This is a genomic window from Halobacteriovorax sp. DA5 (assembly GCF_002903145.1).
In the GTDB taxonomy this organism is placed as follows: domain Bacteria; phylum Bdellovibrionota; class Bacteriovoracia; order Bacteriovoracales; family Bacteriovoracaceae; genus Halobacteriovorax_A.
Genome location: NZ_PPDJ01000015.1, coordinates 1 through 56295, shown reverse-complemented (window position 1 = coordinate 56295; position 56295 = coordinate 1). Strand labels below are relative to the sequence as shown.

Annotated in this window: 67 protein-coding genes and 1 tRNA gene; 6 read left to right on the top strand and 62 right to left on the bottom strand. The window is 36.2% G+C overall.

Annotated elements, in window-relative coordinates; translation table 11 throughout:
* Window positions 1–165, top strand: a 165-nt coding sequence (locus C0Z22_RS15650) for an Lrp/AsnC ligand binding domain-containing protein (protein ID WP_199177581.1), incomplete at its 5' end; no start/stop codon positions are given.
* 16 nt (window positions 166–181) lie between these two features.
* On the opposite strand, the gene C0Z22_RS15645 is transcribed toward C0Z22_RS15650, so the two are convergent.
* The 3 genes from C0Z22_RS15645 to rph form a co-directional block, all read right to left on the bottom strand.
* Window positions 182–258: transfer RNA gene (locus C0Z22_RS15645), tRNA-Pro, on the bottom strand.
* Window positions 259–328: 70 nt separating this feature from the next.
* Entirely contained in the window at window positions 329–904 is a 576-nt protein-coding gene (rdgB, locus tag C0Z22_RS15640) for an RdgB/HAM1 family non-canonical purine NTP pyrophosphatase (protein WP_103219300.1), read from the bottom strand.
* Window positions 904–1611, bottom strand: coding sequence for a ribonuclease PH (rph, locus tag C0Z22_RS15635; RefSeq protein ID WP_103219299.1), 708 nt, complete (start codon window positions 1609–1611; stop codon window positions 904–906). Before rph ends, rdgB begins: the two co-directional genes overlap by 1 nt.
* Window positions 1612–1655: 44 nt before the next feature.
* Between rph and C0Z22_RS15630 the strand changes: the two genes are divergently transcribed.
* A complete protein-coding gene (locus C0Z22_RS15630; RefSeq protein ID WP_103219298.1) occupies window positions 1656–2324 on the top strand; it encodes a biotin--[acetyl-CoA-carboxylase] ligase in 669 nt (222 codons plus the stop codon).
* On the opposite strand, the gene C0Z22_RS15625 is transcribed toward C0Z22_RS15630, so the two are convergent.
* From C0Z22_RS15625 to C0Z22_RS15535, 19 genes are all read right to left on the bottom strand, one after another.
* Window positions 2325–3557, bottom strand: coding sequence for a response regulator (locus C0Z22_RS15625; protein WP_103219297.1), 1233 nt, complete (start codon window positions 3555–3557; stop codon window positions 2325–2327).
* A 73-nt stretch (window positions 3558–3630) separates the two neighbouring features.
* Window positions 3631–4374 (bottom strand): PP2C family serine/threonine-protein phosphatase, encoded by a 744-nt coding sequence (locus C0Z22_RS15620; protein ID WP_103219296.1) that lies wholly within the window; start codon window positions 4372–4374, stop codon window positions 3631–3633.
* Window positions 4371–6614 carry an FHA domain-containing protein gene (locus C0Z22_RS15615; RefSeq protein WP_103219295.1) on the bottom strand — a complete coding sequence of 748 codons (2244 nt, stop codon included), beginning with the start codon at window positions 6612–6614 and terminating at the stop codon, window positions 4371–4373. The genes C0Z22_RS15620 and C0Z22_RS15615 overlap by 4 nt, the downstream gene beginning before the upstream one ends.
* Window positions 6595–7599, bottom strand: coding sequence for an FHA domain-containing protein (locus C0Z22_RS15610; RefSeq protein ID WP_103219294.1), 1005 nt, complete (start codon window positions 7597–7599; stop codon window positions 6595–6597). Before C0Z22_RS15610 ends, C0Z22_RS15615 begins: the two co-directional genes overlap by 20 nt.
* A gap of 6 nt (window positions 7600–7605) precedes the next feature.
* Window positions 7606–9177 (bottom strand): FHA domain-containing protein, encoded by a 1572-nt coding sequence (locus C0Z22_RS15605; RefSeq protein ID WP_103219293.1) that lies wholly within the window; start codon window positions 9175–9177, stop codon window positions 7606–7608.
* Complete coding sequence (locus C0Z22_RS15600; protein ID WP_103219292.1) at window positions 9165–9503, bottom strand: DUF192 domain-containing protein; 339 nt, start codon at window positions 9501–9503, stop codon at window positions 9165–9167. Before C0Z22_RS15600 ends, C0Z22_RS15605 begins: the two co-directional genes overlap by 13 nt.
* Window positions 9503–10687, bottom strand: a complete 1185-nt coding sequence (locus C0Z22_RS15595) for a type II secretion system F family protein (RefSeq protein WP_158246955.1) — start codon at window positions 10685–10687, stop codon at window positions 9503–9505. Before C0Z22_RS15595 ends, C0Z22_RS15600 begins: the two co-directional genes overlap by 1 nt.
* Window positions 10688–10784: 97 nt before the next feature.
* Complete coding sequence (gene nagZ / locus C0Z22_RS15590; RefSeq protein ID WP_103219290.1) at window positions 10785–11846, bottom strand: beta-N-acetylhexosaminidase; 1062 nt, start codon at window positions 11844–11846, stop codon at window positions 10785–10787.
* A complete protein-coding gene (locus C0Z22_RS15585) occupies window positions 11847–12674 on the bottom strand; it encodes an ABC transporter permease (protein WP_103219289.1) in 828 nt (275 codons plus the stop codon).
* Window positions 12674–13570, bottom strand: coding sequence for an ABC transporter permease (locus C0Z22_RS15580; protein ID WP_103219288.1), 897 nt, complete (start codon window positions 13568–13570; stop codon window positions 12674–12676). The genes C0Z22_RS15585 and C0Z22_RS15580 overlap by 1 nt, the downstream gene beginning before the upstream one ends.
* Window positions 13567–14322, bottom strand: coding sequence for a hypothetical protein (locus C0Z22_RS15575; protein WP_103219287.1), 756 nt, complete (start codon window positions 14320–14322; stop codon window positions 13567–13569). Before C0Z22_RS15575 ends, C0Z22_RS15580 begins: the two co-directional genes overlap by 4 nt.
* Before the next feature lie 3 nt (window positions 14323–14325).
* Window positions 14326–15117, bottom strand: coding sequence for a hypothetical protein (locus C0Z22_RS15570; RefSeq protein WP_103219286.1), 792 nt, complete (start codon window positions 15115–15117; stop codon window positions 14326–14328).
* Between the two features lie 19 nt (window positions 15118–15136).
* On the bottom strand, window positions 15137–16177 hold the full coding sequence (locus C0Z22_RS15565) for a rod shape-determining protein (RefSeq protein ID WP_021266421.1): 1041 nt from the start codon (window positions 16175–16177) through the stop codon (window positions 15137–15139).
* Window positions 16178–16198: 21 nt separating this feature from the next.
* Window positions 16199–17278, bottom strand: coding sequence for an AMP nucleosidase (locus tag C0Z22_RS15560; RefSeq protein ID WP_103219285.1), 1080 nt, complete (start codon window positions 17276–17278; stop codon window positions 16199–16201).
* A gap of 318 nt (window positions 17279–17596) precedes the next feature.
* A complete protein-coding gene (locus C0Z22_RS15555; RefSeq protein ID WP_103219284.1) occupies window positions 17597–19600 on the bottom strand; it encodes a penicillin-binding protein activator in 2004 nt (667 codons plus the stop codon).
* 127 nt (window positions 19601–19727) lie between these two features.
* Complete coding sequence (dnaJ, locus tag C0Z22_RS15550; RefSeq protein ID WP_103219283.1) at window positions 19728–20873, bottom strand: molecular chaperone DnaJ; 1146 nt, start codon at window positions 20871–20873, stop codon at window positions 19728–19730.
* Window positions 20874–20936: 63 nt separating this feature from the next.
* A complete protein-coding gene (gene dnaK, locus C0Z22_RS15545; RefSeq protein ID WP_103219282.1) occupies window positions 20937–22853 on the bottom strand; it encodes a molecular chaperone DnaK in 1917 nt (638 codons plus the stop codon).
* Window positions 22854–22872: 19 nt separating this feature from the next.
* The gene (gene grpE, locus C0Z22_RS15540; protein ID WP_103219281.1) at window positions 22873–23430 is read right to left on the bottom strand and encodes a nucleotide exchange factor GrpE; all 558 of its coding nucleotides are present in this window, start codon (window positions 23428–23430) and stop codon (window positions 22873–22875) included.
* Between the two features lie 107 nt (window positions 23431–23537).
* Entirely contained in the window at window positions 23538–24638 is a 1101-nt protein-coding gene (locus C0Z22_RS15535) for a coproporphyrinogen-III oxidase family protein (protein WP_103219280.1), read from the bottom strand.
* Between the two features lie 60 nt (window positions 24639–24698).
* Between C0Z22_RS15535 and C0Z22_RS15530 the strand changes: the two genes are divergently transcribed.
* Window positions 24699–27284 carry a pitrilysin family protein gene (locus tag C0Z22_RS15530; RefSeq protein WP_103219279.1) on the top strand — a complete coding sequence of 862 codons (2586 nt, stop codon included), beginning with the start codon at window positions 24699–24701 and terminating at the stop codon, window positions 27282–27284.
* Here the strand turns inward: C0Z22_RS15530 and C0Z22_RS15525 are convergent.
* The gene (locus tag C0Z22_RS15525; RefSeq protein ID WP_103219278.1) at window positions 27268–27798 is read right to left on the bottom strand and encodes a hypothetical protein; all 531 of its coding nucleotides are present in this window, start codon (window positions 27796–27798) and stop codon (window positions 27268–27270) included. The genes C0Z22_RS15530 and C0Z22_RS15525 overlap by 17 nt on opposite strands.
* 91 nt (window positions 27799–27889) lie before the next feature.
* Here C0Z22_RS15525 and C0Z22_RS15520 point away from each other — a divergent pair, with 91 nt between their 5' ends.
* Genes C0Z22_RS15520 through meaB form a run of 3 tightly spaced genes read left to right on the top strand, consistent with a single transcriptional unit; the run spans window position 27890 to window position 31635 of the window.
* Window positions 27890–28537: an HAD family phosphatase gene (locus C0Z22_RS15520; protein ID WP_103219277.1), complete on the top strand. Its 648-nt coding sequence runs from the start codon at window positions 27890–27892 to the stop codon at window positions 28535–28537.
* Window positions 28538–30676: a methylmalonyl-CoA mutase gene (gene scpA / locus C0Z22_RS15515; RefSeq protein ID WP_103219276.1), complete on the top strand. Its 2139-nt coding sequence runs from the start codon at window positions 28538–28540 to the stop codon at window positions 30674–30676.
* Window positions 30676–31635, top strand: coding sequence for a methylmalonyl Co-A mutase-associated GTPase MeaB (meaB, locus tag C0Z22_RS15510; protein WP_103219275.1), 960 nt, complete (start codon window positions 30676–30678; stop codon window positions 31633–31635). Before scpA ends, meaB begins: the two co-directional genes overlap by 1 nt.
* Here meaB and C0Z22_RS15505 read toward each other — a convergent pair.
* From C0Z22_RS15505 to rpsJ, 39 genes are all read right to left on the bottom strand, one after another.
* Window positions 31621–31923, bottom strand: coding sequence for a hypothetical protein (locus tag C0Z22_RS15505; protein WP_103219274.1), 303 nt, complete (start codon window positions 31921–31923; stop codon window positions 31621–31623). The genes meaB and C0Z22_RS15505 overlap by 15 nt on opposite strands.
* A gap of 8 nt (window positions 31924–31931) precedes the next feature.
* Window positions 31932–33371, bottom strand: a complete 1440-nt coding sequence (locus C0Z22_RS15500; protein ID WP_103219273.1) for a hypothetical protein — start codon at window positions 33369–33371, stop codon at window positions 31932–31934.
* Window positions 33372–33479: 108 nt separating this feature from the next.
* Window positions 33480–34103 carry an L-threonylcarbamoyladenylate synthase gene (locus C0Z22_RS15495; RefSeq protein ID WP_103219272.1) on the bottom strand — a complete coding sequence of 208 codons (624 nt, stop codon included), beginning with the start codon at window positions 34101–34103 and terminating at the stop codon, window positions 33480–33482.
* Window positions 34104–34106: 3 nt separating this feature from the next.
* Window positions 34107–35048, bottom strand: a complete 942-nt coding sequence (hflC, locus tag C0Z22_RS15490; protein WP_103219271.1) for a protease modulator HflC — start codon at window positions 35046–35048, stop codon at window positions 34107–34109.
* Window positions 35045–36037: an FtsH protease activity modulator HflK gene (gene hflK, locus C0Z22_RS15485; RefSeq protein ID WP_103219270.1), complete on the bottom strand. Its 993-nt coding sequence runs from the start codon at window positions 36035–36037 to the stop codon at window positions 35045–35047. The genes hflC and hflK overlap by 4 nt, the downstream gene beginning before the upstream one ends.
* A gap of 21 nt (window positions 36038–36058) precedes the next feature.
* A complete protein-coding gene (locus tag C0Z22_RS15480; protein WP_199177580.1) occupies window positions 36059–36565 on the bottom strand; it encodes an acetyl-CoA carboxylase biotin carboxyl carrier protein subunit in 507 nt (168 codons plus the stop codon).
* 1 nt (window position 36566) lies between these two features.
* Entirely contained in the window at window positions 36567–38018 is a 1452-nt protein-coding gene (locus C0Z22_RS15475; RefSeq protein ID WP_103219269.1) for an acetyl/propionyl/methylcrotonyl-CoA carboxylase subunit alpha, read from the bottom strand.
* On the bottom strand, window positions 38015–39589 hold the full coding sequence (locus tag C0Z22_RS15470) for an acyl-CoA carboxylase subunit beta (protein WP_103219268.1): 1575 nt from the start codon (window positions 39587–39589) through the stop codon (window positions 38015–38017). Before C0Z22_RS15470 ends, C0Z22_RS15475 begins: the two co-directional genes overlap by 4 nt.
* Before the next feature lie 198 nt (window positions 39590–39787).
* The gene (locus C0Z22_RS15465) at window positions 39788–41359 is read right to left on the bottom strand and encodes a sigma-54-dependent Fis family transcriptional regulator (RefSeq protein WP_103219267.1); all 1572 of its coding nucleotides are present in this window, start codon (window positions 41357–41359) and stop codon (window positions 39788–39790) included.
* Window positions 41360–41497: 138 nt separating this feature from the next.
* Complete coding sequence (locus tag C0Z22_RS15460) at window positions 41498–42055, bottom strand: redoxin family protein (RefSeq protein ID WP_103219266.1); 558 nt, start codon at window positions 42053–42055, stop codon at window positions 41498–41500.
* An 81-nt stretch (window positions 42056–42136) separates the two neighbouring features.
* Window positions 42137–42493 (bottom strand): 50S ribosomal protein L17, encoded by a 357-nt coding sequence (rplQ, locus tag C0Z22_RS15455; protein ID WP_021266273.1) that lies wholly within the window; start codon window positions 42491–42493, stop codon window positions 42137–42139.
* Between the two features lie 26 nt (window positions 42494–42519).
* Window positions 42520–43530: a DNA-directed RNA polymerase subunit alpha gene (locus tag C0Z22_RS15450; RefSeq protein ID WP_103219265.1), complete on the bottom strand. Its 1011-nt coding sequence runs from the start codon at window positions 43528–43530 to the stop codon at window positions 42520–42522.
* A gap of 29 nt (window positions 43531–43559) precedes the next feature.
* Window positions 43560–43946 (bottom strand): 30S ribosomal protein S11, encoded by a 387-nt coding sequence (gene rpsK / locus C0Z22_RS15445; RefSeq protein WP_021266246.1) that lies wholly within the window; start codon window positions 43944–43946, stop codon window positions 43560–43562.
* A gap of 16 nt (window positions 43947–43962) precedes the next feature.
* Entirely contained in the window at window positions 43963–44346 is a 384-nt protein-coding gene (gene rpsM / locus C0Z22_RS15440; protein WP_103219264.1) for a 30S ribosomal protein S13, read from the bottom strand.
* A 21-nt stretch (window positions 44347–44367) separates the two neighbouring features.
* Window positions 44368–44481, bottom strand: a complete 114-nt coding sequence (gene rpmJ / locus C0Z22_RS15435) for a 50S ribosomal protein L36 (RefSeq protein WP_021266475.1) — start codon at window positions 44479–44481, stop codon at window positions 44368–44370.
* A gap of 21 nt (window positions 44482–44502) precedes the next feature.
* Window positions 44503–44727, bottom strand: coding sequence for a translation initiation factor IF-1 (gene infA / locus C0Z22_RS15430; protein WP_021266177.1), 225 nt, complete (start codon window positions 44725–44727; stop codon window positions 44503–44505).
* 75 nt (window positions 44728–44802) lie between these two features.
* Window positions 44803–45438, bottom strand: coding sequence for an adenylate kinase (locus C0Z22_RS15425; RefSeq protein WP_103219263.1), 636 nt, complete (start codon window positions 45436–45438; stop codon window positions 44803–44805).
* A gap of 3 nt (window positions 45439–45441) precedes the next feature.
* Window positions 45442–46755 carry a preprotein translocase subunit SecY gene (secY, locus tag C0Z22_RS15420; RefSeq protein WP_103219262.1) on the bottom strand — a complete coding sequence of 438 codons (1314 nt, stop codon included), beginning with the start codon at window positions 46753–46755 and terminating at the stop codon, window positions 45442–45444.
* Window positions 46756–46771: 16 nt separating this feature from the next.
* Entirely contained in the window at window positions 46772–47227 is a 456-nt protein-coding gene (gene rplO / locus C0Z22_RS15415; protein ID WP_103219261.1) for a 50S ribosomal protein L15, read from the bottom strand.
* 27 nt (window positions 47228–47254) lie between these two features.
* Window positions 47255–47437 carry a 50S ribosomal protein L30 gene (rpmD, locus tag C0Z22_RS15410; protein ID WP_103219260.1) on the bottom strand — a complete coding sequence of 61 codons (183 nt, stop codon included), beginning with the start codon at window positions 47435–47437 and terminating at the stop codon, window positions 47255–47257.
* An 11-nt stretch (window positions 47438–47448) separates the two neighbouring features.
* Window positions 47449–47937: a 30S ribosomal protein S5 gene (gene rpsE, locus C0Z22_RS15405; protein WP_233189739.1), complete on the bottom strand. Its 489-nt coding sequence runs from the start codon at window positions 47935–47937 to the stop codon at window positions 47449–47451.
* Window positions 47938–48048: 111 nt separating this feature from the next.
* Window positions 48049–48426, bottom strand: a complete 378-nt coding sequence (gene rplR, locus C0Z22_RS15400; protein WP_146037929.1) for a 50S ribosomal protein L18 — start codon at window positions 48424–48426, stop codon at window positions 48049–48051.
* A 54-nt stretch (window positions 48427–48480) separates the two neighbouring features.
* A complete protein-coding gene (gene rplF / locus C0Z22_RS15395) occupies window positions 48481–49017 on the bottom strand; it encodes a 50S ribosomal protein L6 (protein WP_103219258.1) in 537 nt (178 codons plus the stop codon).
* Window positions 49018–49030: 13 nt separating this feature from the next.
* On the bottom strand, window positions 49031–49411 hold the full coding sequence (gene rpsH / locus C0Z22_RS15390; protein ID WP_040313878.1) for a 30S ribosomal protein S8: 381 nt from the start codon (window positions 49409–49411) through the stop codon (window positions 49031–49033).
* Window positions 49412–49433: 22 nt separating this feature from the next.
* Window positions 49434–49739 carry a 30S ribosomal protein S14 gene (gene rpsN, locus C0Z22_RS15385; RefSeq protein WP_103219257.1) on the bottom strand — a complete coding sequence of 102 codons (306 nt, stop codon included), beginning with the start codon at window positions 49737–49739 and terminating at the stop codon, window positions 49434–49436.
* Between the two features lie 14 nt (window positions 49740–49753).
* Entirely contained in the window at window positions 49754–50293 is a 540-nt protein-coding gene (gene rplE, locus C0Z22_RS15380) for a 50S ribosomal protein L5 (protein ID WP_103219256.1), read from the bottom strand.
* 14 nt (window positions 50294–50307) lie between these two features.
* On the bottom strand, window positions 50308–50619 hold the full coding sequence (gene rplX, locus C0Z22_RS15375) for a 50S ribosomal protein L24 (protein ID WP_103219255.1): 312 nt from the start codon (window positions 50617–50619) through the stop codon (window positions 50308–50310).
* A gap of 21 nt (window positions 50620–50640) precedes the next feature.
* The gene (gene rplN / locus C0Z22_RS15370) at window positions 50641–51009 is read right to left on the bottom strand and encodes a 50S ribosomal protein L14 (protein WP_103219254.1); all 369 of its coding nucleotides are present in this window, start codon (window positions 51007–51009) and stop codon (window positions 50641–50643) included.
* 30 nt (window positions 51010–51039) lie between these two features.
* The gene (rpsQ, locus tag C0Z22_RS15365; RefSeq protein WP_021266428.1) at window positions 51040–51288 is read right to left on the bottom strand and encodes a 30S ribosomal protein S17; all 249 of its coding nucleotides are present in this window, start codon (window positions 51286–51288) and stop codon (window positions 51040–51042) included.
* A 2-nt stretch (window positions 51289–51290) separates the two neighbouring features.
* Window positions 51291–51488: a 50S ribosomal protein L29 gene (gene rpmC, locus C0Z22_RS15360; RefSeq protein WP_103219253.1), complete on the bottom strand. Its 198-nt coding sequence runs from the start codon at window positions 51486–51488 to the stop codon at window positions 51291–51293.
* 17 nt (window positions 51489–51505) lie between these two features.
* Window positions 51506–51925: a 50S ribosomal protein L16 gene (gene rplP / locus C0Z22_RS15355; protein ID WP_021266311.1), complete on the bottom strand. Its 420-nt coding sequence runs from the start codon at window positions 51923–51925 to the stop codon at window positions 51506–51508.
* A gap of 39 nt (window positions 51926–51964) precedes the next feature.
* Entirely contained in the window at window positions 51965–52594 is a 630-nt protein-coding gene (gene rpsC, locus C0Z22_RS15350) for a 30S ribosomal protein S3 (protein WP_021265986.1), read from the bottom strand.
* An 8-nt stretch (window positions 52595–52602) separates the two neighbouring features.
* Window positions 52603–52938 (bottom strand): 50S ribosomal protein L22, encoded by a 336-nt coding sequence (rplV, locus tag C0Z22_RS15345; protein ID WP_103219252.1) that lies wholly within the window; start codon window positions 52936–52938, stop codon window positions 52603–52605.
* Window positions 52939–52968: 30 nt separating this feature from the next.
* A complete protein-coding gene (gene rpsS, locus C0Z22_RS15340) occupies window positions 52969–53253 on the bottom strand; it encodes a 30S ribosomal protein S19 (protein WP_021266332.1) in 285 nt (94 codons plus the stop codon).
* A 12-nt stretch (window positions 53254–53265) separates the two neighbouring features.
* Complete coding sequence (gene rplB / locus C0Z22_RS15335) at window positions 53266–54090, bottom strand: 50S ribosomal protein L2 (RefSeq protein ID WP_103219251.1); 825 nt, start codon at window positions 54088–54090, stop codon at window positions 53266–53268.
* 19 nt (window positions 54091–54109) lie between these two features.
* Entirely contained in the window at window positions 54110–54400 is a 291-nt protein-coding gene (rplW, locus tag C0Z22_RS15330) for a 50S ribosomal protein L23 (protein WP_103219250.1), read from the bottom strand.
* A 3-nt stretch (window positions 54401–54403) separates the two neighbouring features.
* Window positions 54404–55021, bottom strand: a complete 618-nt coding sequence (rplD, locus tag C0Z22_RS15325) for a 50S ribosomal protein L4 (RefSeq protein WP_103219249.1) — start codon at window positions 55019–55021, stop codon at window positions 54404–54406.
* Window positions 55022–55043: 22 nt separating this feature from the next.
* Window positions 55044–55718 carry a 50S ribosomal protein L3 gene (gene rplC, locus C0Z22_RS15320; protein WP_021265983.1) on the bottom strand — a complete coding sequence of 225 codons (675 nt, stop codon included), beginning with the start codon at window positions 55716–55718 and terminating at the stop codon, window positions 55044–55046.
* A gap of 72 nt (window positions 55719–55790) precedes the next feature.
* Window positions 55791–56099, bottom strand: coding sequence for a 30S ribosomal protein S10 (gene rpsJ, locus C0Z22_RS15315; protein WP_021265868.1), 309 nt, complete (start codon window positions 56097–56099; stop codon window positions 55791–55793).
* Window positions 56100–56295 lie beyond the last annotated feature (196 nt).

Sequence of the window (56295 nt, the reverse complement as noted above, 5' to 3'; positions counted from 1 at the left end):
TCCACCATTAAGGGAGTAGAACCCTTTGAATACATTCTAAGAATTGAAACGACTGATCTTGTTTCATATAAAACATTTCACACAGAAGTTCTTGGAACACTTCCACAGGTAAATTCAATATCAACATACGTAGTGCTTGAGTCACCGAAAGATAAAAGAAAATAGAAAGGGATTTTAAAAATGGTCGGAGTAGCAGGATTTGAACCTGCGACCCCTTGCTCCCAAAGCAAGTGCGCTACCAAACTGCGCTATACTCCGACATTGAAATTTTGGGTAGGCTATTTATAAGTGATCTGAACCTTTTTGGCAACCCAGAAATTAAACCTTTTTAAAGTTCTTGAAAAAACTTTATAGCGGAACCAACGGCCTTGGCCCTATGGGAGTTCTCGTTTTTCCACTCTTCTAATTGCGCTACAGTCTGATCTGGAAAGGCTTTTGGGCAAAATACAGGATCGTAACCAAAGCCTCCTTCACCAATGTAACTATCTGAAATCTCGCCTTCCATTCTCCCCTCAAAAAAATATATTTCCTCTGGTGATAAATAAAAGCATAAGACACAAGTAAAGTAAGCATTTCGATTCTGCTCACCATTTAACTTATCTAATAATAGCTCGGCCCTTTGGCGATCTGTTAAACCTTCACCACCAAAACGCGCAGAGTATATTCCTAACTCTTGAGGAAGTGCTTCAACAGTAATTCCTGAATCATCTGCGACGACAGGAGTTTTAAACTCTTCAAAATAAGCTTGAGCTTTCTTAAGAGCATTCTCTTGAAAAGTATTTCCATCTTCTACAACATCTAATTTTGCAGAAGCTGCATTAATTGAAATATTCGTCTCTTTGAATAAAACTGCAAATTCTTCGGCTTTATGAGCATTTCCAGTAGCTAGAATAAATTTTTTCATTACTTTCCTAGTGCTTCTTTTTGTTTTGAGAAAACAACCTTAAGAGATTCAGCAGCACAATCCATTAGCGCATCCATTTGCTCTCTTGAGAATGCTTGACCTTCAGCAGTTCCCTGTACTTCAATAAATTTTCCAGACTCAGTCATAACAATATTCATATCTGTATCGCAGCTCGAATCCTCTTCATAATTTAAGTCAGCAATGATTTTACCTTCGCCGTTAATTCCACAACTAATTGCTGCAAGAGGCTCTATAATTGGGTTCTCAGAAAGCTCACCACTTGCGATTAAACTTTGAATAGCAAGTTCAAGTGCAATAAAACTCCCAGAGATTGAAGTCGTTCTTGTTCCACCGTCTGCAACCATAACGTCACAATCAAGAGTAATCATACGCTCACCTAATTTTTTAAGATCGATAATTGCTCTTAAGCTTCGGCCAATTAAGCGCTGGATTTCTTGAGTACGGCCACCAATTTTTGAACGCTCTCTTCTTGATCTTGTGTGAGTAGAGCTTGGAAGCATTGAATATTCTGCTGTCACCCAACCTTTTCCACTACCTTTCATCCAACCAGGAACACTTGATTCTATCGAAGCAGTGATATGAACCTTTGTATTACCAAATTCTGCAAGAACTGATCCTGCTGCATATGGGTTGATATTAATAGAAAATTTAACTTCTCTTGGAGTAGAACGTTCGATAAGTGACATATTGAATACCTCTGAATTTATTAGTATTGTTCGATAATAACATAATGAGAAAATCTATGAAACACCTACATTTTAAAGAAATTCCATCGACTCAAACAATTGCCATTGAAGAGGCACGTAATTATGACCAATTACTTATTAGTGCAACTGTACAAACTGAGGCAAGGGGCCGAAGACATAATAAGTGGGAAGATTTACAAGATAGTCTTTCTTTCTCTTGTAAATTAGAGGCAAGCCAAAAGCCAACCCTACTGGCTTTAGAAGTAGCAGTTATACTTAGTAATTATTTTAAAGAGCACAAGCTCCTCCTTAAGTGGCCCAACGATATCTTTAATGAGAATAGTCAAAAAATTATGGGGATCTTAGTTAATAAAGATGATGATAACTATATCGTCGGAATAGGTATTAACTATGGAGGTGTTCCACATGAGACATATGGTGTGCTTAAAGAAGGTACGAAATTAAGTGAGAATGATTTTGAAAGTATTCCGCTAGATATTTACAACTACTTACTAGGCAATCGTCTTACAGAAGAAGAAATTATAAAACAGTGGAATGACAGATGTTATCACCTAAATAAAGAAGTCGAAATCATCGACGAAGATTCTATTCTAAAAGGTATTTTCAGAGGAATTGGAAACTTTGGAGAGGCCCTTATTGAAACTCAGGATAAAATAGAGAAAGCCTATACAGGCTCTCTCGTTATTAAATAGTTATTCTGAAATTGATGTAAGAACTTGCTTGCTGATATTTTTAAGCTCTTTCTTAATTAAGTTCTCGGCCAGATCAGGAACGATTTCCCAAATAATCTTTTCAATATTTTGCTCACAGTACTCGCGTGCAAATTTTTCAATAATTGGTGCAACTTCATTCTTTAGTTCGGCCTTAAGCTCTTCAATATTTACAGCTGGTGCCGTAGTAGATGGAGCTGTGTAAGTTGCACTATTAATTGATGCTGTCGTTGATGTATCAAATGAAAAGTCATCATTCATTTGAGTTACTGAAGAAAGATTTATCTCATGCTCATCTTCTTCTGGAGAAGAGAACATTTCACTAGACTCCTCATCAGCGTCCCATAGATTTTCATCAGAAATCTCTTCAAAGTCATCTGAAAAGTCCGATTCAAAACCATTTTCCTCTGATTCAGTAAACACAGGCTCTACTTCTTCACTTTCTGAATCCTCAAAATTTTCTTCTAATTCTTCTTCTTGACTAGGTAGCTCAAGGTCATCACCCATCTCTTCATCAAGATTTCCAAAGTAGTTACTAACATCGAGTATTGTCGAGCTAGCTTGCTCTTCTTTTGGAGGTAAATTTTCTATAACAGGAGGTAGAGTATCAAATTCTTTTGTTACATCACTTCCCTTTAAATTAGTAGGATCAAATCCCCAACCATCCAATTCTGACTCAAGATTATTATCTGAATCATCGTCATCAGTGAATGAATCGTGTTGACTCAAATCAAATTCTTGAGTCTTATCTTCTTCAGTTTGGGCAATTGAGCTATCAACATCCCAACCAGAGAAATTATCATCTTCAAGCTCATCTTGATTATCATCTGAAAAATCTTGTGTTGTATCTGTTGTTGAAACTTCACTTTCGATCAATTCATTACAAAGTGAAATAAATTTCTCTGTTTCAAATGGCTTAACAACTTTGTCAGAATATCCGCTACTACGAAGCTTATTTTCATCAACGATATCAAATGTTCCTAACATGGCCAGAACTGGAGTTGTAGGAAACTTCTTACGTGTTTCTTCACCTAATTTATATCCATCATCTGAAAGACCAAAGTCTAATAAGATTAGATCAAAATCGTCATTTTTAGAAAATAATTCAGACTCATCAAGAGCTGAAACAATTTCAAAATCTTGATTTGCGAATGTAATACTAATTACTTTTTGGATTGTCTGACTGTCGTCAGCAACTAATACCTTTTTACTCATATAAAACCTCAATATATTGTTACGCAAAAAATCCAGCTAAGCAAGAGACAGTTTTAATGATTACGGTATGTTTCTATACGATTGAATAGATAATAGCTGACTGATTATCTAGATTACCTCGACGATTTGCACCGTCAAAAAGATTATCAATCTGAATAACTTCATCTTGAGTTGATTCTTGAATAATTCTTTTAATATCATGAAGGCTTAAACTTCCGTAGACACCATCACTTAAGACAATAATACGATCATTTGGTTCTACGTTTAACTCCCAAATTTTAGGGGATAAGTCTTCATAAAGACCCAAAGCAACGAGAGGAAATGTACTTTTTTGGTGCGAGTTATCAGAAATTGAAATCTGTTTAACACAATCAGGTGTATTAATTAGAGATAAATCCCCATCTCGGTACATAAGAACCAAGCAATTACCACATGAAACGATTGATAAAATATTTTCAGAAAGCATCGTTAAAGCAGCAGAAACCCCACCTTTATCATTAAGAGGTTTACTCTTGTTGATATTTAGTAAGTTTTTATGAGCAATAAACATCGCATTCACTAGAGCATTAGTTTCTAGTACATACTGAGGTGAATAAAAGTAAGGCATTGTAGCATTCGGATCTCCAGACAACTTTGAGAAATAAAGATCAATTGACTGCTTAGCACTTTCTAGATTTCTATCAGAAATTCCAGAACCTCCAAATCCATCAAATATACCAAAAATTTTCTGTTTAAGATTAATAAAGGTATTATCCTCATTTAGATTAAGATATGGCCCTTGATGTGTTCTAGCAAAGAAGCTTTGAATTTCTCTCATAGATTTTTTAGCCTTTCACTCGCTTTAATATAATATTCATTATCCATAGGTGAGATTTGTTGCACCTCTTGAAACTTTTCTCTGGCATCCTCAAATGAACCTAACGATTCAGAGATTAAACCTTGACGATATACCTTACGGGCTCTTCTCGTTAACGTATCATTGATATCATCGAGTTCACTTTGTGCATCTAATTCATTAGGATTATAGCGTAAGACTTCCTTAAAAACTTCATAAGATGCCTTAAGATCTTCTGCTTCTTTAAGTGAACGGGCCTTACCCAAAAGTGGGCCAGTTATATTCTTAAGATTCTGACGTGACTTTTTAAGCATATCAATTGCTTTCTTCATTAGATCTTCATCCATTGATTTTTCACTAATGAATAACTCTAGAGCTCCAATTGCCTTATACCATTCTTCTTGAAGAAATAAAGTTTCACCTGGTTTAAGAGCATCTACCATACGCTGGCGTTCAGCTTTCTTCTGCGCTTCTTCAAGTTCCTTTCGATTTTTTTCCTTAATATAGGAATCCAGTTCTAACTCAAGGTTAGCAACATCATAATTATTAGGATCAAGTTCTTTAATCTGTTGAAATAGTCCACGAGACAAAGTGACATTACGCTCTTTTACCGCTTCTGTAGCTTTATCAAGAAGCGTCTTAACTTTTGCCTGAATTAATTTTCTCTTTTCTTCTGCACGTCTTTCAAGCTCTGCTTTTTCGAGCTCAGCATATTTATCCTTAGCCAACTGATAGAAAGTTTGGGCTTGTTTATAATCTTTTGTGATCATAAATAACCTTTCAAACTCAGTAATTGCTTCCGCAACATTACCCTCATTAGCATAACGTGTTGCTAACTGATATAAAGCTTCTGCTTTTTCTTGTTGTTCTTTTGTTAGCTTTTTATCAACCGAGGTAACAACCTGTTTCTTTTTTTGTTCCTTGGCCTGCTTATCTTTAGCCGTTGGTTTTGGTTTCTCGCCACTATCTGGAAATAAAAACATATAAAGACCCAATAATACAACAGTATAGATTAGGACTTTCTTACGCTTTTCAGGGTCATTAAGAATTCTCTTAATAATAGATTTTTCTTCACTAGCTGAAGGAGCATCAGATAATTCAAGGCCATCAAAATCTTCGTCATCATCAGAAACTTCAACAATTTCCTCGACTTCAATTACCTGGTTATCTTCTACAGGCATCAGCATATCTTGCTGACTCTTTATAAAGTCACTAGCGATCTTAACTGTAAAAGTAGTTGAGCCAATAATAAATTCATCACCATTTGTGATCTCTTTTTGGTTTATTCGCTTACCATTTAAAATCGTGCCATTGGCCGATTGTAAATCTTCTAATACACAAGTGATCTTATTCTTTTTAATTACCGCATGTACTGAGGAGACTTCAGGATCAGATAAGACAATCTGACATTTACTTGGATCACGACCAATATATGTTTCAGGCAGGTCTAAATTAAAATGATCATAAGGAACATCTTCACCAAATAACTCTAGAACAAAATTTGCAAAGCCAGAGAATACTTGAGTTTTATCCCCAATATCATCGTCTAATGTATCAATGTCGTAAGATTCATCACCATAGTTGTCATCATAACCATCATCATAATTTTCTTCATAGTTTTCATCGAAGCCTTCTGAGAATCCTTCTTCCTGCTGTCCAAATTCTTCAAAACCACCTTCTTGAGAATCAAGAGGCTCTTCAGTATTAAACTCATTCTCGTTATCAGATGATTCCTCTTCAGTAGGTGCATCAAAAGCTTGAGTTTCTTCTTCAAAGTCAGATCCACCATCTATGATAGATGTTTCTTCTTCAATATCATTTTGTTCAGCGGCTTCAAAATCATCTTCAGGTAACTCTGGCTCAACGTTAACGATTTCTTCAACAGGATCATCACCAACTGGACTTTCAACTTCTAGACTTTCAAAAAGAACTTTAAATTCATTACAAACGAGGTAATAGCCACTCGATACTGGTATTTCCTCTAAAAACATTGGAGCGTTATTAACAAGAACAGTGTCATATGTTGATAACTTATTTAAAGTCCAACTGACACCATTAAAATTAAGGCTTGCTAATCGCCTTGAAATTTGTGGATCATCTAAGTGAACATGAGCTTCATCAGATCGACCAATAAGAAAGCTAGAGCTCTGCCCCATGATCACCTGATCATTAATCTCAATACGATTAAGAATTGTTCCATTTTTAGAAACAGTAATTATCACTCTTTTTCATCCCTAATTTTTCGGCCATATCTTCAACGTTCTTTTTAGCTTCGATAAAGCGCTCATCTGTCTTGTATTCAATTAAAAGTTTATAAATTGAGCAATATGTACCTAAAGCTCTATTATATTTTAAAGAATCTTTATTCTTTGTTGCTTGATTGAACATATCTTTAATTTTTTCATCAAGTCTCTGTTTTGCAATATTTAAGTGATAAGCAGCGTTACCATCATTTGGATCAAGTGTTAGAGCTAGATTAAATTCCTGCATTGCTCTAAAGTAGTTTCCTTCACGTGCTTCTCGTCTACCACGGTGAATATAAGCTTCAACTTTCTCACGAGTTTCAAGATCTTCAACATATTTACGGCCAGTATTACTATTTGAGGAATCAATAATTGAACTTCCTTCTTTTTTTACTGTTGCCTTCTTTGTTTTTGTATCACCACCATCCATAAAAAAGAACAGGCCCATAACTGCTACTGCAATATAGATAAGTTTCTTTCTCTTTTCCTCAGGTGTTGCAGGACCTTTCTTTTTCTTAGCTTTGGCTTTCTTCTTTACCTCTTCCTCTTCTTCCTCATCTTCATCATCTTCGTCTTCTTCAGGGTCCTCATATTCCACGAGGGCCTTCTCCTCTTTTACTTCGATGAATGAGTACTTAAAAACTGTAGAGCCAACAATAATCTTATCACCAGACTTAAGTTTATGTTGAGTCACTTTCAAGTCATTTACCATGACACCATTTTGAGACTTAAGATCGGTAAGAGTATATTCATTATTAACACGAGTTAATTCAATGTGTTCTCTTGAAGCTTGAGTATCAAGAATTTGAATATCATTAGAACTTAGACGACCAAGAACTACTCGATTACCGTTTAAGTAATAACAAATACCTTTATTCTTACCAGTCATACAAATAATACGATGGTACTGCCCAGATGATTCTGGGGAAGATAAATTCTTTGTCATTCTAATTGCGGCAACCATTTATACTTAGTCCTCTTTAATTAGTGTAACATAGAACGCCTTTGCAAAGTTATCTCGCCCTATTAAACTCGTAACAAAAATATTATAGAAATGCCCAGAAAGCTCATATTCACCTTTCTGAGACGTTCCTCCATTATCCGCAGAGGCATCACATAACTCAATTATTGTCGCTGCAAATCCCTTTTCACGTGCCACATCTAAGAGGCTCATCCCTTCAGAAGAGCTACCTCTAATCGCCGTGATATCTTCTGCTAGCGTATTAATATGAGAAAGATTCTTTTGTGAATCTAGAACAAGGACAGCTCCCTGTGCCCCTTGCATAAATTCATATAAGCTTGAAACATAGGACTCATCACTTTCCATTTCATCAAAACTCATATCATCGTCAGTTTTCTGCAGCTCTCTAATTCTTTGAATCATGGAATTTATAGATGAACGTAATGGATCAATCTCAGACCATAAATATTCACTATCAACACTTTTTCGATTTCCTCTTAAGGCCTCTTCAATCTGAAACTTCATTTCATCTAGATGTCTAATCGTCATATAATAAACAATGGCAAAGAAGATGATTGAAGCAATAAATGACGTAATTAGTGCCTCTAGGTAAGCAACCCTACTTTTAGATGCCTCATCCGCAATTGATGCTGGTTTAAAACGAATGGCGATTACACCAACAACATCAAGGTTACCTGTCTTAACATTTGTTGCCTTAATCTTTTGACCGATTCCAATTTCACCGTTTGACAATCGACTTACCATAGGAAGGTCACTAGAGTTCTTCATTGTCTTTTCGGCCCACTCTCTTACTTGAACAGAGAAAGGATCATCAATGTACATATTTAGCTTTGTTAGCGGTCTAACAATTCGTCCGTCAATATCAAATAGATCATAAGAAACAACACCGTTATTTCCTTGTTCCATAAACTTTGTATCAACACGATCAAGATCTTTTCTAGCTAATGCACCTCTATTTTGTCTTTTAATTTCATCCGCATAATGTGCACCACGCTTAGCAACTTCTAAAAGAAGTAGACTCTGAGACGTTTTCATTACTGGAAAAATAGTTAGAGTTACCGTCACAACAACGAAGATAGAAAGTAAGATACCAGTAAGAACACGCCATTCATATTCTTCATTAATTCCATGAATTAGTGGCATTAATCGATATTTAAAAAGCCAGATGATCTTTCCAAAGATATTCTCTGGCATTTCACCACCAGTGATATATGTTGGTTCATCATCTTCTTCAACAGTTTCAATTCTTTTTTTAATAATCTTCTTTTTCTCTTTTACAAAAACGACTTGAAGAATTGAATCAGGAAGAGCTATCTTGTCTCCATTTTTAACAGTGGCCCTTTTGACTGCTTTACCATTAACAAATGTACCATTTGAACTTCCAAGATCTTTAACAAAAGCTACATCTTGAGTAACAGTAACGGATAAGTGCTTCTTTGAAACACCATTTACAGGAAAGTGAACGCTACAATCCTCTGAGCGCCCTAGGGTATTTTCCCCTTCCTCTAAAATATATTCCTGTCCACGCAGTTTACCTGCAACAACAACTAATTTATACATAACTCTAGAGTATCCCCTTCCTTAATCTCTTGAGGCAATTGTCCATCTGCCAACTCTAGTACACGACTTGCACTAAAAACAATTTGCGTATGTCTCCATGGTTTAAGTCCACGGTATATTTTCTTAATTTCATTCTTACTATTAAAGAAGACAACATCGATTTTATAATTCATAAAACAGGTATGAATTGCATTTGTTCCATAAAAAATCATGCCATCAAAGCCATCCATGCTCTGAGAAAACATCAGCCCCTTTAGTTTCTTATAAAAAGAATCTGCAACAATGGCCTGCTTACATATTTCAATACCATTACAAGAAATCTTCATTAATTCCCTCCAACTAGCTCAACAACGAGTGGAGCAAAGATCATAAGAAGAACTGAAGGTACAATAAAGGCCATCATTGGAAAAAGAATCTTTGTTGCAGCAGTTGCACCTTCTTTTTCAATCTGCGCTGATTTCTTTTGTCTAATCTCAATTGAGAGTGCTTTTAGAATTGGTCCAATTGAAGCACCAACAGAGTCTGCAGCAATTAGAGTTGCACAAAATGAAGAAATCTGAATTAAGTCCACTCGCCATGCCATATTTCTTAGAGCTTCTGCACGACTGGCCCCAATTTTAATTTCTTTAAGAAGAATTTCAAATTCTTGTGTAAGTGGACCAGGTTTAGCTTTATCTACAACCTTAGTCATCGCAGCAATAAAGTCTAGTCCTGCTTCAACAGATAGTGCTAGCATATCAACTGAAAAAGGCATTCCGTTGATAATATCTTTTTGGCGTTGTTCAATTTTTCCTTTAATCCAAATGTCCGGATATAAGAATCCAACAATTGCCATTACAGGAATAAGAGAAAGTTTCCAGTCTGCTTCAGTAAATTCTCTGACAGCTAAGAACATAATTGGGAAACCAATAATAAGAAATAACTTAAATGCGAAGAAATCCTCAGGAGTCATATCTTCAGTTAAACCAGCACTTGCTAGCTTTCTTTTATACTTCTCTTTAATCTTCTTCTTATTTTTCATAGAAGAAACAATTGGTGAAATATAGCGTTTAAAAAATGGTCTCGAATATTGAAGAATAAAGCCGTGCTTTTTTACATTCTCAGCTTTCTTAGAACCACCTTCTTCTAATTTTTGCGCAGCTTGGAAAGATTCATTATCTTGAAACATCATCTGCGTGACAATATAAACAGCAATACCAATAAGAATAATTCCGGCCCACATTAGAAGCTGTGAACTTTCAAATAACTCCGCACCTTTTCGATAATCACAAGCGTTCTGCTCACCATTTTGACAGGCACTAATAATTAGCTTCTTACCTTCGGCAGGATAGTTAATTCCATCTTGCTTAAAGCTTTTATCAGTAAATGTTTGGTAAAGAAGTCCTTGCTCAAAACAACTCGATTGATTTCCTTTTTTACAAGAGACATCAAGTAAATTTGCGTGATCGCGCTTTGAATAATTTCCGTAGCTCTGCGCATTTGCATCGAATGCAACGAGCAACGTAAACATATAAAACAATAAGGAAGTTATGAGACCTTTAGTCATAACATAAGAATATCAAAAATAATTGATTTCAAGCAGTTAGAGGCAATATTGGCCCTATGTGCTAACCTTGATTAACCTGCTCAACAATAGATAAATTCTCACGAGTACCAACCTTACCAGCAACATCTGGAATATAAGTAGGTGAGTAATTTGATAGGTATTTTTTCTTAAGCTCTAAGACACGTTCATATTTTTGAGAGATATCAACTTTATCAATATCACCAGCTTCAAAAGCTTGCTTCACATATGTATAGGCTTCACGACAAGCTTCAAAAGAACGATATTCCACTACATCTGCTCCAGCTGTTAGAGCTTTAAGAGCTGCTTCGCCGATTGTAATTTCATCTGAAATGGCCTTCATTTCCATATCATCAGTTATGATAACTTTTTTAAAGCGCAGTTCCTCACGGATTAGTTCATATGCTTTTTTTGAAAATGTACAAATATTTTCTGGATCAATTGCGTCGACTTTTAAGTGGGCCATCATGACAAAGTCCACTCTGGCTTTTACTGCTTTTACAAATGGAATAAATTCACTTTCTCTCAGTTCTTCTAGCGACTTATTAACAACAGGTAATTTAAAGTGCGAATCCTCTAAAGTATCACCATGGCCAGGAAAGTGCTTAGCGCATGACATAATCCCACTAGTTTGCTGACCGCGAATTATGGCCGAAACAAACTTAGTGACTTCGTCGGCGTTATCACCAAATGAGCGATCACCAATAACAGTATTTTTTGGATTCGTGAAAATATCACAAACTGGACCCAGATTAAGATTAACACCACAACTTAGTAACTCATTAGACATTAGCTGAGAGATTTCAAAACATAATTTTGGTGAATCTGTTCTTGCAACATCTAGCATTGGTGGAATTACAGTGAAGCCTTCACGAAATCTCTGTACTCTTCCACCTTCGTGGTCTGTTGCGATAAAGAGTGGATAATTATCCCTTAATGATTGAATATTATTAATTAATTCTGCCAATTGAGCTGGTGACTCATAGTTTTGTTTAAAAAGAATAACTCCACCAATATTTTCTTTTTGAATGAAATTTTCTTCCTCAGTCGTTAACTGTGTACCACTTATACCAGTAATAAATAATTGACCTAATATATTATTCATCTATTTGCCTTTACCTTTAAGTTTTGGATCTAAGTAATCTCTAAGGCCATCGCCAAAAAGATTTAACGAAATAATTAAACCAGTCATTAGTAAGCTCGTCACGATAACAACATGAGGTGCTTCTAATAAAACTAACTTCGCCATAGCAAGGATTGCTCCCCACGAGTATTCACTTGCCCCTAATCCAAGGAATCCTAAACTAGCTTCACTAATTATAACTCCACTTATTCCAAGAACAAAGTGAATGGAAATAACTGGCACAATACTTGGTAAAATTGACTTATAAAATAAACGAAATTCACTTACACCAATTGCTCTAGCACTTTCTACATATCCTAAATTTAAAACACGCATTGTCTCACCGCGAGCAATACGAGCGTAACCAGGCCATGAAGTAAAAATTAAACAAAGTACCAATCCTGTAAATGATTGCCCAGAAAAAGACATAACAAGAATGGCGAGTAAAATACTAGGAAAAATAAAAATTAAATTAGTAAACATATCCATTATTTCGGACACAAACTTTATTTTTATCGCAGAAAGATATCCAATAATTATACCGATTAAACATGCACTTGAACTAATAAGTAATGAAATACCTACTGTATAGATAAGACCGACACTTAGTACTTTAAATAAACTTCTACCATTAATATCAGTACCTAAAAAATAGTCATGTGAAAAAGGCTTAAATAATTCATGAGATATAATACTTGATGGAGTATAATCAAATCCATTCATTAGTAGCCACAAGACTGCCCACATAATATAAATTGATAGAATAAAGCCACCGAAGATCATTTCATTATTTATTTTCTTCTTTCTCATTAACCTATCCTTGGATCAATCTTTTCATTTAAGTAATCAACTAATACATAAACGAGCATATAGATAACTGTAGAGTATGCAATAATTCCCTGAACAAGTGGATAGTCACGATTATTTATTGCTTCAAATAAAAGAGAGCCTAAACCCGGAATATCAAAAATAGTTTCTGTAATAACCGTACCAGCAAGAACAACGGATAACTGAATCGCAACTACATTTAAAATCGTTGGCATACAAATTTTCACAAGACGATAGACTATTGCTGAATTAGATAAGCCTTTAGCATTTAAAACTAAGACCCATAGTTGTGACTCTTCTTCAAGATACTTATTCCTCATAACCCTTACAATTACAGATGACAGCGGTAATACTAAAGTTGTAACTGGAATAATCATATGCTTTATAGAAGTCCATTGCGAAACTGGGAATATACCGAGTTTGATAGAAAAAACTAAAACAAGTAGTGGCGCAAGTGAGAAGATTGGAAATGAAAGTAGAGTTAGTGTGACAACTCGAATTGCGGTATCAGGTAATTGAGATTTTTTTATCGCAGAGATAACTCCTATGCCAATTCCTATAGGAGTTGATATTAATATCGATACTAGTGCCAAAATAACTGTTGGAGGCAAGTTATCTTTTATTAATTTCACAACAGGATCTTTCTTAAAGAATGATTTACCTAAATCTAAAGTAATAATACCTTTTGCAAAATCAACGTATTGCTCAACTAAACCTTTATCTAAGCCAAGCTCAGCACGGTATTTTTGAATTTCTTCTACTTTTGCTTCAGGACCAAGAAGTCTTTCGACTGGATCCCCCGGAGTTAATCTCAGCGCGAAGAAAATTGTCGTGATAGCAAAGAATAATGTCAAAAATGACTTTAAGAATAATTTCATTTTACCAACTCTTTTGATAGACCTTGAGATGCCCAGTAGTGACCAACAACATCTAAACTCTTATTTAATATATATACTTGTTCTTGTCCGCCAGCTGATAAAAGAAAACGATAATTTCCATTCTTATCGAAATCATCAAAACTCAATCTTGCTTCAGATAAAATCTCTTTTGGTATATTTAAATATTGTTCTTGGAAATATGGAAAGCTTTCCCAAAGAATATGAAAATTCATGTCTCCATTCTTTTTATCAATGGCCTTCTTAATAAAGCCCGAAACCTTTGCACACTCAACAATAGATGCATAGAAACATATGGCCTTAACATTTTTAGGAACATCATACTCACGCTGTCCAAGCCACTTATATTCAGGAGAATTCAGATTATAAAAAATCTTTCTACTTTTTAAATCAATCTGACCACTCACGGTGTAAATATCATTATTCAAGAAAAAAGTGGATTCGTATTTAATTGGAACTAAAAAGAATACATCCTTAGCAATCTTCTTTTGCTTAGAGATTACAATTGTCTTTTCATAAACTTTGGATTTATTTACAGGTGAAATGATTTGAGTTTTTCGTACATATTCACGATTCTTATTGAATCCTGACATTGTATCAACAAGATATTCACCACTGACTTCCAATTGCTTATACTGATTAGCACTGGCCGATAGCTGATCATTAATATCTTCTTTCAGTATACTACATGAAGTAATTAAAAATAAAAAAAGCACACCAAGAGGTCGCAACATAAACTACTCCTCTATTTGTTGATTAATATACTTATTAAATTCCTCATCAAGTGAAGTTAAAATTATAGATTTATCATCAAGCTCTTTTAAGTATGAATCTAAATCTCCATTACTTTCAAACTTAATCCCAATTTTCTTCATCGGAATATTATCAAGTCTGAAATTTACATAATCAATATCGTAAACTTTTTGAATATTTGAAATATCATATGAGTTTTTCTCTAAAACTAGAGTTCCCATTGAAAACTTTTTGTTAGAGAAATTTTTAAAGTCTTGAAGAGACATTACAAAAGAAGCACCATTACTTGAGATATCAATTAATTTTGCACCTCTTAGCTCTGGAAAATCATTCATCGAATAAGAAAAGTCTTTAATGAATGAGTCCTCTTTATTTTTAGATTTATTGAATTGAAGTACATTATCTGCAGACGGTGTATCTTCTTCGACTGCATCAAAATATAGATATGAAGATGTCATATATGAGACATTAAATCTCATATCCCCTCTTCTTTCACTTCGATATACTTTCCCTTCGATTTTTAGATTACCACCTTCAATGACACCTTTAAAAAAGTAGCTCATATAACGAAGGCTAAAGTTCGCCATCACGACTCCATCAAGAGCGTGATTATCATCTACAATAAGAGTATCTTCTTCAATCGCAAAAATCTCAACAGAAGCTACCTGCTGTGAGTTAGTCCAAATTTTTAATTTACTCTTTGTGGCAATGAGCTCCCTGATTTTTAGTTTTATATCAGAGAGCTCTAATTCGATAAAAAGATTTTGAGAATTCAATTGTAAACCTATTTTCGACTTATGATAGAGTCGCTACTTGTTTTAAAAGATCGATTGACTCTAGTGCCTTACCACATCCACGAACAACACATGTTAATGGATCTTCAGCAAGAGCAACTGGAAGACCAGTTCTTTCTTTAATTAAAACATCTAGGTTTGCAAGAAGAGAACCACCACCAGCTAGAATGATTCCGTTATCAACGATATCGGCAGCTAGTTCTGGAGGAGTTTTTTCTAATGAAGTCTTAATTGCTTCAACTACTTCAGCGATAGGATCAGAAAGTGCATCTCTGATTTCGTCAGAAGTAACTTCGATAATTTTAGGAGCACCAGCAACTAGGTCACGGCCCTTAACTTCATATGTTCTTACTTCATCATCAAATGGGTATGCATTACCAATCGACATTTTGATTTGTTCTGCAGTTCTTTCACCAATTAATAATGAGTATTTTTTCTTGATGTAAGAAGCAATTGCTTCATCAAACTTATCACCTGCAACTCTTTCAGATTGAGAGTAAACGATACCACCAAGTGAAATGACTGCAACTTCAGTTGTCCCACCACCAATATCAACAATCATATTTCCTGAAGGTTCAGTAATTGGAAGTCCTGCACCAATTGCAGCGGCCATTGGCTCTTCAATTAAGTAAACTTCACGAGCACCTGCTTGTTCAGCAGATTCCTTTACTGCACGTTTTTCAACTTGAGTAATACCGAAAGGAATACAAATAATGATTCTTGGCTTTACTAGCTTTGAACCTGATAGTGATTTTTGGATGAAGTACTTAAGCATGGCACCAGTTACTTCAAAGTCTGCGATTACTCCATCTCTCATAGGACGAATCGCTTGGATAGACCCTGGTGTACGACCAAGCATTTGCTTAGCTTCCGCACCAACAGCTAGAACCTTTGATCCAGTACCCTTATATCCTTGGTGTACCGCAACTACAGATGGTTCATTCACGATGATCCCTCTGTCCTTAGCGTATACAAGAATATTCGCTGTACCTAAATCGATCGCGAGATCGTTTGAGAAGAAATTAAAAAATTGCTTTAACATTTCATATTCCTTTATAAAATTTTACCAATGATAGTGTCTGATATTCTCACCACGCTCAGCAATGTCTGCCATAGCTTCAATCCCTAATTCGATGTGAATATCTGTATATTTTTTGAAGACAGACTTTGCAGACTTCTTCGTTTTAATACCATCCTTAGTCATTGGACAATCAGAGATCAATAGTAATGCTCCGATATTTACCTTACTCACAAAGCAAGAAACAAAAAGTGCCGCTGTTTCCATTTCAACTGCAAGTACCCTTTGTTCGATTAAGCGCTCTTTAAAACGATCATCAAATTCCCAGAATCGGTAATCTGTAGAGTGGATCGTTCCAGTACGGTAATCATGCCCATGCTCTAATAATATTTGAGAAACAAATTTTTGTACTTTAAATGTTGGAAGGGCAGGAACTTCCCTAGGAAGAAAGTGCTCAGTAACACCTTCTGCTCTAATTGAAGCGATAGGAAGAACGAAGTCACCCACTTTTAGCGATGGATGAACAGCACCTGCAAGACCTAAGAATAGTACTGCTTTAGGATGAATTACTGAAATTAGCTCACCGATAAGCGCGGCCATGGCAGCACCAACACCAAACTCAATAATCGTTACTTTTGCTTTCTTAGAACTTGAAGCTTTAAAAGCTGAACCTTGAGTATAAACATGGTCATCTAATAATGCGTTGAATCTCTCAACATAGTAATGGAAGTTAGTAAGAATAATTTGTTGTTGGAAGTCCCTAAAGTCGTGACCCGTGTAGCGCTCAATCATATCAATTGCAATCTTGCGCTTATCTTCATTCCAGTGAATACGGCGTGCTCTTAAAGCAGCCTTTTTCATTTCAAGGTTAGCACCTAGCTCTGGAGATTTAGATTTATTATTTAGTGAAAGTTCATCAACAAATGCAGTTGATAAGCTTGCATGAGAAGCCGAGCTTGTCTTACGTAAAGAATTTTTCTTTGTCGCTTTCTTTGCAACTTTCTTCACTGACTGCTTTGCAGCTTTCTTGCTGGCCTTCTTTTTAGTTACTTTTTTTGTAATTTTTTTCGTCGTTTTGCTCGCAGCTTTCTTCTTAGCTGCTACTTTTTTCTTTGCAGCGCACATTCCATTATACCTTTTGATTAGCAATCCGTTTGCTTATATATGTAAAATGTACCATTTAGCTCATTTTATTGACAACCATTAATAACAGATTAAACACCGCGCATACCTATAAATATGACTTGGCCCTTGTCAAATTCGATATTTTTTTCTAGTATAACGAGACTATTTTCTAACACTACGCAAAAGGAAAGATTATGGGTGCAGGTAGAAAGAAAACTATTGCTAAAATGAGTAAGAGAAAAGCTCAACTTAAGAAAAAAGCAAGAATTTTACGCAGAATCAACGCTGCTAAGAAGTAATATAACTGGCGCTTAAGCGTCAGTTACTTACTTCCTCTTCAACTGATTTTTCATTCGGTTTTTCACTAGTCAAATTCACTTTATTTAAGCGACCACGGTATAAGCTCATGAGATTCATGTCCTTCATCCACACGTCGTCTTCTAATCTCCAAGAACCAGTAATACCAGCAACTTTCTTAGCATCAACTAACGTTTTCTCCAGTTCATCGCGGCTTGTAAAATCACCTAACGATAGAACATTCGCTGCTAGTGCCATACCTTCAAAACCAAGAATTTCAACAACACCTGGACGTTGGCCATAGCGTGACTGATAACTTGATACAAATCCAGAATCACCTTTTGGTACTTCTGAGTCGACAAAGAATAGTTTTCCAAGCTTAGAAGTTTCTCTAGAAATTCTTCTAGAGCGCCAATTAGGTCCACCAACTAAAGTTACATTAAATGCATCATAGTAATTAAAAGATGGGATTAACTGTAGAGCATCATTTGGTGCCGCTGGAAGTAGAACCCAATCGAAGTCCACAATTGGACCAAGTGTTTGTACTCGTCTAATTGATGTATTGCCTTCTAATTTATGAACAGACTTTAGAAGTTCAAACTCCTCTTGTCTTTCACGTGTAAAGTATAGACCAAGAATTTTTGCTACTGTTGATCTGTGGTCAGTCTGATTAGTATCAAATGATTGAATACTAACAATTTCAGCACCTGCTTTTTCGGCCATCTTCCATGCCGAATCAACATATGAATAACCAGTATCTGTATTTGGATAAATGATAGATACTTTGTTACCAAATTTTGATAAGTACTTTTCAGAGAATAATAAAGAAACTTGTGATTCTACTGAACCAGGAACTTCAATTAGAAGGTGGCCTTTATCATCTTTACTCGCATAGATTTGAGAAAGAGAAATAAAGAATGCACCATACTTTCTCGCAGCTTCATATTCTGCTTTAGCTTCATCTTTTAAAAGTCCACCGATAATAATTGAAGAATTCTCTCTTTCAATCATCTCACGAACCTTTTCCTTACCTACAATTGCACTTCCCATACTATCAAAGATTTTAATTTGAATAGGTTGAAAATTTGGTTTCTTAGCATTCTGTTCGTTATACTTTCTAACAGCGTGATCGATACCTGCAAGTGCTCTTTTACCAAATTTACTTTTATCACCAGTAAGAGGAAGAACAACACCAATTGAGCGAAGGTTAATTTTGCTATATTTCTTAAGGTTTTCAAAACGTGCCATTACAAGAGCAATGACTTCAGGAAACATATTGTAGTTAGACTTAACCCAGTCTCCAACTTCTTGTGCCTTTCCCTTATTTCCTTGATTGATAAGTTGCTCAATTTCTAAATAAGAAAGATAAGCACAAACAAAATCTTTTCCTTGTTTAAAGTCCTGAACTAAACGCACTCGCTCAGCTTGATCCACGATGAAGTATTGTGTAACAAGTTGACCATAGAATTTTTTCTCTTTTAATTCATCCACAGTATTGGCACCAGAATTTAGCCAAAGTAGAGAATCGAGTGCTACTGCTTGAAAATCAAGCTCCTTTGAAACGCGATAACGTAATTTATGAAAATTTTCTAAATCACGATTAAGAAGCCATCTTGAGTCAGTCCCATCAAGAGTTTTGAATGTATTTTCTAGATCTCCTAACTTATAGTAACTGCTTGCTAGATTTAACTTAATTTGAGCATTAAGTTGCCCATCTTCTCCTGAACTATTTAAAGCAAGATTAAATTGAAATATAGCTTGTTCATAGTTTTGATTTGAATAATTAATTACACCAATCAGATTTGTTTTTGTTGCAAGTTCCGCCGGCCTTAACTTTGCATCTTGAATTGCATTAAGTTGTCCTAGCGCTAATTCCTTATTCCCATCAACGAAACTCTTCTTTGCAACATCAAAATCTTTTAAAAACTTTTCTGTATAAAGATGTGAAGTGTCTCGGTTGATCATTTGGATACCACCGCAACTCACAAGTAGTGTGATTAAAATTAGAGAAATATACTTAAACATAGTCGACCTTTTTTAATTTTGTATGGTCTATTTTATTTGAAATATAGATAGATGAAAACAGGAGAAATATTAGGATTTTATAAACATGGGAGACTAATTCACTCAGTCTCCCCTGTATATATTAGAATTAGCTAAATAATTCTTTAACTTTATCGATGAAACCAGTACTCATTGGATGACACTGCTTACCTTCTAGCTTAGCAAGTTGCTCAAGTAATTCCTTGTGCTCTTTCGAAAGCTTAGTTGGTGTCTCAACATGTACAGTAAGAATTGCATCTCCTTGGCCATAACCACCAAGTTTTTGAATTCCCTTACCTTTTAGTCGCATCTTCTTACCAGATTGAGTGCCAGCAGGAAGATCAACAACAACTTTTCCATCAAGTGTTGGTACTTCAACTTCAGCACCTAAAGCTGCTTGAGAGAAGCTGATTGGTACAGTGTAGTGAACATTAAAACCTTCACGTTTAAAGATTTCATGTTCTTTTACATCAACAACTATATAAAGATCACCATTTGGTCCACCTTGAGCACCAGCATCACCTTCCCCAGAAAGCTTTAGACGCTGACCATGGTCGATACCAGCAGGGATTGTAACCTCTAGTTCAACTTTCTTCTTCTTACGTCCTTGTCCGTGACAAGTTCCACAAGGATCTTTGATCATTGTTCCAGAACCCTGACATTTTGGACAAGTCGAAGCAACAGTGAAGAATCCTTGTTGACGACGAACTTCACCTGCCCCGTGACACATATCACATGTAGTCGGTTCAGATCCTGCTTTTGCACCTGAGCCTGAACAAGTTTCACAAGTAGTTTCTTTATTGATAGAGACTTTCTTTTTGGCGCCAAATGCTGCTTCCTCGAATGTCACACTTACCGTCATTTGAAGGTCATTTCCAGGAATTCCAGAACGACGTCTTCCACCACGACGGCCGCGTCCTCCGCCACCCATCATGTCACCGAAAATATCACCAAAGATATCTCCTAGATCGCCAAAGTCACCAAATCCACCTTGGAAACCACCACCGCCAAAGCCACCAGCTTGACCGTTTACCCCAGCATGTCCAAATTGGTCATAACGCTGACGTTTTCCATCATCTAGTAAAACTTCTGCAGCTTCAGAAGCTTCTTTAAATTTTGCTTCCGCTTCTTTGTTATCAGGGTTGCGGTCAGGGTGATATTTCATGGCCATCTTACGATAAGCTTTTTTAATTTCAGCCTTATCAGCACCTTTTGCTACGCCTAGAATATCGTAATAATCTCTTTTATCACTCATATTTAAAATTCTCTATTAACGAACAAAGGGAGCACAGGGCTCCCTTTAATTCTATATTTCTAATTAAACTTCTTTAAAGTCAGCATCAACAACATCGTCGTCTTGCTTGTTCGCACCAGCGTTTGCTCCTGCATCACCTTCTGGTCCAGCTTGCTGTGCACCTGCTTCAGCACCTGGCTGTTGATACATTTGTTGAGCAATTGCATGAGAAGCATTAGTTAGAGCTTCCTGAGCTGCTTTTAACTCATCAAGATTCTCAGACTGAAGCTTGCCTTTAGCTTCATTAATTGCTGCTTCTAACTTAGACTTATCGTCTTCAGAGATTTTATCAGCACTGTCTTTGATCATTTTTTCACAGCTTAAGATAAGTGCATCTAGATTGTTTCTTGTATCAACGATCTCACGTGCTTTCTTATCAGCTTCTTTATTAGCTTCAGCTTCTTGTACCATTCTTTCAATTTCTTCATCTGAAAGACCTGAACCAGCAGTAATCTTAATCTCTTGAGATTTACCAGTAGCTTTGTCTACAGCAGAAACGTGAACAATACCGTTAGCATCAATATCAAAAGTAACTTCGATCTGTGGAACACCTCTTGGAGCTGGTGCAATTCCACTTAGGTCAAAACGTCCTAGTGACTTATTATCTTTAGCAAATTCACGCTCACCTTGGCATACGTGAATTGTAACAGCTGGTTGGTTGTCTACAGCAGTTGAGAAAGTTTGTGACTTCTTCGAAGGAATAGTCGTGTTCTTCTCAATAAGTGGAGTCATTACACCACCCAGAGTCTCAATCCCTAGAGTTAGTGGAGTTACGTCTAGTAGTAGTACGTCTTTTACGTCACCAGCTAGTACACCACCTTGGATAGCAGCACCTGCAGCTACAACTTCATCAGGGTTAACACCTTTTGAAGCTTCTTTACCAAAGATTTCTTTTACTCTTTCTTGAACAGCTGGAATACGAGTCGAACCACCAACAAGGATTACCTCATCAATTTCACTCTTCTCAAGACCAGAGTCTTCAAGACAAGTTAAACATGGCTTAGCAAGAGCAGTTAAGTGGTCAGCAATTAAAGCCTCAAACTTAGCTCTTGATAAGTTTACGTTTAAGTGTTTTGGACCAGAAGCATCTGCAGTGATAAATGGAAGGTTAACATCTGTTGAGTTAACGTTCGATAGCTCATGCTTAGCTTTTTCAGCAGCTTCTTTTAATCTTTGAAGTGCCATTTGGTCTTTTCTTAAATCAATTCCGTCTGACTTTAAAAATTCATCAGCTAGAAAGTTAATGATATTTTCATCAAAGTTTTCACCACCAAGGAATGTATCACCATTAGTTGCTTTTACTTCGAATACACCGTCTGAAGTAATCTCTAGAATTGAGATATCGAAAGTACCACCACCAAGGTCAAATACTGCAATGTTTTTATCTTGCTTAGATTCTAGTCCGTAAGCAAGTGCTGCAGCAGTTGGCTCGTTGATAATTCTTTTTACTTCAAGCCCAGCAATTTTACCTGCATCTTTAGTTGCTTGTCTTTGAGAGTCGTTAAAATATGCTGGAACTGTAATTACAGCTTCTGTCACTGTCTCACCTAAGTAATCTTCTGCCGCTTTCTTCAGTTTTTGAAGAACCTTCGCAGAAATTTCTTGAGGAGACATTGCTTTACCGTCTACTTTTACCCATGCATCACCATTATCATTTGCATAAATTTCAAATGGAGCTACGTCAGCGAATGACTTTGCTTCTGGAGTATCAAATTTACGACCAATAAGTCTTTTGATCCCGTAAAGTGTCTTTGAAGGGTTAGTTACAGCTTGTCTTTTTGCAACTTGGCCAACCAGAGTTTCACCGTTGTTTGCAAAACCAATAACAGATGGAGTTGTATTGTGTCCTTCTGCGTTTGCTACGATTTTGTATTTTCCGTTCTCAAGAACAGAAACACATGAGTTAGTTGTACCTAAGTCGATTCCAATAATTTTTCCCATTATAATCTCCTTTATATAATTAGTTTTTTGCTACTACTACTTTTGCTGCTCTAATCACTCTACCATTTAGTGAGTAACCATTTTGATATGTTTGTACGATCTCTTGATCCTCTTTTCCTTCTGCTGGCATTTGTGCCATTGCTTCGTGAAAGTGTGGATCGAAAATCTTACCTTCTGTTTCAATTTTTTCTAAACCATTCGTCTTAAGTGTTTCAAGGAACTGGTTTTTAACCATATCTACACCTGTGTAAATATTTTTAACCTTTTCATCTTCGTCACTTGAAATCGCTTGAAGGGTTCTTTCTAGGTTATCAACAACATCTAAAAGACCCATCATTACTTTCTCAGTTCCAAATTTAATTTGATCCTGTAGTTGTTTCTCGTGGCGTCTTTTTAGATTTTCCATCTCAGCCGCTACGTAATAAAATTTATCCTTAAATTCCATTAGCTCTTTCATTTCTTCAGAAACTTCATTTTCAGTTTCAATTTCTTCAACTTGAGAAGCTTCCTGAGTTTCTTCATTAGTCTCAGGTCCTAATTCTTTTTCATTTTCTTCATTAACGTGAGTTTCAGACATTACAACTACCTCTTTAAATTTATCTCTAACCTAAAGATGGTAGCCTTTGGCCCAGTGTCAACGTTGAGCAATAATTTTTTTTCGAATTGTTTTATAAGTACCTGAAACTACTTAGAAATTTTAAAGATTTCATCTATTATTGTATCTAAGATAAGAAAGCCGCGGGACGTTAAATAAAAGTGATCACGTCCGGCCATCGCTAATCCACGTGATTTCAAAGATTGAACCAGCTCGCTCAAGTCACCCCAATAAGAATCTTTAATCGGAAATCCAACGCTAGATCGAAGATTCATATAGAGTCTCTCAATTTGAAACTCATCTTCACTTAAATTTTCTTCAACGACATCCGCACCCTTGGTCTTCCACTTGTAGCGATAGCGATTGTTTTTAAGGTAACCAGTGGCAGAAGGGCCTATTGCTGCAACGGACTCCATTCTCCAGTAATTAAGATTATGAATTGAAGCCTTGTTCTCTTTAGCAAAATTTGAAACTTCATAGTGCCTGAAGCCATTTATAGCAAGGAAGTTAGCAACTTTAATATATTCATCACTTATCCACTCTTCATCCGGTAACTCATCGTAGTGCTTATAATGTTTCGGAACAGTTAGGATATAAAGACTAATATGACTTGGATTATAAGTAAGAATCTCAGTTAGCTCAGCAATAATATCACGATTATACTTCTGAGAAAAAGGTAGACCAATCATAAAGTCTACAGAGAAATTATAATTACCTTTATTAAAATACTTTAATGTTTCATGGACATCATCAATATTGTGGACGCGGTCAATGATCTTAAGAAAATTTGGGTTTAATGATTGGACGCCTAAAGAGTAGCGATTCGCTCCGATACTTCTCCAACTACTTAATGTCTCTTCAGTCCAGGCCCCTGGATTTACTTCAAGAGTAAACTCACAATCCTCTTTCAAAGAAATATTATTGTCTCTTAACCAATCCCTTAAGAAATATGCACCTCGGCTGCCCCATAAACTCGGTGTTCCTCCACCAATATAGAGAGTCTCTAGCTCCTTAAGAGTGGCCCTATGACTATCTAGAATAGCACTGTGCTTTGCAGACATATCTGCAAAGAGCCTTTCGAAATCATCGAGCTGTCCGTCGTTTTCTTTAATTGACTTAAAAAAGTCACAATAGTTACAAAGATGACGACAGAACGGGAAATGGATATATAACGACTTTATTTCTTCCATATTATTTTTTTGTAACCCAGACTATAATTAACAAATACCTAAAATTAAAAGGCAATGTAAATGAAATATGAAATAGAAAAGTTAAATAATGGTTTGGAAGTCATTTTTGTTGATGTTCCAGGAAATACAAGTGCATCTGTACAGATATGGTTCAGAGCAGGCTCAACTCTAGAAGATGAGTCTAACTTTGGAATTGCACACTTTCTTGAGCACATGTTTTTTAAAGGAACACAAAAAAGACCAGGGGCCAAGATTGCTCACGATGTAGAGTCATTTGGAGGCGAAGTAAACGCATTCACTTCTTTTGATTACACTTGCTATTATATAAATTCACCCATCGCCTACTTTAATACATCAATTGATATCATTATGGATATGGTATCTAACCCAATGTTTAAACAAGAAGATCTAGTGCCTGAAAGAGAAGTGGTTTTTGAAGAATATCGTAGAAGCCAAGATAACCCAGGCCAATACTCATTTCAAAGAATTCAAGAAATGTCTTTTAACGGTGGTTACGCTCACCCGATCCTTGGAAATGAAAAAACAATTAAAAACTTCACACGTAATCAGTTAATTGATTTTAGAAACAATCACTATAATAATGCTAACGCATTCTTAGTTGTTGCAGGTGACTTAAAAGAAAAAAAGAAATACATAAAGACAATTGAAGGTTATGAACTACCAAAAGGTAAACGATCTGAAAGACCTTCATTTTCTCTTCACAAAAAATCAACGATTGAGATTCATAAAAAAGACGTACGTATGTGCCAATTAACAATGGCCATCGAATGTCCACCGATGAAATCAGACAGTGCAGCAGGTGAAGACCTCGCCTACAATGCTCTAGGTTATGGAGAGACGTCACCTCTTTATAAAAATCTTGTTTTAAATAATACGATAGCAAATAATTGTACATCTTCTTCAATGTTCTTTGCTGACGGTGGTATTCACTTTTTAAGAATCAACTTCCCAAAAGAGAATTATCAAAAAGTCATGCATGAGCTAGAAAAAACGATAACAGAAGCGACTACTGTTGGACTTAAAGAAAATGATATTAAAAAGATCAAAAACCAATATGTAGCAGCTAAAATCTATGAAAAAGAATCTCTTGAATCTTATGCTTTTTCTCTAGGTAGTAGTTACGCTGGAGCAAAGGATCTTGAGATCGAGCAAGAATTTATCAACAAGATTAAAAAGACTAGTCTGAAAGAAGTAAATAAGAAGTACTCTGATATTTTTGGACGCTCACTTCATCTAAGCCTTCAAATTCCAAATGAATTAAAGCCGCAAGAGTTCAAACCAAAACTTGTGGAGTTTAAGAATAAAATTGCGAAACTTAAAAAGAATACGAAAGAGCAAGCCATTAAGGCCACTAAGTCTAAGCATGATCCAGCAACTCAAATTGTTGAAATCAAGCCAGGAATTAAACTTCTTTATCGTTATAATGCAATTACACCTACGTTTGTCATGCATGCTTACCTCAAAGGTGGCCTAGTTGATGAAACAATAAAGACAAACGGATTATACAGCCTAATGAGTTCACAACTTACAAAAGGCTATAAAGGTCTAAGCTACGAAAAGCTAAAATTAGATCTTGATAATAAATCAACGATGTTTAACAGCTTCTCTGGAAAGAATGCATACGGAATGACGATGCATGGTCAAAGTGAATACTTTTCAGACCTATCTAAGCACTTTTTCAAGTCACTAATTCACCCTACTTTTCAAGCAAAGTTTATTGCGCATGAAAAGAAGTTAATCTTTAGAACTATTGAAGCGAATAAAGCGGACCCGACAAGGCACTGCTTTAATGAAGCTACTAACTTACTATTTAAAGGACATTCATATGCCCTTTCAACTATTGGAACAGAAAAATCTGTTAAAGCGCTAAAGAAAGAAGATCTAGCGAAAGTTCATGAGAAAAACTTAAGAACAAAAGAAATGCTTATCACTTTTTGTGGTGATCTTTCTTTAGATGAAGTTAAAGAGAAAGTTGAATTTTACTTTAAAGATTTAAAACCTAGAAAAGATAAGAAGAAAGAAGCAAAAAAAGTTGTTCCTATTAAAACAGTTGAAACACATATCGATTTTGATCGCGAACAAACACAAATTCTAATTGCTACTCAAACAAAGAAACTTACGGCCAAAGAAAATGTTGTTTTCAAAATGTTAACAACTCATTTATCTGGTCAATCTTCTGAGTTATTTGTTGATGTTAGAGATCGCAAAGGATTATGTTACGTTGCTCAACCGATTCATATGAATGCTCTAGAAGCAGGATATTGGGGAATTTACATGGCAAGTGGCCATGATAAAACAGTTGAAGCAATTAACGCTATCAATGCTATTTTATCTAAGTTACAAAAAGAAGGTCTCTCTAAATCTGATTTTGATCGCATTAAAATGATGATTGATGGTCAAAATCAACTTAACCTTCAAGTAAATGACGACTATGCAAATGTTTACTCTGTTCCTGCATTACATGGCCTTGGTGTTGATTACTTCTATAAATCAAATGAAGAAATTAGAAATTTTAAATATGAAGATTTCCAAAAAATTATCAAAAAAGTATTAAAACAAAATTGGATCACAATTACAGTTGGGAAATCACTTAATAATGGTATCCCAACTACGATACATCCTTAGTAAAGAGTAGATACTGCTCTTCATTTAAGTTGCAATCGCTTTGCAGTAAACTCATCAGATTAATGATGTCATAAAACTGCGAAGCGAGATTCTTAAAGAAGCCACTAGAATCATAGAATGTATGTTGATAGTGATCTAGTTTTTGATATGCAGTTTTACCAACCTCACAATAGTAGCCCAAATCAATAATTTTCTCGTTAACCGAATTTGAGAAATAACCACATAAAAATAAAGCTGTGTCAGCGATATCTCTTAATTCTCTTTTCTTTTCTCGCTCATTAAGATGTTCAGCTTGAAGTAGTTTCAACCCAAGAGTTTTCTCTCTTAATCTTCCATCTTTCTGCTCTTCAAAATAGTGCTGGGAAAGACCAAACTTATCCATAACTAATGATGAATAGAAAATAGATAGTTGTGGTAAAGGGTTTTGCCTTCTTAGGTTTATGCGATGCAGTTCGTCATAGAAATATGCCTGCAGTGAAGGTTCAAGAGAAATGTTGGTCGTATGCTTTTTCACAATCTCCTCCGTATCTATAAATTATAACTTAATCTCATGACGCAAAACAACAACGAAACAAATTCCTAGGTTTTTATGGTATAAAGTTGGAATGAATATGATCGGAAAAAAGCTCAGTGATTTCAGTATTTTAGACGAAGCTGTTATTGAAGAGATCTTGGCCATTGCAAAAACAAGACCTTATATCTTCTTTGATATGGATGGAACAATATTAAATAGTGAGCCTCTTCACTACGAAGTCGTAAAATCTTTATGCCAAGGAAAGAAAATTCCATCAATGGAGGAAACTTATGGCATGTCCGATGGTGAAGTTTTTCCAATGATCCAAGAGGCATTAGGCCTCAACCACTTAGACGAGTATTTGACTAAAAAAAATGAAGCCTTAGTTAAGCTTATTGGCCAGTCTGATGCAAATAATATAAGACATAGAAATATTCATTCACTGCTTAAACGCTTAAAAGACAGTGATATCCGACTTGCACTAGTAACAGCAAGTCAATACGAAGTAACTCATCCAATTTTAAAACATTGTGAACTAGACTGTTACTTTGAAAAAATAATTACAGAAAGAGAAGTAGATAAAACGAAGCCTGATCCTGCACCATATCTATTGGCACAGGATTTTTTTAAAGCTCAAACACACGAATGTCTAATTTTTGAAGACTCACCGACTGGAATTGAAGCCGCTCAAAGAGCAGGAATTGATCACGTAGTTGTAAAGTGGTTTGAAGGAGAATAAATGCCAAATAATTCAAAAGATAACTTAAACACTTGGAAAGAATTAGCTGACAAAGAAACAAGAGGTAAAGGCCCTAAGGTTACTCAAACTCCAGAGGGGATTGAACTTAAATCTCTTTATACAAAAGCTGATCTAGAAAATAATAACCTCGTTGATACAATGCCAGGAATGGATCCGTTTATCAGAGGTCCAAGAGCTACGATGTATACAGGACGTCCATGGACGATTCGCCAGTATGCTGGATTTTCTACAGCAAAAGAATCAAATGATTTTTATAAGAAGGCACTAGCGGCAGGTGGACAAGGTGTTTCAGTTGCATTCGATCTTGCTACTCACAGAGGTTACGATTCAGACCATCCTCGTGTAAAAGGTGATGTTGGTAAAGCAGGTGTTGCAATCGATACAGTTGAAGATATGAAAGTACTCTTTGATGGAATCCCATTAGATAAAGTATCTGTTTCGATGACAATGAATGGTGCTGTGTTACCTGTTCTAGCAGGATATATTGTTGCAGCAAAAGAGCAAGGTGTATCTCTTGATCAACTTTCAGGAACAATTCAAAATGATATCTTAAAAGAGTTCATGGTAAGAAATACTTATATATTCCCACCAGCTCCTTCAATGAAAGTTATCGCAGATATTTTTGAATACACTTCAACTAATATGCCGAAGTTCAACTCTATCTCGATTTCTGGTTACCATATTCAAGAAGCAGGTGCAGATGCTGCCTTAGAGCTAGCTTACACTCTTGCAGATGGAAAAGAATATATCGACACTGCAATTAAAGCAGGTATGCAGATTGATCAATTCGCGCCAAGACTCTCATTCTTCTTTGGTATTGGAATGAACTTTTACATGGAAATTGCAAAGCTTCGCGCGGCAAGACTTCTATGGTCTGAAATTGTTGAAAGATATGAGCCGAAAAATATTAAATCGAAAATGCTACGTACCCACTGCCAGACTTCTGGTTGGTCATTAACGGAACAGGATCCATATAACAATATTATTCGTACTACAATTGAAGCAATGGCAGCGGTATTCGGTGGTACACAATCTCTTCACACGAACTCTTTTGATGAAGCGATTGCACTTCCAACTGAATTCTCTGCTCGTATTGCAAGAAATACTCAAATCATCCTTCAGGAAGAAACAGGAATTACAAACACTGTTGATCCATGGGGTGGTTCATACATGATGGAAACTCTGACGAAAGAGATTGCAGACAAAGCTCGAAGCTTAATCAAAGAAATTGAGGAAGCTGGTGGCATGGCAAAAGCAATTGAGACAGGTCTTCCAAAACTTAAGATTGAAGAAGCCGCGGCACTTAAGCAAGCACGTATTGATCGCGGTGAAGATGTAATCGTAGGTGTAAACAAGTATAAGCCAACAAAAGAAGATCACGTTGAAGTTCTTGAAATCGATAACGTTCAAGTTCTTAATGAACAAATCAAAAGACTTGAAGAAATTCGTGAATCACGTGATGAAGCGAAAGTTAGTGAATGTATGGCAAAGCTTGAATATTACGCTAAAACTGGAAACGGCAATGGTTTAGAACTTGCTGTTGAGGCAATGGAAGCGCGTTGTAGTGTTGGTGAAATCACTTATGCACTAGAGAAGGAATGGGGACGCTACAATGCAAATACAAAAACTGTTTCAGGTGTTTATGGTAAATCATTTGAAAGCGATGAGGAATGGATGAGCATTAAAAACGAAATTGACCAATTTGAAAGAGACTTTGGACGTCGTCCGAGAATTCTCGTTGCAAAGATGGGGCAAGATGGACATGACCGTGGAGCCAAAGTTGTAGCAACAGCATATGCAGATGTTGGTTTTGACGTTGACCTTTCTCCGCTTTTCTCAACTCCGGAAGAAGTTGCGAAGCAAGCTGTAGAAAACGATGTTCACGTCGTTGGTGCATCTTCACTTGCAGCGGGACACAAAACATTAATTCCAGAACTAATTGCTGAGCTTAAAAAACTTGATGCAGAAGATATCATCGTTGTTGCAGGTGGAGTAATTCCTAGAAAAGACTATGACTTCCTTTATGAAGCTGGTGTTAAGGGAATCTATGGACCAGGAACAACAATTGCTGAAGCCGCAAAAGATGTAATTACAAAAATCAAAGAGGCACAAAAGTAATGCAAATTGATATCCAGAAATTAAAAAGTGGAAATATTAGATCACTTTCTAAATTCATCACTTTAATCGAAAGTAAGAAAGCTGAGCATCAAAAAGAAGCTCAGGAGCTCTTAAACGAAATTCTTCCTCTAACTGGAAAATCAATTCGTATCGGTATTTCTGGAACGCCTGGGGTTGGTAAATCTACATTTATTGAATCCCTGGGACTTCTCTTAATTAACAAGGGACTAAAAGTCGCAGTCTTAGCAATTGATCCAAGTTCTCCACTAAGTGGTGGAAGTTTACTTGGTGACAAAACTCGAATGGAGAAACTCGCCCAAGAGAAAAACGCTTTCATTCGCCCTACACCATCATCAGGTAATCTTGGCGGTGTCGCACTAAAGACTAGAGAGGTCATGCTTGCATGTGAAGCTGCTGGCTATGATGTTGTTCTAATCGAAACTGTTGGTGTTGGTCAGTCGGAATACGATGTTGCAAATATTGTGGACTTATTCACAGTACTTCTGCTACCAGGCGGAGGCGATGAACTTCAAGGAATTAAAAAAGGAATTATTGAATTATGTGACAATATTGTCATCAACAAAGCAGATGGCGATAACAAGCAAAAAGCTCACGATACAATGGTTCAGTATAAGTCTGCCCTTGGAGTAATCAAAACAGATCGAAAGATTGGTGCCAATGTTATGATGGCATCGGCCCTAGAGAATAAAGGAGTAACTGAGTATTGGGACTTGATTGAAAAGATTTATCAGGAAAATCAGGAAAAAATTCAACTAAAACGTAAAAGACAAAATCAAGATTGGCTTAAGAAACTATTTAATGAACTACTTGAGAACAGAGTTAGAGCTAATCCATCACTTCAATCTGAATGGACTAAGCTCAACGACAATATCTTAAATGAAGTTGAAACACCTCTAAGTGCTGCAAATAAATTAATTCATATTTTATTTAATAATTGAACACTTCATTTTCTTCGTTACACTTTTAGGGCCAACAAGTTTTAACTCTCCTTCCTTACCCTTTAAAATGAATCGAAAACCAAGATAACCTTCAGCCTTAAGCACACCAGTATAGTTTGCCCCAGATTGCTTTACTGAAACATCATAAGTAGATTCTAATGTTTTAATGACGGCCTTATTTTCATGAACACTAAAAGAATAGCCTTCACCCTGGCAGCTTATATTTGTCGAATTTGCAAAAGCAAAAGATGTAATAAGAGAAATAATAAACAATTTAACTAACTTCATTCAATCTCCTAGATCGAAATATAGAACTTACCATCTTCAAAAGTAACATTACTTCCAACAATAGCATTCTTAATAATTTTTTCAATTAACCAGATCCATTTAACCTTGATAAAGCCAAACGGAACAACTACATCTGTTACATCCATAATAATTTGAGATTCTTTTTCATTAAATGAAACACTTGCCGTCAGATCAACATCAAAATTCTTCTTAAGAAGAACATTCTTATATGCATGGGCCTTAACCTTAGCGACACCATTAGTAATTTTAATTGAAATATCTGAAAGGTTAGATTTATCTAAGCTTAGATTTTCTAGTGGCCTATAAGAATCAATTTCCAAGTTCTTATATCGACTCGAAACTGTTTGTCTTGAGATCACACGTCCACGAGGGTCTGTAATTGTTTTAATATCTTCATTTGTTTTTAACTTAGCAATGTCTATAGATCCATCAATTAAACATTCTTTGATCATTGAAGGAATATCTAATAAGTCAGATTGAATAAGCTTTTGGCATTTAACGTTCAGATCCTTAACTGTTACTGATTTTTTAGAATCAATAAATTGAAAGATATCTGAATGAAAGTTAAGCCTCTCATTTTTCACATTTAACGTATCAATATCAAAATAAAATTTTGTTTTCTCTTTAGAGTTTGAAACTAAGATCTTTGGAACATTTAAGGCCGCAGTATTTTCACAACCACTCATAAGAGAGTCCGAATCGATCTCAATCAGATCCTCATCCTTCTCACACTTGAGATCTACAGATTTTGCCTGAACATCATATTGTTTATAGTCCATAACAAGTAAAGGTGAAGCAATTTGTAAGAATCTCGCAGCTTGTAACTGCATTGTTCCAATGTCTCCTCTTGCTGTAAATATAGCACCATCTTGTAATTTCTTTTTTAAAGCAAAGTTAACAGGCTCTTTGTACGATTTAGGAGTAATATTAAGCTCGGTCATACAACCCTTAACAATTCCATCTCCACTTGCCATATCATAATCTGGATCATTCGTTGTACAGAAAACAAAAAAGTTATTTGCCTCGAGCTCTAAACCTTCTCTATCCATAAAGAAACTTGAACCATTTATATTAAAGTAAGTAGCATTAATGGCAGTTTCAGAATTATTCATTTTTAATTTATCGAGGGTATTTAAAAAAGTATTTCCACTCATATCAAATTGAGCAGTCATCGAACCATTATCAAGCTTCAATTGATTATTCTTAAAATAAACTTCAGCACTTGATTTATTCTTATCTCGATCAGAAATATTAAAAGAAAGGGTGTCACGTGAGATTATTGCACTTTCATATTCCATGTAGCCCATTCGACCAAATATATCATCCTGCTTAGAAACATTAAGGTCATGAACTTTAACTTCAATAAAGCTATTAGCAATTACCAGAAATGGCGTAAGTGATAAAAGGATTAATTTCTTCTTTAACATAGAACTGAATATAGAAGAAAAAGATGCCAAGATACTGAAAGTTGAAAAAATTCAGTACCTTGTCTATTTAATAAACATTAGAATTCATAGCCTAAACAACTGGAATTACTACAGAATCCCAGCGCCTTGCCTAATGACATCGGCTTCACCATTAGTGAAGTCAACAATAGTTGATGAGCCTACAAACTCGTGTTCACCTGGATCGACAATCAAAGTAACAACACCTGCAAGCGACTCTTCAATCATATAAGAATAGAGTTCACCATAGGAAGATAGGGCCGGAGTAAATTTATCTAAATCAATATTACTTGATAAGACCGGTTCACCATGGATTTCTAGTAAGCGACTAATCAATGTCGAAGGTACAAATCGAATTCCCACTTCATGATCAGTTTTATTTGCGGCCACTGCCTTAGTAATCTTCTTATTGGCATTAAAAATAAATGTATAGTGACCTGGGATAATTCTCTTTATATAGCGAAATACACCATCATCAATATTAGCAACATCAGAGGCCATTGAAATCGAATCACATAGAAGAGAGAAAGCCTTTAGCTTTGGAGCATTCTTATACTTGTAGATTCTCTCAATCCCCTTCTTGCTAAAGGGAGAAGCAATTACAACCCAACTAGTATCAGTCGGTAAGCACACAAGCTCTCCATTATTAAGAGCTTGTGAAACTTTTTGTAATACACGATCATCTGGATTTTCTGCAATTACATATTCAATCAATGCTTACCTCAAGTATTTTAAGAATTCATTATCGTTAGAGATTATAAACTTAGTTTTACCTTTAATCGATGTTTTATATGCTTCTAGAGAACGTACGAACTCAAAAAAGCTTGGGTCCTGAGAAAATGTCTTAGCATATACTGCAGAAGCCTTTGCTTCAGCACGGCCCTTAATCAATTGAGACTTCTTATAACCTTCTGATTGAATTGTTTGTAAATCTTTTACCAAACGTCCTTCAATCTTGGCCTTTTCACCTTCACCAATTGATCTGATCTTCTGTGCAATTCTTTGACGTTCAGAGATCATTCTTTCGTAAACTTTACGCTCAACTGATTTCTCGTATGAAATACGTCTTAATTGTACATCAATTAATTGAATACCAAATTGTTCTAACTCTCCATCGGCTTTGCTTACGATTAATTGAGATAATTTTTCTCTACCAACGCTTACATCTTCAATGTCACCAGTTATTTCTTCTTCAATTTCGTTAACATCTACTTTAGTAGCATTTAACTTTTCAATAATTGCATTTGAATTACGTACGGCTTCAACAAGATCGTGAGATGAAATCACATTTCTCGTCGAAGAGTCTAAAATTGTATCGATTCTCTTTTTAGCACCTTCAGTATTTCGAACTGTCTGAATAAACTTAAGTGCATCAATTATTTTAAATCTCGCAGTTGTATCTACTTTAATAAATTTCTTATCCTTTGTAGGGATTTGATTTGGAAAACCATCCCAACTAAGAATTCTCTTATCAACGAAACGTACATCTTGAACGAAAGGCTTTTTAAAATGAAGGCCAGCATCAGTAATTGGATTACCAACAGGTTTACCAAATTCAGTGATAATTGCTTGTCTTCCTTCACTTACGATAAAGAGTGATTGTTTTCCTAAAACTAAACCTATAAATAGAATAACAATTAGAATTAATGCTTTATTCATTTCTTAGCTCCTTGGTCATAAATAGGAAGTAATCCCTTAACCTTTGGATCAATAATTGTAAGATTGTCGTACTTCTTATAAAGCCCTTCCATTGCTTCAATATAAAGACGCTTCTTTGTAATCTTAGGGGCACGACGATACTCTTTTAGGATTTCTTGAAACTTTGCAACATCCCCTTCTGCACGGTTTACAAGAGCAGCTGCATAACCTTCAGCTTCAGATACCATTTTCTCCGCCTTACCACGTGCCTCTGGAATAACTTTGTTATAAGCACCTTCTGCTTCGTTAATGGCCTTTTCTTGTTCTTGCTTTGCTTCGTTAACTTCGTTAAATGAAGCTTTAACGACTTGTGGAGGATTAACATCCTGAAGCTTTACAGAGATGATTGAAACACCCATGTCATACTTATCAATTACTTCTTGCATAAGTAGCTTAGCATCAGCTTCAATTTCTACTTTACCAACAGTTAAGACATCAGTAACTGATCTATCCCCAACAACTCGTCTCATAATTGATTCTGAGATATCGCGGATATTTCTTACTGGCTCACTTGTTTGAAAGATAAACTTGAAAGGGTCACGGACTTGGTATTGAACGGCCCACTCAACAGAGGCAACATTCAAGTCACCTGTAAGCATAAGTGACTCGTGATCAAAGTTATCACCAGAATAAGAAGAACGTCGTGATCTCGAACTCTTTGTTCTAAATCCAAACTCTTCTTGAAGAACAGTTTTAACTTTAACCTTAATTACTTCATCAACCCCAAATGGAATCTTAAAATGAAGGCCTGGAGTATTAGTATTAATATACTTACCCAGACGAATTACGACGGCCTCTTCATCAGGCTCGACAGTGTAAAAAGATGTGTATCCGAAAATAACTAAAACAATGAATATAAAAAAGGGCCCAAGTAACTTGAGCCCCTTATCTAAATCTTGTTTCATTTTTTCGAAGTCATTTCTTGGTGCTTGTCCATTATTAAAAGACATTTGCTCTCCTTGACTTGCGTCCTATGCTTCTACTTCTAACATGAGGACGTTTTCTTCTAAGGCGTCCCCTTCCTTTACGTGAATTGCTTTAACAACACCATCGATACCACTCTTAATTTCGTTTTCCATTTTCATGGCCTCAAGAATGATTAGTGTTTCACCAGCAGCAACTGTCTGACCAACTTCAACATTGATCTTAACAACTTTACCTGGCATTTTAGTAAGAAGTTCACCAGCGTCAGCTCCACCTAAACCAGAAGGCTTGTAACCTCTGAATAGTGAGTAAACTTTATCAACGTTAACAACTCTTGATGGAAGATCCTGTCTTGGGATCTTTTTCCAAGTTTTCTTATCTTTTGAGATAAAGTATTGGCCACAAAGCTTTCTTAACCACATTGTTTCATGAAGACTTCTTTCTCCATCTTTTAATGTAGAAAAATCAAACTCAACTAAGCTGTGATCGTGAACTTTAGTTCTTGTTAAATCAACAATTACTTCTTCATTATCATTAATTAAATATGTTCTCATCTTAGATACCCATCCTACGTGCTTCAGAACCAGCGATGATCGTATAAAGCTTAATATGATCTAGGTCTGTCTTCACGTTATTCTGAGGTGCTACTTCACCAATGTAAGCTGTTGAGTAGTGACCATCAACAAAGTTCTTCTCAGTCATAATTTCTTTTAGAAGAGGAAGATTTGTTTTAAGTCCTTCAATGAATAGTCCATCAAGTGCTGCATTCATTTTTCTAACAGCAACGTCACGAACGATTCCCTTACAAACAAGTTTTCCAACCATTGGATCGAAGTCTGGAGTTACTTCTAACCCTTTATATAGACAGTGATCAAAACGAGTTCCTTGTGGGAAGTTTGTTTCAAATCCTGTTACAAGTCCTGGAGCAGGAAGCATTGTAATTGGATCTTCAGCACAAATACGACACTCAATCGCATGTCCTGATCTTCTAATAAATTCTTGAGAAGGAATACCTAACTCATCACCAAAAGCTGCTTGGATCATACATACGATAAGATCCATTCCAGTAATTTCCTCAGTAATCGGGTGCTCTACCTGAATACGAGTATTCATTTCTAGGAAATAGAATTGCTTATCTTCACCCATGATGAATTCAACTGTACCAGCAGAATCATAATCGACAGCTTTTGCAAGCTTTACAGCTGTTTCACAAACGCTTTGACGTAACTGCTCATCATTTCCAATAAATGGAGACGGTGCTTCTTCAATAATTTTTTGGTGTCTTCTTTGAACTGAACACTCTCTTTCAAAGAAGTGGAAAGTATTACCTTTCTTATCTGCAAGAATCTGAACTTCAATGTGACGAGGATTAACAATTAGTTTTTCAACTAATAGATCCCCATTATTGAAAGCTGCCATCGACTCACGTCCAACAGCTTCAAATTGAGCACGAACTTCTGTTTCGTCTTTACAGGCACGCATACCACGTCCACCACCACCGGCAACAGCTTTAAGAAGAACTGGGTAACCAATTCTATTTGCAATTTCAACTGCTTCATCAACAGTTGGAACAGCGTGATCTGTACCAGGAACAGTAGGAACACCAGCATCATTCGCTAGCTTCTTAGATGTTGCCTTGTCACCCATAACTCTGATGGCCTCAACGTGTGGACCAATAAAAGTAATACCTGCATCTGAAAGAGCATTTGCAAAATCTCTATTCTCAGAAAGGAAACCATAACCTGGGTGTACACCATCAGCATTAACTTCCTTTGCAAGAGCAACTAGCTTCTCAACATTAAGGTATGTCTCAGCATTTGTTTTACCTTGTAGGTAAACCCATTCGTCACAAAATTGTAAGTGAGTTCCTTGAGGTTCGTTATCAGTATAAATACCAATTGCAGTATGCCCAAGCTCACGACAAGCTTTTGCAACACGTGAAGCAATCTCTCCACGGTTAGCAATTAATACTCTTCTTTCCATGTTCTTTGGCTGTCTGATCATCATAATTGAATATTCCCGTGTTTACGTTTTGGACGGTCAACGTTCTTATCTTTTAGAACAACTAGATATTCATATAAACGCTTTCTTGTTTCTTCTGGAAGAATTACTGCGTCGATATATCCTCTTTCAGCTGCAACGTATGGGTTAGCAAAGTTATTCTCATAGTTAGCAACTAGCTCAGCTTTCTTCTGATCAAAAGCGTCACCTTCAAGACCTTGAAGTTCTTTTCTAAATACAATATTTACTGCACCTTCAGCACCCATAACTGCAATTTCTCCAGTTGGGTAGGCAAGGTTTACGTCTGAACGAATGTGCTTAGATGCCATAACGTCATAAGCTCCACCGTAAGACTTTCTTGTAATAAGAGTGATTAATGGAACAGTCGCTTCTGCGTACGCATATAGAAGCTTAGAACCGTGCTTAATGATCCCACCGTACTCTTGTACTGTACCTGGTAAGAAACCTGGAACGTCTACAAGTGAAACAATTGGAATATCGAAAGCATCACAGAATCTAATGAAACGAGCTGCTTTACATGAAGAATCGATATCTAGAACACCAGCTAGTACTTCTGGTTGATTTGCTACGATACCAATTTTAATTCCACCAATTGATGCGAAACCAACGATGATATTTCTTGCATAATCTTTATGTACTTCTAAGAAGTGTCCATCATCAACAATATCAAGAATTACTTCTTTCATATCATATGGCTTCTTAGGATTACCTGGAACTACTTCTTTTAGTTTAGAGTTATCTCTATAAACAGGATCTGAAGTATACTTAGGCGCTTGCTTCTTGAAATTAGAAGCAGGGATATAGCTCATTAGCTCTCTTACTCTTTCAAATGTCTCGTCTTCGTCTTTACACTTAAACTGACATACACCTGATTTTTCTGAGTGTGCTGTTGCACCACCAAGGTCTTCTTTTGTTACTTCTTCGTGAGTTACAGTCTTGATAACATCTGGACCTGTAACAAACATATAAGATGACTTATCAACCATGAAGATAAAGTCAGTTACAGCTGGAGAATAAACAGCTCCACCTGCTGAAGGTCCCATGATTAATGAAATTTGAGGAATTACACCAGAAGCCTTTACGTTTCTGTAGAAAATTTCCGCGTATCCACCAAGTGCATCAACACCTTCTTGAATACGAGCACCACCTGAATCTTGAATACCAATAACTGGAATTCTGTTATCAAGAGCGAAGTCCATGATCTTACAGATCTTTCTTGCGTGAGCTTCACCAAGTGCTCCACCCCAACAAGTAAAGTCTTGAGAATAAACAGCAATCTTCTGTCCGTTAATCTCTGCAATACCTGTAACTACACCATCTCCGTAAAACTTCTTCTTTTCCATTCCGAAGTTTACACAACGATGTGTAACAAATTTATCAAACTCAATGAAAGTACCCGGATCAACAAGTCTCTCAATTCTTTCTCTTGCAGTATACTTACCTTGCTCGTGTTGCTTTGCGATTCTCGCTTCACCACCACCAAGCTCGGCCTGCATTCTTCTGTCGATTAAAAGAGCTCTTTTTTGCTCTAATATATTTTCGCTGGTTGTTGACATACATCCCCTCCACCAATTTCTCTTTCGAGATTCTATGTAATTAAATTATCCGAGCATATTACACCCTTAAAAGACAATTTGCCCAATCACATTGCGTTATTTTCGAGGGGTTAAATCATTGAAATTATAGAAATATAAATAAAAAGGCCCTCGGAGAGGGCCTAAAAGTGTCTATCTTTTTATTTTGATGTGTTTTATCTATTCATTACCTGCTTTCGCACGCTTATCTAGCCCATACTTATCAACTTTCATAATAAGGCTGGCCCTAGACATCCCAAGCTCTTTTGCAAGCTTAGACTTATTAAAATTACATCTCTTAAGTCCTTCACGAATCATAATAATTTCTAATTCTTGAAGAGCATCTTTTAGCTTACCTGCAGTGTTTACACCTCTAGTTGACTCAACAGGAGCAGCACCATGATCAAGAAGTTGTGGACTTAGATTATCTGGAGTAATCGATTTTTCGTCTCCAGCAAGTACAACTAATCTTTCAACTTCATTTTCAAGCTGACGTACGTTACCTGGCCATGGGTAATCTAGCATCTTCTCCATACACTTCTTAGAGTATGACTTCATCGGCATTCCCGACTCATCACACTTCTTCTTAAGAAAGTGCTCCATTAGTACTGGGATATCTTCTTTCCTATCCCTTAATGGAGGAAGGTTTACGTTAAGAACGTTAATTCTATAATAAAGGTCTTCTCTGAACTCACCTTTGGCCATCATTGTTTTAAGATCTTTGTTTGTTGCTGCAATAATACGAACATCAGTTCTTCTAGGTGAATCAGCACCAACAGGCAGGTACGTTCCTTCTTGAAGAACTCGAAGTAACTTTACCTGCATAGACAGTGAAGTATCCCCAATTTCATCAAGAAATAGTGTTCCACCATTTGCTAATTCGAAAAGACCTGATTTTTCTTTATGAGCACCTGTAAATGATCCTTTTACGTGACCAAATAATTCTGAATCTAGAAGGTTTTCGTTGAATGCAGAACAGTTAACAGCTAAGAACTGAGCATCCTTACGAGGAGAAGCAAAGTGTACGGCTTTAGCAACGAGTTCCTTACCTGTACCATTTTCACCTTGAATAAGAACAGATGATTCACTTGTTGAGATTCTCTCTAATAGTGAATAAATCTTCTGCATTTGTTTCGATTTACCAATCATATTATGGTAGCGAAACTTTTCACCAAGCTCTGAGTTAAGCATATGAATTCTTTCTTCACGCTTAGAAATCTCATAGTGAAATGTAGAAATTTCACCAGCGACTAGCTCAACTAATTCTTTTAAATATTCAATTTCTCTCGGGAATAATCTTCTTGTTTCATTAACACATTCTTGTGCTGCCTCTGGAGATGCACCATGCTCAATTAGTGCTGCCACAAGCTCTTTTTCTTCAGTTTCAGTGAATGTACTTTTTAGAAATGGGAAAGCGAAAACCGTACCATGATACTCACCTTCAATTTCAATTTTTGTTCCCATCATCTTTACACCTGGAAAATAAGAGTCAAAGATCATGACAACTTCACCAGACTGACTTAATTCATCACTAAATCTTTCAACATCAGCAGTAACAAAATCATAACCATGTGGAAGGGACATTTGCGTCTCAAAGAAAAGATTCTTAAAGTTATAGTCCTTATCTGTATGCGAACTTCTAATCTTAAAATGAGTATCAGCATAGAAAACCTCTACACCAAACCACTTATGAATTACTTCTTCGAGCTTAGAAATAACATGAAGTCCTTTTAGTTCATTCCAGTTGATCATTTTTATTCTCCGATGTTTAATTCTTTGGCACAAAAAACGATTGGCCAAAGCAAAGTCTGTAAAACTTTTCGGCAGAATTTAATAAAACTTAACTATGAATGATAAAAAAATAGACGAATTTAAAGAAATATTATTAATTTACTTCACGCCTAAGTAACTAAGAACACGAACAAAATATGAATCCATTTTCCAATCTTGTGGACCTTTAAACATAATTCTGTGCTCAAGTTTTGAATCGAAGACGAAAGTCTCCGGTACCTTAACAACACCTAATTTACTCATAGAAATTCCTGCTTGATCATGAATAACTATTGAATTAGACGGTAAGTCATTGAATCTTTTAAGAAATTTTTTAATTTTCATATCGTCATCTTTAACGGCCATGAAAACAACTTTTACATTTTTTTCTTCTAATTTGCGTGCAAAATCTACAAATTCAGGAAATTCAGCCTCGCAAGGAGCACACCAAGTTCCCCAAAAATGAACTACTAAACCATTTGAATTACGTGCTAAATCCTGTAGCTCAACCTCAGAATTATCAGCAAAATTATCCAGTTTTACACTTGGAAGTGACTTAAGAATATAGTCTCGACTCTTATCTACATAAGAATCAATCTTACCTTTATGGTAAATAGAATATCCCAGTGTGATAGCAACAATAATAAAAATAATAGAAACTTTAGAAGATGTAGTCATAGATTTTAGAAAAAAGTTTTAAATAAAAAAACCCATCATACGTTAATATGATGGGTCTATCTATCTCATTCGAATTAAAAATTAATCAACAAATGCGATGTATGCCATTTTAGAGTTATCTCCAACTCTATTCTCAGAAAGTCTCATGATTCTAGTGTAACCACCATTTCTCTCTTTGAATTTTGGCCCAAGCTCAGTAAATAGCTTGTTTACAGCATTCTTATCATTAAGTTTTTTGAATGCAAGTCTTCTGTTAGCAACAGTATCATTTTTTGAAAGAGTTACTAATTTCTCAACTACTGGCTTGATTGCTTTAGCTCTTGTAAGAGTAGTTTTAATCATACCGTGGTCGATAACTTCAGAAGCAAGGTTTTTAACCATTGCAACTCTGTGTGAAGGACTTACACCTAGTTTATACTTATGTTTTTGATGTCTCATATCTCTACCTCAACTTATAACAACTTTTATTCTTCTTTTAGATCTTGCATGATGCTATCAACTTTCATACCTAGACCTAGTCCCATTTGAGAAAGTACTTCTTTAATCTCATTTAGTGACTTACGCCCAAAGTTCTTAGTTCTTAGCATCTCACCTTCAGTCTTAGAAACTAGCTCATAGATATACTTAATATCTGCGTTCTGCAAGCAGTTTGCAGATCTTACAGACAGCTCAAGCTCAGAAACTGGCTTTAATAGAGCTGCATTAGCAGTATTTTGTTGCTTCTTAGGCTTAGTTTCCATTCTTGTGATTTCTTCTTCATCTTCGAAGCTTAGGAATACAGCAAGTTGGTCTCTTAGGATCTTCGCTGAATAAGCTACTGCATCCGAAGGTTCAACACCTGCGTTAGTCCAAACTTCTAGAGTAAGCTTATCAAAATCTGTTCTCTTACCAACACGTGAGTTTGTAACTGTATAGTTAACACGTGCAACTGGTGAGAAAAGAGAATCAAGATAAATCCAACCGATTGGAAGATCAAAAGATTCTTTATTATCTAGAGCTGTTACGTATCCTTTCCCTCTTGCAACAAGTAGTTCCATCTTAATAGATCCACCAGTTGAAAGGTTACAGATTGCGTGCTCTGGATTTAAAATTTCAACATTTGCAGACTCAGAAATGTCACCAGCAGTAACGATACCCTCTACCGATTTCTCAAGAGTAAGAGTTACCTGCTCTTTATCTTTAATCTTAAAGTGAACTTCTTTAAGGTTAAGAATAATCTCAGAAACTTCTTCTTTTACGTTGTTGATTGTACCAAACTCATGCTCAACACCATCAATTCTGATTGCAACAATAGCTGCACCCTGAAGTGAAGAAAGTAGTACACGACGTAAAGAGTTTCCAAGAGTTTGTCCATAACCTCTTTCTAGTGGCTTAGCAACGAACTTACCATAAGTATTAGTTAGCTTATCGTTATCCATTTCCAAAGCTACTGGTCTTATCATTCCTGTCCAATTTTTTGCTGTAAATGTGTCCACAGACAACTCCTTAATATAAATCTATAAAATTATACTCTTCTTCTTTTCGGTGCACGACATCCATTGTGTGGAATTGGTGACCTGTCAGCAACAGAAGTGATTTTAAGGCCTGCAGCGATAAATGCTCTAACAGCATTTTCTCTACCTGCACCCGGACCCTTAACTCTTACTTCAACAGTAGATAGTCCGTGCTCCATAGCCTTTTTAGCTGCTTCCATAGAAGCCATCTGTGCTGCGAATGGAGTCGATTTCTTAGACCCTCTGAATCCTAATTGACCAGCAGAAGCCCATGAAATAGCGTTACCGTTCATATCTGTGAACGTAACGATTGTATTATTGAAAGAGCATTGAATGTGCGCAATACCTCTCGAAATATTCTTTTTAACTTTTTTCTTTGAAGCTGTTTTCTTAACCATCATTAACTCCTAACAATTACTTCATTGACTTAATAGACTTCTTACCTGCGATTGCAACAGCTGGCCCCTTACGAGTACGAGCATTTGTAGAAGTTCTTTGACCTCTTACAGGAAGACCTTTTCTATGTCTGATCCCTCTGTAACAACCTAAGTCTTTTAGTCGTTTAATGTTAAGACCAACTTCTCTACGTAAGTCACCTTCTACAGTGTACTCACTTTCAAGAAGAAGTCTGATTTCGTTTGCTTCTTCTTCAGTTAGTTCGTTTGAATTTTTGTTTGAATCGATGTTTGTTTTTTCTAATACTTCCTGAGCCACTTTCGGTCCTACACCGTAAATTGACTGAAGGGCAATTTTCATTACCTTATTTCTAGGAATATCAACACCAAGAATTCTCGCCATAGCTACACTCCTTTCCTATGATTAACCTTGTCTTTGTTTGTGCTTAGGTTGCTTACATACAACTCTAAGTACGCCTCTTCTTTTAATAACTTTACAATCTTTGCACATCGGCTTTACAGATGCTCTAACTTTCATAACAACCTCGTAAATTCTACACTAGCGTTTTTTACTTCTATATGTAATTCGGCCCTTCGTTAAGTCATACTTGCTAATCTCAACAAGTACCTTATCTCCAGGTAAAATCTTTATAAAGTGCATTCTCATCTTTCCACTAATGTGGGCAATAACAGAATGTCCATTCGGTAATTTAACCTTAAATTTAGTGTTAGGAAGAAGTTCAGTAACTTCACCTTCAACTTCAATCGTTTCCTGATTACTCATATAATACAAAACCTAAAGTAATTGCTTATATATGACTCAGGGCCATATTGCAAGACGAATTACTTATATAATAAATTATTTAACAATTTTTTTAATTTCTTCAAAAATCTCATCAAGCCCTTTTGTAGCGTCTACTCTAACAAGGCGTCCCTGAGACTCATAGTACTCAAGAACTGGCTCGATATTGTCAGTAAAAACCTTCATTCTAGTCCTTACTGTATCCTCGTTATCATCTTTACGATGCACAAGGTCCTCTCCAGAAACATCACACTTACCTTCAACTTTTGGTGGCTTTGTTTTTAGATTGTAAATCTCACCACTAACAGGAGCTACACGTCTATTAACAATTCTCTCCACTAAAGTATCTAGTGCAATGTCAAAGTAAATTGCTTTAGACTGTACTCCACCAAGTAGGGCACTATCTAAATCCTTTGCTTGAACAAGGTTTCTTGGATAACCATCAAAAATATATGTTGATTTCTCAACAGCACAATTAGCCTTTAGAAGATCTAATACTAATTCATCACTTACTAATTCACCTGAATCCATGACCGCTTTAATTTTACGACCAAGGTCAGACTCTTTAGCAACTTCTGCTCTTAATAAATCGCCAGTAGAAACATGTGTGTACCCAAGCTCTGAAACTATATTCTTAGCTTGAGTACCTTTTCCTGATCCAGGAGCTCCAATTAAAATTAGTTGTGGTGCCATGGATTAGAACCTTCTATTGTTACCGTTATATTTACCTTTAGATTTGTATGACATCTCATACTTATCAGCAAACATAAACGATTGAACATTCATCATAACTCTAACAGATACAGATACTAAGATTAGCATTGATGTACCACCAAATCTTGTCTGAGCCCCTGTGATTAGTGAAGGAACAATACAAACAACGATTAAGAATAGAGCGCCAAAAAATGATAAACGATTTAATAACGTGTCTAAATATTCTTTTGTTTTATCACCTGGTCTAATACCTGGGATAAAAGCATTATTCTTTTGTAACATTTCTGAAATCTTCTTCGTTTTGAATTGGATTGGTGCATAGAAATAAGTCATATACACAATCAGAGTTGCAAAAAGAATATTAAATAAAATTTGCCCTGGTGCCAAACTTTGTTGTATTGTATCAAAGTATGGTTTGAACACACTGTCTGCAGGGATAAAAGTAGCAAAAGTTGCAGGCGCTGCTAGCAGAGAAGAAGCTAAGATCGGAGGCATAACTCCACCTGTATCAACTCTCATCGGAAGTGTCTGATTTCCACCATACACTCTATTATTAACAACACGCTTAGCATATTGAACCGGAACGGCTCTGAAAGCCCTTTCGATGAATGCAACAACAAAGAATGCAACGACAATTACGGCCACGAAAGTAAGTAGTTCAAGTCCACCCATTTCACCGTTTCTAAATAGTGTAATCTTTTGAATAACTTCAGAAGGTAGCTCAACTGCAATACCTGCGAAGATAATAAGAGAAACACCATTTTCTAAACCAAATTCTGTAATACGCTCACCAAGCCAAAGTAAGAACATTGTTCCTGCAGCCAGAGTGATCATTGTAACAATTCTGAAAAGCATACCTGGTTCAGGGATAACTCTAGCACCACCAGGAGAAACAAATGTCTCAAACACAGCAGCCATTGAGTAACCTTGTATGCAACAGAGAATTACTGTTGCATACCTAGTCCACTTTTGAATTTTTTTGTTACCTTCTGAGTCTTCTTGTAGCTCTTGGATTTGAGGTATAACCTCACCTAAAAGAGAAAAGATGATTGAAGTAGTAATATACGGCATAATCCCCAGTGCTAAAACTGAGAAACGCTTGAAGGCACCACCACTAAAAGTGTTGATAAGGTCAAAAAGACTTCCCCCACCAGCTTCCGCAAAATAAGAAGAGATCGCCTGCGCATCAACTCCTGGTACAGGAATTTGCGCAACCAATCTATATACTACTAATAATAAAAAAGTAAAAAAGACTTTTTTCTTAAGCTCTTCAAGTTTTCCTTGAGCGTTTGACATCAGACGATCCTTTTATCTATTTTGTTGCTATTTTTCCGCCAGCTTTCTCGATTGCTTCTTGAGCACCTTTAGAAAACTTTTCAATATTAACAAAATTTAACGATTTTGAAAGCTCTCCGTTAGCAAGAATTTTCACTGGACGTCTTTTATCTGCACCCTTAAGGATACCTTTCTCAATTAGAGCTTCTTTTGTAACGTCTCCGCCATCAAATTTAGCTTCTAATGTAGCAAGAGATACCTCAGCATACTCAGTTTTAAATGGTGCGTTAGAGAAACCTCTTTTTGGTAGACGCATGTAAAGTGGCATTGCTCCACCTTCGAAACCAGTTCTTACACCGCCACCAGCACGAGCCTTTTGACCCTTGTGCCCTTTACCAGCTTGAGTACCTTGACCTGAACCTTGTCCACGACCAATTCTCTTAATGTTTTTATGTGCACCTTTTGGACTTTTTAAGTTATTTAAAGTTAACATATTTACCTCTTAATCAACTAATACCGCTTATTCTTGAATGTCTAAAAGGTGAATTACCTTCTTGATCATTCCTCTAACAGCAGAAGTGTTTTCTAAAGTTCTTGAAGTTCCAGTTTTTCTTAGACCTAGGCCTCTTACTGTAGCTTTCTGCTTTTCAGTACATTTAATAGTACTTTTCTTTAATGTTACTGTAATTGTTTTCGCTGTCATATCAACCTCAATTAACCTTTAATTCTTAAGCCTTTAGCTTCTTTACCACGTGCCTTAGCTACTTCTTCTACAGATCTTAATTGCTTAAGAGCGTCAAAAGTTGCCTTAACGATATTATGTGGGTTGTTACCTCTTAAAGACTTCGTTAGAACGTCTTTAACACCAGCAAGTTCAAGGATTGAACGACATGCACCAGCAGCCTTAACCCCTGTACCTTCTGCAGCAGGTTTGAATAGAATCTTACCAGCATCAAATTCACCTAGTACTGAGTGAGGAATAGTTCCTGCATCTACTGGTACTGAAATCATGCTTTTTTGTGCAGCTTGAGTAGCTTTTCTGATTGCTTCAGGAACTTCCTTAGCTTTACCAAGACCGTAACCTACGCGACCATTTTTATCACCAACGATCATTAGAGCACTGAAAGAAAATCTTCTACCACCCTTCATAACCTTTGCAACTCTATTTACAGCAACAACTCTTTCTTCAAGTTCAACGTCCATTGAGCTAGCTTGACGCTTTTTCGCTGGAGCTTTTTTAGAAGCTTGTCTTTTCTTTGGTTCTGCTTTTACTGTTTTTTCAACGCTTTTATTTTCTTCAGTCATGACTTACTCCTAAATTTGAATTCCATTTTCTCTAGCAGCTTCAACAACAGCCTTGATTACACCGTGGTATCTAAGTCCGTTTCTGTCGAATACAGCAGTTGAAATATTGTTAGACTTTAGGTTTTCAGCAAGTTTTGCACCAACAAGCGTTGCACCAGCAATATTGCTTTTTCCTTCAACAGCATTTTTACCATAAGTTTGAACACTGAAAAGTGTCTTGTTAGCAACATCGTCAATTACTTGAACTGTGATGTGCTTGTTTGTACGGTTAACTGATAGACGTGGTCTCTCAGATGTTCCGTTTACTTTCTTACGGATAGCAAGTTTTCTTCTAATTTTTCTAGCTGTACTTGCTTTACCAGCTTTACCATAAGGCTTTCTAATCATTTTAAACTCCTCACCCTAGGCCCTCACTGCGGGCCATTCTCAGGCTACTTTTTATTACTTACCGCCAGATTTACCAGCTTTTCTTACGATTGTTTCTTCAGCGTATTTAACACCTTTACCTTTATATGGCTCTGGTGGTCTGAATGAACGGATCTTTGCAGCAGCAAATCCAACTAGTTCTTTGTTACTACCAGTTAGTTCGATTTCTTTACCAGCAACTTTCGCTGCTACACCTTCTGGAAGAACATATTCAATTGGATGTGAGTATCCAAGGTTAAGAGTTAATGTATCACCACTAACAGCTGCCTTATAACCAACACCGTTGAATTCTAGCTTTCTAACAAATCCATCAGTAACACCAGTTACCATGTTGAAAACGATTTGTCTTGCTGTACCCCACATTGCACGAGACTTTTTAGACTCATCAACAGGAGTTACTTTAATTTCATTACCTTCTTGTGCAAAAGTCACTCTATCATTAAAAGTGTACTCTAGCTCACCTTTAGGTCCTTTAACTGATACATTTGTACCATTTATTGTAACCTGAACTTTCTCAGGAACTACTACCGGGTTTTTTCCTACACGTGACATTACTCGCTCCCTACTACCAAATATTACAGATTACTTCACCACCAACTTTAGTCGCTCTCGCTTCTCTATCAGAAATAATTCCTTTAGAAGTTGATAGGATTGAAGTACCTAGACCACTAATAACTCTAGAGATGTCCTTGTAACCACGATACTGTCTAAGACCTGGTTTAGAAACTCTCTCAAGACCTACGATAGCGTCGTCTTTAAGTAATACTTTGATTCTAATATCTGATTGGCTCTTTGCAATAATTTTGAATGAACGAATATAACCTTCGTCTTTCATAACTTTACAAACACCTGCTTTCATTTTCGAAGCTGGAAATTCCACTCTATCGTGTCCAGCATTAATTGCATTTCTAATTCTTGTTAACATATCTGCAATAGGATCAGTCATCATAATTTCGTCTCCTCAACCATTACCAGCTTGACTTAGTTACACCAGGGATCATTCCTCTAAGTGCTAACTCTCTAAATTGAATTCTTGATAGTTTGAACTTTCTATAGAAAGCACGTGGACGACCAGTTAATTCACATCTATTTCTTACTCTAATTGCAGCTGAATTTCTTGGTAGTTTCTGTAGCTTGATCATCGCTTCGAATCTTTCTTCGTCAGAAAGATTTTCATTGATAATAGCAGCTTTAAGTTCTTTTCTTAAAGTACCGTATTTTTCAGCAAGCTTAGCTCTTTTTTTGTTACTTTCAATTTTCGCTTTTCTAGCCATTACATTATCCTCAATTACTTGTTAAAAGGCATACCAAAAAGGTTTAGAAGCTCTCTACCTTCTTCGTTGTTTCCAGCAGTAGTTACGATTGAGATTCCTAGACCTCTTACTTTATCAATTTGATCGTAAGAAATTTCTGGGAAAATAATCTGCTCTTTTAAACCTAAAGTGTAGTTACCTTTTCCATCAAAACCTTTAGAAGAAACACCTCTAAAGTCACGAACTCTTGGAAGAGTGATGTTAACAAGTCTATCAAGGAATTCGTACATTCTATCACCACGAAGAGTAACGTTTGCACCTAAGGCCATACCTTCTCTGATTTTGAAACCAGCAACTGATTTTCTAGCCTTAGCTACAACTGGCTTTTGACCAGTAATAGTACCAAGATCGTTAACAATCGACTGAACAACTTTAGAGTTAGTTACTGCGTCTCTTGTACAACAGTTAACTACTATCTTTTCTAGCTTAGGAATTTGGTTAACATTCTTATAACCAAACTTCTCAGTCATTTTATTTTTAATTTCGTCATTATATAGTTTTCTGAATCTGCTCATTTTTGCCTCTATCCTTAACTCAGTACTGATCCACAAGACACAGCGACTCTAACCTTCTTACCATCTTTTTCTTCAATTTTTACTCTAGTAGCCTTATTTGTTTTTGGGCTAACTACAGCAACATTTGAGATGTGAAGTGGTGCTTCAATGTCTACGATACCACCAGCTGGGTTCTCTTGAGTTGGTTTAATTGCTTTCTTTACTAGATTAACACCACCAACATAAACAACTTTGGTCTTGAAGTTGATTTTCTTAACTTCACCAGTTTTGCCTCTGTCTTTACCTGTTAAAACTACAACATTATCATTAACTTTTAGCTTTTGCATAACTTCCTCACTGAACCTTGATTAAAGAACTTCTGGCGCTAAAGAACAGATCTTCGTAAAGCTCTTGTTTCTTAACTCTCTCGCAACAGGACCAAAAATACGTGTCCCTACTGGTTCATTGTTATTATTTAGTATTACAACGCTGTTCTTATCAAATCTGATGTATGAACCGTCTTCTCTTCTAATTGGGTACTTAGTTCTAACGATAACCGCTTTCTTAACATCACCCTTTTTAATTTTTCCACCTGGTAGTGCTTGCTGAACTGCTACAACAATAATGTCACCAAGATTTGCGTTCATTCTTTTTGAACCACCAAGAACCTTGATACACTTTACTTCTTTAGCTCCAGAGTTATCAGCAACTTCTAACTTAGTTTGCATTTGGATCATTACTAACTCCTAAAATAGGCTTATTAAGCCCTACTTATTTACCTTTAACAGTTCCCACTTTTTGAGTTTTGAATAAGGTTTACTTTCAATAATTGTTACATTGTCACCTAGATTCGCTTCTAAACTTACGTTATGAGCGTGGTACTTTTTAGTTTTTGTAACGAATTTGCTGTAAACAGGGTGCTTGAAACGTCTAGCAACATTCACAACAACTGTATTTTCATTCTTTACAGAAACAACTACACCATCTAGCTTTCTCTTAAACGTATTTGTACTCATGGTTACTCACCTTTAGCATTTTTTGCTGTTAATAATTTAGCAATATTCTTTTTTGCAAGTTTTAGCTCATGAGGTTTTTCGATACCACTTGTCGTTTTAGACATGTTGATATCAAAAATCGCTCTTCTCATTTCAGCTACTTTTGCATCAATTTCTTTACCGCTTAAACCGCTTATATCTTTGTATTCTAACTTTTGCATAACTTCCTCTTAACGATTTAAAGTTCCTGCTGCTCTCTAGAAATAATTCTAGTCTTTACAGGTAGTTTATACATTGCAAGCTTAAGTGCTTGTTTACTTAGCTCAGGATCGATGTGCTTGATTTCAAACATTACTCTTCCTGGTTTTACAACTGCAACCCAAGAATCTGGAGAACCTTTACCTTTCCCCATACGAACTTCAGCTGGCTTCTTAGTAAGGACCTTATCTGGGAAGATCTTGATCCAAACGTTACCACCTCTTTTGATCTTTCTTGTCATTGCAATACGGGCAGCTTCAATTTGACGGTTAGTTATATACCCACATGATAGGGCTTGTATAGCAAATTCACCGAACGTGATAGTATTTCCACGGTTCGCCTTACCCTTCATTCTTCCTTTCTGCTGCTTACGCCACTTTACTTTCTTTGGACTTAACATATTTACCTCAATAAAATAAATTCACTAACGAATTTCCTACTACTTATAGATCTCACCTTTGTAAACCCAAACTTTTACACCGATAACACCGTATGTAGTGTGAGCTTCAGCAGTATTGTAATCAATGTCTGCTCTAAGAGTATGTAGTGGAACTTTTCTTTCTGTATAACCTTCAGCTCTTGCCATCTCAGCTCCGCCAAGACGTCCTGCTGTTCTAACACGGATACCTTTTACACCAGCTCTGAATGCTGACTGCATAACTTTCTTCATTGCTCTTCTGAAAGCTACACGTTTTTCAAGCTGACCTGCAATGTTTTCCGCGATTAACTTAGCTTCCGCATCTGGTCTCTTAACTTCTGCAATATTGAAGATTAGTGTACCTTTAGTAAGTTTCTTAAGGTCGTTTCTAATTTTCTCAATTCCTGCACCTTTTTTACCAATAGCAACACCTGGCTTAGCTGTATAAACAGTTACTTTAACCTGGTTTGAAGTTCTTGATAATTCGATATTAGCTACAGAAGCATTTTTCATGTTTTTTTCAATGTAGTTTCTAATCGCTAGATCTTCGTGAAGTGTTTCACCGTATTCTCTATCGTTAGCAAACCAGTTTGAATGCCATGACTTAATATAACCTAATCTAAAACCGTATGGATGTACTTTTTGTCCCATAATTTATCCTATGCTTCTTTTAGTTCAACTGTTATGTGACTAGTTCTTTTTCTAATTCTGAACGCACGACCTTGAGCTCTTGGCTGAATACGCTTTAAAGTTGGACCTTCGTCCGCTTTAATTGTACCGATAACTAGGTTATCTAGATCATACTTCTCAGAATCAGCTGCGATAGCTAATCCACTATTAATTAATTTTGTTAAAACAAGTGCAATTTCTTTCTTCTCTTGGAAGCGTAAGATTTTTAGCGCTTCAGAAGCTTTCTTCTTTCTAATTAGATCGCAAACCTGTCTTACTTTTCTTGGTGCGATACCAACTCTACTGTTTCTAACTGTAATGGCCATCTGACCTCTCCTTATTCAACTCTAACTTTACTATCTCTTCTTAGCTTTCTTATCTGCACCGTGACCGAAGTATGTTCTAGTTAGTGCAAATTCACCTAATTTATGTCCAATCATGTTATCTGTTACATAAACCGGTATGAATTTTTTTCCGTTGTGAACGGCAAAAGTAAGTCCGATGAACTCAGGAACAATAGTTGATCTTCTAGACCAAGTCTTGATCACTTTGTTACCTTTGTTACCTTCTTCTTGCATTTGTAGAGCTTTTTTCATTAAGCTAATATCAACAAATGGACCTTTTTTTAATGAACGGGCCATATTAATCTCCTACTACTTTCTTCTCTTAACGATGAACTTATCAGTTCTCTTATTAGTTCTAGTCTTGTAACCCTTAGTTGGTGTTCCCCATGGTGATACTGGATGACGTCCACCTGAAGTTCTACCTTCACCACCACCGTGTGGGTGATCAACTGGGTTCATAGCAACACCACGTACAGTTGGTCTGAAACCAAGCTTTCTCTTACGTCCAGCTTTACCAATGTTACGTTTTTCATGATCAAGATTACCAACTTGACCGATTGTTGCTACACAATCAACTTCAACTTTTCTAAGCTCACCTGATGGCATTCTAAGAAGAGCAAAACGACCTTCTTTAGCCATAATTTGAACGTAAGAACCAGCAGAACGTGCTAGCTGACCACCAGCTCCTGGGTACATTTCTACGTTGTGTACAAGAGTACCAACTGGAATGTCCTTAAGCTTCTTAGCATTTCCTACTTTAATATCTGCATCTGCAGAAGCGATTACCTTATCACCAACTTTTAGACCAAGTGGAGCTAGGATGTAGCTTTTTTCACCGTCTAAGTAAGCGATAAGTGCAATATTACAAGTTCTGTTCGGATCGTAAGAGATCGCTTGAACAGTTGCAGGGATATCTGTTTTATTTCTTTTGAAATCAATAATTCTGTATCTTCTCTTAACTCCACCACCTCTGTGTCTAACAGTGATACGTCCAGAGTTATTTCTACCTGCAAAATTTTTCTTAACAGCTGTAAGGCCTTTAACTGGCTTTACACCTTTTGTTAACTCATCACTATTTACGACTTGCATCTTTCTTAGTGAAGGAGTTGTTGGTTTAAATCTTTTAATACCCATAATTTCCTCAGCTAACTAGTTAAACACCTTTAAAAAATTCAATCTTTTGACCTTCCGCTAATTGAACGAAAGCCTTCTTGAATTTACTAGTCTTTTTTACACCTTTACCAGCTCTTTTAACTTTACCTGGAGTGATGTTTGTCTTTACATTTAAAACTTTCACATCATATAGAGCTTCAACAGCATTCTTGATTTGATGCTTGTTTGCTTTAAGATCAACTACAAAACCAAAACGGTTCTGGCTGTCTGTAGCAACAGAAGTCTTTTCAGTGATAAGTGGTTTCTTTAATACATTTTCTAACGTCGCCATAATCTACACCAACTTATTTAATAGGGTTTCTAATGCACTCTTTTCGATAACTAGGTTTTCAAATTTTACTGCTTCGTATACAGAGAAACCTTCTACGGCCATCCCTTTACCCCACTGTAAGTTCTTCACTGCTCTAAGAGCTGGTGAGTTTTTATCAGCAGTTACTACTAAAGCAGGAAGTAAACCCTTACCATTTAATAGAGTGTACATTTCTTTAGTTTTACCAGTTGATTCAATTGTATCTACTACTGTCAACTTTCCAGCTTGGAGTTTGTCAGCAAGTACAGATTGAATTGCAACCTTTGCCATTTTCTTGTTAACTTTTTGAACATAGCTTCTTGGGCTTGGACCGTGAACAGTTCCACCGCCTACCATAAGAGACGATCTAATTGAACCTTGTCTAGCTCTACCTGTACCTTTTTGCTTGAATGGTTTTGCACCACCACCGCTAACATCTGAACGACCTTTAACACAAGCATTACCTTGTCTTCTTCCCGCTAGAGTAGCTTTAACAACCTGGTGAACAGCCGCTACATTAATATCTTCAGCAGTTAAGCTTACTGGAGCAGTAAGTGTTCCTGCATTTTCAAATTTCGAATTTAATACTGTTACATCACTCATAACTTCTTACCTCAGCCTACAATTACTTCTTAAGTGCTTTTGCAATTCTTACAAAACCATTTTTAGAACCAGGTACTGATCCCTTAAGTAGCATGTATCCTTTATCTTGATTAACTTCAACAACCTTGATGTTTTGGATTGTTTTTGTGTCACAACCCATGTGACCAGGCATTCTTTTGTTCTTCCAAACCTTACCAGGAGTCGCTCTGTTACCGATCGAACCACCACGTCTGTGAAACTTAGAACCGTGAGTAGCAGGTCCACCTTTGAAGTTGTGACGCTTCATTTGACCTTGGAACCCTTTACCTTTTGATGTACCTGTTACATCAACATATGTAGAAGCTTCAAATGACTCTAGAGATAGATCTTTACCTAAGTTAGCAGCATCTACGCCTTCTGTTCTAACTTCTGCAAATTTTACAAAGTTATTTTCAACATTAGCAGCTTTAAGGTGACCTTGAGTTGGCTTGTTTACAAGCTTTTCTCTTTTTTCGTAGTAACCTACTTGGTAAGCCTCGTAACCATCTTTGTCTAAAGTTTTAACTTGTGTAACTTTGTTAGGAATTAACTTGATAACTGTAACTGGAACGTGATTCCCAGCTTCATCAAAGATTCTTGTCATACCAGCTTTAACACCATAGATAGTATTAAGCGATACAGTAGCAGTAGTCTCAACTGCTTGAGTTTCTTCTGTCATTTTGCCTCCACAGCATCACTCTTCTCCAAGAGATGCATGCATGGTTAATAATAAAAATTTTTTTCGTTTATACTAGTACTTGATCTCTACGTCAACACCAGCTGATAGATCTAACTTCATTAGGCTATCAACAGTTTGTTGAGTTGGATCAACGATATCAATTAGTCTCTTGTGCGTTCTCATTTCGAATTGCTCACGAGATTTTTTATCTTTGTGAGGTCCTCTAAGAACTGTAAACTTGTTAATTTCTGTTGGTAATGGGATTGGACCCGCTACTCTTGCGCCTGTCTCTTTAGCTGTTTGTACGATCTCATCAACTGAGCTATCTAGAAGCTTGTGATCATATGCGCGTAATTTAATTCTTAACTTAGAAGCTTTCATACTCATCCTATTATCAATTTTAAAAGTTGAACCTGACTTTTACTGTTTTTTTGGGCCTATTGTCAAATTATTTTTACGCTAGGCCATATATTTTTTACGCGTCAATTCAAAATATTGAGCATAAAAAAGGGGTGATTTAAAAATCACCCCAATATTTAACTAAAAATTAGTCTAGAATTTCAGATACTGTACCAGC

Coding starts and splice junctions, on each gene's coding strand:
- rdgB (WP_103219300.1), bottom strand. CDS start 904: ATGAAAAAATTTATTCTAGCTACTGGAAATGCTCATAAAGCCGAAGAA.
- rph (WP_103219299.1), bottom strand. CDS start 1,611: ATGTCACTTATCGAACGTTCTACTCCAAGAGAAGTTAAATTTTCTATT.
- C0Z22_RS15630 (WP_103219298.1), top strand. CDS start 1,656: ATGAGAAAATCTATGAAACACCTACATTTTAAAGAAATTCCATCGACT.
- C0Z22_RS15625 (WP_103219297.1), bottom strand. CDS start 3,557: ATGAGTAAAAAGGTATTAGTTGCTGACGACAGTCAGACAATCCAAAAA.
- C0Z22_RS15620 (WP_103219296.1), bottom strand. CDS start 4,374: ATGAGAGAAATTCAAAGCTTCTTTGCTAGAACACATCAAGGGCCATAT.
- C0Z22_RS15610 (WP_103219294.1), bottom strand. CDS start 7,599: ATGGTTGCCGCAATTAGAATGACAAAGAATTTATCTTCCCCAGAATCA.
- C0Z22_RS15605 (WP_103219293.1), bottom strand. CDS start 9,177: ATGTATAAATTAGTTGTTGTTGCAGGTAAACTGCGTGGACAGGAATAT.
- C0Z22_RS15600 (WP_103219292.1), bottom strand. CDS start 9,503: ATGAAGATTTCTTGTAATGGTATTGAAATATGTAAGCAGGCCATTGTT.
- C0Z22_RS15595 (WP_158246955.1), bottom strand. CDS start 10,687: ATGTTTACGTTGCTCGTTGCATTCGATGCAAATGCGCAGAGCTACGGA.
- nagZ (WP_103219290.1), bottom strand. CDS start 11,846: ATGAATAATATATTAGGTCAATTATTTATTACTGGTATAAGTGGTACA.
- C0Z22_RS15585 (WP_103219289.1), bottom strand. CDS start 12,674: ATGAGAAAGAAGAAAATAAATAATGAAATGATCTTCGGTGGCTTTATT.
- C0Z22_RS15580 (WP_103219288.1), bottom strand. CDS start 13,570: ATGAAATTATTCTTAAAGTCATTTTTGACATTATTCTTTGCTATCACG.
- C0Z22_RS15575 (WP_103219287.1), bottom strand. CDS start 14,322: ATGTTGCGACCTCTTGGTGTGCTTTTTTTATTTTTAATTACTTCATGT.
- C0Z22_RS15565 (WP_021266421.1), bottom strand. CDS start 16,177: ATGTTAAAGCAATTTTTTAATTTCTTCTCAAACGATCTCGCGATCGAT.
- C0Z22_RS15560 (WP_103219285.1), bottom strand. CDS start 17,278: ATGTGCGCTGCAAAGAAAAAAGTAGCAGCTAAGAAGAAAGCTGCGAGC.
- C0Z22_RS15555 (WP_103219284.1), bottom strand. CDS start 19,600: ATGTTTAAGTATATTTCTCTAATTTTAATCACACTACTTGTGAGTTGC.
- dnaJ (WP_103219283.1), bottom strand. CDS start 20,873: ATGAGTGATAAAAGAGATTATTACGATATTCTAGGCGTAGCAAAAGGT.
- dnaK (WP_103219282.1), bottom strand. CDS start 22,853: ATGGGAAAAATTATTGGAATCGACTTAGGTACAACTAACTCATGTGTT.
- grpE (WP_103219281.1), bottom strand. CDS start 23,430: ATGTCTGAAACTCACGTTAATGAAGAAAATGAAAAAGAATTAGGACCT.
- C0Z22_RS15535 (WP_103219280.1), bottom strand. CDS start 24,638: ATGGAAGAAATAAAGTCGTTATATATCCATTTCCCGTTCTGTCGTCAT.
- C0Z22_RS15530 (WP_103219279.1), top strand. CDS start 24,699: ATGAAATATGAAATAGAAAAGTTAAATAATGGTTTGGAAGTCATTTTT.
- C0Z22_RS15520 (WP_103219277.1), top strand. CDS start 27,890: ATGAATATGATCGGAAAAAAGCTCAGTGATTTCAGTATTTTAGACGAA.
- scpA (WP_103219276.1), top strand. CDS start 28,538: ATGCCAAATAATTCAAAAGATAACTTAAACACTTGGAAAGAATTAGCT.
- meaB (WP_103219275.1), top strand. CDS start 30,676: ATGCAAATTGATATCCAGAAATTAAAAAGTGGAAATATTAGATCACTT.
- C0Z22_RS15505 (WP_103219274.1), bottom strand. CDS start 31,923: ATGAAGTTAGTTAAATTGTTTATTATTTCTCTTATTACATCTTTTGCT.
- C0Z22_RS15500 (WP_103219273.1), bottom strand. CDS start 33,371: ATGTTAAAGAAGAAATTAATCCTTTTATCACTTACGCCATTTCTGGTA.
- hflC (WP_103219271.1), bottom strand. CDS start 35,048: ATGAATAAAGCATTAATTCTAATTGTTATTCTATTTATAGGTTTAGTT.
- hflK (WP_103219270.1), bottom strand. CDS start 36,037: ATGTCTTTTAATAATGGACAAGCACCAAGAAATGACTTCGAAAAAATG.
- C0Z22_RS15480 (WP_199177580.1), bottom strand. CDS start 36,565: ATGAGAACATATTTAATTAATGATAATGAAGAAGTAATTGTTGATTTA.
- C0Z22_RS15475 (WP_103219269.1), bottom strand. CDS start 38,018: ATGATGATCAGACAGCCAAAGAACATGGAAAGAAGAGTATTAATTGCT.
- C0Z22_RS15470 (WP_103219268.1), bottom strand. CDS start 39,589: ATGTCAACAACCAGCGAAAATATATTAGAGCAAAAAAGAGCTCTTTTA.
- C0Z22_RS15465 (WP_103219267.1), bottom strand. CDS start 41,359: ATGATCAACTGGAATGAACTAAAAGGACTTCATGTTATTTCTAAGCTC.
- C0Z22_RS15460 (WP_103219266.1), bottom strand. CDS start 42,055: ATGACTACATCTTCTAAAGTTTCTATTATTTTTATTATTGTTGCTATC.
- rplQ (WP_021266273.1), bottom strand. CDS start 42,493: ATGAGACATCAAAAACATAAGTATAAACTAGGTGTAAGTCCTTCACAC.
- rpsK (WP_021266246.1), bottom strand. CDS start 43,946: ATGGTTAAGAAAACAGCTTCAAAGAAAAAAGTTAAAAAGAATATTTCG.
- rpsM (WP_103219264.1), bottom strand. CDS start 44,346: ATGGCGAGAATTCTTGGTGTTGATATTCCTAGAAATAAGGTAATGAAA.
- rpmJ (WP_021266475.1), bottom strand. CDS start 44,481: ATGAAAGTTAGAGCATCTGTAAAGCCGATGTGCAAAGATTGTAAAGTT.
- infA (WP_021266177.1), bottom strand. CDS start 44,727: ATGAGTAATCAGGAAACGATTGAAGTTGAAGGTGAAGTTACTGAACTT.
- C0Z22_RS15425 (WP_103219263.1), bottom strand. CDS start 45,438: ATGGCACCACAACTAATTTTAATTGGAGCTCCTGGATCAGGAAAAGGT.
- secY (WP_103219262.1), bottom strand. CDS start 46,755: ATGTCAAACGCTCAAGGAAAACTTGAAGAGCTTAAGAAAAAAGTCTTT.
- rplO (WP_103219261.1), bottom strand. CDS start 47,227: ATGTTAACTTTAAATAACTTAAAAAGTCCAAAAGGTGCACATAAAAAC.
- rpmD (WP_103219260.1), bottom strand. CDS start 47,437: ATGACAGCGAAAACAATTACAGTAACATTAAAGAAAAGTACTATTAAA.
- rpsE (WP_233189739.1), bottom strand. CDS start 47,937: ATGGACGTTGAACTTGAAGAAAGAGTTGTTGCTGTAAATAGAGTTGCA.
- rplR (WP_146037929.1), bottom strand. CDS start 48,426: ATGATTAGAAAGCCTTATGGTAAAGCTGGTAAAGCAAGTACAGCTAGA.
- rplF (WP_103219258.1), bottom strand. CDS start 49,017: ATGTCACGTGTAGGAAAAAACCCGGTAGTAGTTCCTGAGAAAGTTCAG.
- rpsH (WP_040313878.1), bottom strand. CDS start 49,411: ATGACTGATCCTATTGCAGATATGTTAACAAGAATTAGAAATGCAATT.
- rpsN (WP_103219257.1), bottom strand. CDS start 49,739: ATGGCTAGAAAAGCGAAAATTGAAAGTAACAAAAAAAGAGCTAAGCTT.
- rplE (WP_103219256.1), bottom strand. CDS start 50,293: ATGAGCAGATTCAGAAAACTATATAATGACGAAATTAAAAATAAAATG.
- rplX (WP_103219255.1), bottom strand. CDS start 50,619: ATGCAAAAGCTAAAAGTTAATGATAATGTTGTAGTTTTAACAGGTAAA.
- rplN (WP_103219254.1), bottom strand. CDS start 51,009: ATGATCCAAATGCAAACTAAGTTAGAAGTTGCTGATAACTCTGGAGCT.
- rpsQ (WP_021266428.1), bottom strand. CDS start 51,288: ATGAGTACAAATACGTTTAAGAGAAAGCTAGATGGTGTAGTTGTTTCT.
- rpmC (WP_103219253.1), bottom strand. CDS start 51,488: ATGCAAAAGTTAGAATACAAAGATATAAGCGGTTTAAGCGGTAAAGAA.
- rplP (WP_021266311.1), bottom strand. CDS start 51,925: ATGTTAAGTCCAAAGAAAGTAAAGTGGCGTAAGCAGCAGAAAGGAAGA.
- rpsC (WP_021265986.1), bottom strand. CDS start 52,594: ATGGGACAAAAAGTACATCCATACGGTTTTAGATTAGGTTATATTAAG.
- rplV (WP_103219252.1), bottom strand. CDS start 52,938: ATGGCCATTACAGTTAGAAACAGTAGAGTTGGTATCGCACCAAGAAAA.
- rpsS (WP_021266332.1), bottom strand. CDS start 53,253: ATGGCCCGTTCATTAAAAAAAGGTCCATTTGTTGATATTAGCTTAATG.
- rplB (WP_103219251.1), bottom strand. CDS start 54,090: ATGGGTATTAAAAGATTTAAACCAACAACTCCTTCACTAAGAAAGATG.
- rplW (WP_103219250.1), bottom strand. CDS start 54,400: ATGGCGACGTTAGAAAATGTATTAAAGAAACCACTTATCACTGAAAAG.
- rplD (WP_103219249.1), bottom strand. CDS start 55,021: ATGAGTGATGTAACAGTATTAAATTCGAAATTTGAAAATGCAGGAACA.
- rplC (WP_021265983.1), bottom strand. CDS start 55,718: ATGACAGAAGAAACTCAAGCAGTTGAGACTACTGCTACTGTATCGCTT.
- rpsJ (WP_021265868.1), bottom strand. CDS start 56,099: ATGAAAGCTTCTAAGTTAAGAATTAAATTACGCGCATATGATCACAAG.